We start from the raw sequence: 57,671 nt of genomic DNA on the forward strand, positions 1-57,671 counted from the left end.
GAGCCGCGACAACCTCACGCCCTTCCTGAAGGCGGTGCCCGGCGTGCAGGAGGTCTCGATCGGCCATGCCTTCGTGGCCGACGCGCTCGAGCTGGGCTACGAGGCCGCCACGCGCGACTACCTGCGCTGCATCGCCGAGGCCCACGCCGCCGCATGATCTACGGCATCGGCACCGACATCTGCGACGTCCGCCGCATCGCCGCGACCTTCGAGCGCCAGGGCGAGCGCTTCGCGCGCCGGGTGCTCAGCGACGCCGAATTCGCGGTCTGGAAGGCCCGCAGCGAGCGCTGGCCCAAGCGCGGCCTCAGCTACCTCGCCACCCGCTTCTCGGCCAAGGAGGCCTTCAGCAAGGCCATCGGCATGGGCATGCGCATGCCGATGAGCTGGCGTCTGTGCGAGATCGCCAACCTGCGCAGCGGCAAGCCGGTGATCGTGCTGCACGGCGAGCTCAAGACCTGGTTCGAGGCGCAGAACCTCACGGCCCACGTCACCGTCACCGACGAAACCGAATACGCCGCGAGCTTCGTGGTGGTCGAACGCAAGGATGGGCCCGCGCCATGAGTGCGAAGACCGAAGACGTGCTCCTTTCGCCGCTGGTCGTCGACGTGGCCGGCACGGCGCTGACCGACGACGACCGCCGCCGCCTGGCGCATCCGCGCGTGGGCGGCGTGATCCATTTCGCGCGCAACTGGGAAAGCCGTGCGCAGATGACGGCGCTCAATGCCGAGATCAAGGCGATCCGGCCCGACCTGCTGATCTGCGTCGACCACGAGGGCGGGCGGGTGCAGCGCTTTCGCAGCGACGGCTTCACCCACCTGCCGACGATGCAGTCGCTGGGCGAACTCTGGATGCGCGACGCGATGCGCGCCACCCAGGTCGCGACCGCGGCGGGCCAGGTGCTGGCCGGCGAACTGCGCGCCTGCGGCGTCGACTTCAGCTTCGCGCCGGTGCTCGACCTCGACCATGGCCGCAGCACCGTGATCGGCACGCGCAGCTTCCACCGCGATCCGCGCGTGGTCGCGCTGCTGGCCAAGAGCCTGATGCACGGCATGCTGCTCGCGGGCATGCGCAACTGCGGCAAGCACTTTCCGGGACACGGCTGGGTCAATGCCGATTCGCATGTGGAGATCCCGGTCGACCGGCGCAGCCTCAAGGCCATCCTGGCCGACGATGCGCGGCCCTACGACTGGCTCGGCGGCGCGCTGGCGGCGGTCATGCCGGCGCACGTGATCTATCCGAAGGTCGACAGCCGGCCCGCGGGCTTCTCGCCGCGCTGGCTGCGCGAGATCCTGCGCGGCCGCTTCGGCTTCGACGGCACCATCTTCAGCGACGACCTCAGCATGGAGGCCGGCCGCTACATCGACGGCGAACTGCTGAGCTTCGCCGACGCGGCGCTGGCCGCGCTGGGCGCCGGCTGCGATCTCGCGCTGCTGTGCAACCAGAGCATCGGCGAAGGCCGGCCGCTCGACGAGTTCCTCGACGGCTTCGAAGCCGCCGAACGTGCCGGCCGCTGGCAGCCCGGTGCCGAGGCGCGCGGCAGCGAGACACGGCGCCGAGGGCTGCTGCCGCAAGGCGAGGCCGCCGGCTGGCAGGCGCTCACGCGTTCGCGCGGCTACCTCGATGCGCGCCGCTTGCTCGACATCTAGCGCGACGCCATCGTCGCCCGCGGCGGTCCACTGCCTGGAGTGACCCATGCCCCTGTGCCTCAGCCTTCTTCAGCGCGCGGACGAGGCGGTGCTGCGCAACCACGCGCACTACTGCCGTCTGTTCGGCTATCCGCACCAGTGGGTCGACACCGGGCGCATCGCCCATCCGGCACTGCGCGCGAGCGCCAGGTACAGCCAGATCCTGCGCCACCTGCGCACGCTGGCCGAGGGTGACTGGCTGCTGTTCCTCGACGGCGACTCGGTGGTGTTCCACCCGGTCGCGGTCGAGGCGCTGATGCAGGAGCGCGACCTCGTCGCGTTCGAGGGACCGTCGACCGGCGACCGCGCCGGTCCCGCCATGACCAACATGCTGGTGCTGCGCAACACGCCCGGCAACCGTGCGCTGCTGCATCAGCTGATCATCGATGCGGGCCACGTGGTCGCGCTCGAATCGCCGCGGCTCGACGAGACCGCGCGCCTGGCGCCGGCGGGGCTGCTGCCCTGCAACAGCGTGCTGGCCGAGGCCTGCGTCAACGTCTCGTGGCGCGTCTCGCAGTGGCACGACGCGCGGGTCTTCGTGGTGAACCTCGCCGCGCTGCCGGTGCCGCTGCCTGGCGGCGGCTGGCGCGACGAGATCCTGCACGACCTGAACCTGCAGGCGCTGCTGGTGCGCGAGGTCAACGGCGCCCTGATGCAGGGCCGGCCGGTGCTGCAGCCGCCCGCATATCCAGCGTTGTCCGACGACGCACTCACGAGCTTCAATCCGCAGGCGCGCATCGCCTTCCTCACGCTCTACACGCACCATGTCGCGACCTACGCGCGCGTGTCGGAGCACAACGTGCGCCGCTACTGCGAGCGCCACGGCCATGCGTACCACGTGTACCGGGCGCTGCCCGAGGCGATCGGGCCCGGCATCAACGGCTCGTGGGTGCGCACCTGGCTGCTGCAGCGGCACCTGGCGCAGCACGACTGGGTGATCTGGGTCGATGCCGACGTGATCTTTCGCAACCCCGCGCGTTCCATCGAACCCCTGCTGCAGGGCCGCGACCTGCTGCTGGCCAAGGACGTCGGCGCCTGGCGCTTCAATTCGGGCGTCATGGGCTTTCGCAACACGCCGGCCAATCTCGCGCTGCTCGAACGCATCTGGGCGCGCATCGGCGAGGTGGCCGACAAATCCCAGGTCTACAGCAGCCTGGGCGACCAGCACTACACCAACGAGGTGCTGAAGGAGGAGGGCCTGCTCGGCGAGCACAGCGTGCTGGACAACCTCAGCCTCAACACGCCGCCGCTGCTGGCCGACGAGGACACGCTGCTGGTCCATTTCGTGAGCTTGTCCGAGCCCTACCGCTCGGTGTACATGGCGGCCATGGACGCGGCCTCGCAGAAGAGCCGCTAGCCACCAGCCGCGGCGGTCAAAGCCCGCGCAACCGTGCAGAACCTGACGCCGCGGCGGCAGCCTCGCCGGGGTGTTCCTGTACAGTCGTACGCCCCAGAACAGCAGCGAAAAGCGGAGGGATTCCCATGGCGCACATAGGCTATTCCTGGCCGACCTTCGACACCCTGACGCAGGAGATCGTGCGGGCGATCGGCCCGCAGCGCATCCTCGACATCGGCGCCGGCGGGGGCAAGTACGGTGCGCTGCTCAAGGACATCGTTCCGGACTGCGAGCTCACCGCGCTCGAGTGCGACGAAGCCGCCTTCCCGGGCCTGCGCGAAACGGGCTACCACCACATCCTGCCGATCACCGCCGATGGGCTCTACAAGCGCAGCAGCGACCTGTACGACGTCGTCATCCTCGGTGATGTCATCGAGCACATGCTGCATTCGCAGGGCCGCGACCTGCTGGAGTTCCTCAACTACCGCTCGCGCTACATCCTCATCTCCACGCCCGAGTGCATGCCGATGAGCCGTCCCGTCTTCTTCGAGGGCCACAACTCGCTCTGGCGGCCCGACTCCTTCTCGTGGCACGACTACTGGGCGCACCAGCAGTGCGGCGTGATGCATTTCTACCTGCTGCGCGGCCACGACAATTGGGCCGGCCCCGGCCTGGCGGAAGTGGTCGAGAAGGTGAACGGCGCGGGCATCTTCAACCGCTACCAGGACGAGAAGACCCAGCCGGTGCAGCTCGAGATCCGGGACACGCGCTTCAAGCAGCCCGCGGGCGACGACAACTTCATCCTCTACCGACCCTTCTGAGGGGAGCAACGCCATGGCCGAAGCGACCAAGACCTCCCTGCGCGACATCGACATCATCGTGTCGTACCGCGAGGCCAACGAGGAGCGGCGCGAAAACCTCTACACCGTGCTCGCGCACCTGGCGCACACCTACACCGACTACCGGCTGTGGCTGCTCGAGGCCGCGGCCATGCCGAGCTTCGACTGGAACCGGCTCGGCGATCCGAACATCCGGCATGTCTTCGTGCCGCACGACGGCCCGTTCCCCAAGTCGATGCTCTACAACACCGGCGTGCGGCTCGCGCGCAGCCCGGTGATCTGCTTCCACGATGCCGATTCGATCGCCATGCCTTGGGCGATGCGTGCCTGCGTCGATGCACTGCTGGAAGGTCCGGACAGCGATGCGCTGTGTCCCTACTGGTCGGTGATCAACATCGCCGGTGCGCTCAAGCAGGACTTCATGGCCGATCCGGACCATGCGCGTCTGGCCGCGATCGATCCGAAGAACCTGCCCGAGGACGCGATCGTGCTCTACCCCAATGCAAACGGCGGGATCGTGTTTTTCAAGCGCGGCGAATACATCCGCGTGGGCGGCTACAACGCGCGGCTCGAAGGCTGGGGCGGCGAAGACGACGAACTGCTGCGCCGCGCCTCGCGGCTCGGCGTGCGCTGGCACTCGATGAACGTACCGATGTTCCACCTGCACCATGACTCGGTCTCGCGCGGCGAGCACATCGAGCGGATTCGCGATACCGAGAATGCGCGTGCGCCGGAGGCGATCGCCGACATGTCGCAGGAAGAGGTCGAAGCCCTGGCCGTCGAGCTGTCGGCCTTCTTTCGCTGAACCGGGGCGCCGGCCTGCGCACTCGCGGTCGGCTCAGCCGCCGGCTTGTTGCGAGCGCCACGCGAAGAAGCGCTCGATCGCGGGCTGGATGAACATCGCCTGCGAGGTGGCCGTGAAGAGCCGGTGGCCCAGCTCGGCGCGTTCCCGGCGTTCTTCCGGTGCCGACAGCAGCCGCTCGGCCGTGTCCGCGAGCCGCTCATAGGGCTCGCCGAAGACCCCCGGGCGCAGTTCGGTCCGCAACTCGCTGTCGTCGTAGATCTCGGTGAGGATCGGCTTCTTCGCGACGAAGCCCACGGCCAGCCGCGGAATCTCCACCGTGCGCGTGGCGTCGAGATAGCTCACATTGAGCAGCAGCCGGCTGCGCGCCAGCAGGGCGGCGCGCTCCGCCAGCGGGATCGTGTGGTGTGCCGCGACGGTCATGCCGCGCGCTCGGAGCGCCTCCAGCAGGCGCATGCGCCGATCGTTGAGGCTGCCGAAGAAGAGAACGTCGATGTCCTCGGCCACGGGCGGGTCGGACACCGGCGGCGGCAGGATGGCGCCAGCCTGGTAGCCATAGGGCACCAGGTCCGCGCGGGGGATTCCGAGCTCCGCATAGCGCCGGAAATTCAGTTCGCTGTATTCCCACACGTAGCTGTTGCGCAGGATCTCCAGGTAGGCCGGCGTGAACGCATTGCCGCCCTCGACCAGTTGCTCGATGTTGACGACGATGCAGTCGGGCCCGAGATGCGCCAACTGGTTCCAGGTCAGCCCGGCGGCGAACATGACGATGTTGACGCGGCTCGCGTCGACCTGTGCCTGCTGCCAGCTGACGTCGTAGCCGAGTTCGACGAGCCCGAGCCTGAAGCCCTCGACGATCTCTCCGATGAACTGCGGATCGCCCGCCGATGTCAGGTGCAGTGGATGTTTCATGGACTCCCTCTTTCTCTTGGGGGCGCGCCTCCCGAATCGCGCGCCATGCGGGGGCGATTGTGTGCACGGCCGCGGCCCCACGCAAGCCGCCGCGCCCTGCTCAGGATGCGGCGGGCGGCGTGGCCGCCGATTCCCACAGGCGCATCCCGCCCGCCTCGATGTGCGTCAGGTACAGCCGCAGATCGAACTCCAGCTGGTGGTAGTCCGGCTCCATGTGCGTGCACAGCGCATAGAAGGCCTTGTCGTGGTCGCGTTCCTTCATGTGCGCGAGCTCGTGCACGACGATCATGCGCAGCCAGGGTGCCGGCACGGCCTTGAACAGGTTCGCGACGCGGATCTCCTGCTTGGTCTTGAGCTTGCTGCCCTGCACGCGCGACACGGTGGTGTGGGTGCCCAGCGCATGGCGGATCACGTGCAGCTTGCTGTCGAAGATCACCTTCGACAGCGGGCCGGCCTTGCGCATGAACTCGTTCTTGAGCCCGGTCGTGTAGAGGTAGAGCGCCTGGTCGGTCTGCACGGCATGCGCGCCCTCGGGATAGCGCTCGCGCAGCCACGTACCCAGGCGCTGCTCGTCGAGCAGCCGGCGCACCTGCGCCTGCAGCGTCGTCGGATAGGCCGAGAGGTACTTCATGCGCGATGGCGGGACCGATGAGGCGGGGCCCGCCGCTCAGCGCGCCGCGAAGGCCAGCCCCGAGGCCACGCCGCCGAACAGGTCGCCCTCGACCAGCGGCACGCCCGCGAAGCTCTTGCGCAGCGCCTGCTGGAAGGGCCGCAGCGCCGAGGAGCCGCCGGTGAGGTAGATGGCATCGAGCTCGTTGCTGCGCAGGCCGGCGCGCTTGACGCAGGCATGGGCGCAGGCGATCACGGCCTCGAACTGCGCCGCGAGCTGCTGCGCCATGTCGGCCGGCGACAGGGTGCTCGTGAGGCCGGGCTCGGCGCAGTCGAGGTCGATGGTGGCGGGTGCATCGCCGACCGAGGCGTCGATCTTGGCCTGCTCCACCGCGCCGAGCACGCGATGGCCGTGGCGTTCGTCGAGCACCGCCATGAGCCGGTCGTGCAGCCGCGTGTCGGCATAGCTGGTGCGCAGCTCGCGCGCCTGCCGGGTGGCTTTGGCGAGGTAGAGCCAGTTGATCAGGTGCCAGGACGACAGGTCGAAGAACACCTTGCTCGGCACCTCGCGGCCCTGCGGTCCGTGATGGCCGAAGCCCAGCAGCGGCATCACGCGGTCGAGGTTGAGCCGCTGGTCGTAGTCGGTGCCGCCGATGTGCACGCCGGTCGTGGCCAGCACGTCGTCGCCGCGCTCCTCGCGCGCGGCGCGCTCGGGGCCCAGGCGCACCACGGTGAAGTCGGAAGTGCCGCCGCCGATGTCGACGATCAGCACCAGCGATTCCTTGCGCACGCGCTGCTCGTAGTCGAAGGCGGCCGCGATCGGCTCGAGCTGGAAGGCGATGTCGCGGAATCCCGCGGCGCGCGCGGCGGCGCGCAGGCTCTGCTCGGCGCGCTCGTCGCGCTTGCTGTCGTCGTCGACGAAGTGCACCGGACGGCCGATCACCACGCGTTCGGGCAGGCGGCCCATCTCGCGCGCGGCCCGCTCCGCCATCTCGCGCAGGAAGCGCGCGATGATGTCCTCGAAGCTCACGAGGCCGTCGAAGATCGCGGTCTTCTCCTGCATCAGCGGGCTGCCCAGCAGGCTCTTGAGCGAGCGCATCAGCCGGCCTTCGACGCCGGCGAGGTAGAGCGCGATCGCGTCGCGGCCGAAGTGCGTGCTGCGGTCTTCGGCGTTGAAGAAGATCGCGGTGGGCAGGGTGGTGGCCGCGCCTTCGATCGGCAGCAGCCGGGTGGCGCCCGCGATGCGGCAGGCGACGGCCGAATTCGAGGTTCCGAAGTCGATGCCGATCGCGGTGGCGTTCGCGGCCGCGGTGCTCAAGATTCCCTGCGCAGCGCGGGGAACAGGATCACGTCGCGGATGCTCGGCGAGTCGGTCAGCAGCATCATCAGGCGGTCGATGCCGATGCCGCAGCCGCCGGTGGGCGGCATGCCGTACTCGAGCGCGCGCACGAAATCGTGGTCGTAGTACATGGCCTCGTCGTCGCCGCCGTCCTTGGCCGCCACCTGCGCGTTGAAGCGCGCGGCCTGGTCCTCGGCGTCGTTGAGCTCGCTGAAGCCGTTGCCGAACTCGCGGCCCGTGATGTAGAGCTCGAAGCGCTCGGTGACCTCGGGGCGCTCGTCGTTGGCGCGCGCCAGCGGCGAGATCTCGGTCGGGTGCTCCATGATGAAGGTCGGCTGCCAGAGCTTCTCTTCGACGGTCTCCTCGAAGTACATCACCTGCAGGCTGGCCAGGCTGCGCTGCGAGAGCCTGTCCTTCTCCTCGCTCAGGCCCAGCTTGCGCAGGGCGTTGACGAGCCAGGCGCTGTCGTCGACGCCGTCGCCCGCATCGGTGTACTTGAGGATCGCCTCGCGGATCGTCAGGCGCTCGAAGGGCTGCGTCAGGTCGACCGGCTTGCCCTGGTAGCTGAGCTGCTGCGTGCCCACGGCCTTGTCGGCGATGGTGCGGATCAGCGTCTCGGTGAAGTCCATCAGGTCGCGGTAGTTCCAGTAGGCCGCGTAGAACTCCATCATCGTGAACTCGGGGTTGTGCCGCACCGAGATGCCCTCGTTGCGGTAGCTCCGGTTGATCTCGAACACGCGCTCGAAGCCGCCCACGATCAGGCGCTTGAGGTAGAGCTCGGGCGCGATGCGCAGGAACATCTCCTGGTCGAGCGCGTTGTGGTGCGTCTTGAAGGGCTTGGCGTTGGCGCCGCCCGGAATGGGGTGCAGCATCGGCGTCTCGACCTCGAGGAAGTCGTTGGCCACCATGAATTCGCGCAGCGCGCTCACGGCCTTGCTGCGCGCGGTGAAGCGCACGCGCGCCGATTCGTCGGTGATCAGGTCGACGTAGCGCTGGCGGTACTTCTGCTCCTGGTCGGCCATGCCGTGGAACTTGTCGGGCAGCGGGCGCAGGCTCTTGGTCAGCAGGCGCAGCGCGGTGACCTTGACCGACAGCTCGCCGGTCTTGGTCTTCATCAGCGTGCCTTCGGCGCCGAGGATGTCGCCGAGGTCCCAGCGCTTGAATTCGGCATAGACCTCTTCGCCGACCGCGTCGCGCGTGACGTAGAGCTGGATGCGGCCGGTGGCGTCCTGCAGGGTCGCGAAGCTGGCCTTGCCCATCACGCGCTTGAGCATCATGCGGCCGGCCACGCTCACGGCGACGTTCTGCGCCTCGAGCGCTTCGGCTTCGACGGCGTCGTGCGCCTCGACCAGCGCGGCGGCGCGGTGGCCCGGCTTGAAGTCGTTGGGGAACGCGACGCCCTTGCCTTCGGTCTGCGCGGTGCGCAGCAGCTTGAGCTTCTCGCGGCGTTCGGCGATGAGCTGGTTGTCGTCGACGGCGGGCGTGGTCGCGGCCGGAGCAGGGGTGTGCGGCTGTTGTTCGGACATGGGAGGCGGTGGGGGAGGCGCGCGCAGGAAGGAAGAATCGGCGCGAAAGGCGGGATTTTAACTGAGGCAAAGGCGAGCGAATCCCCGCCCGCACGTCGCCGCCCGTGCGCTGCCAGCTATCAAATCCGAAGCGCGAAACGAGGCTGGGCGTGCCTTCAGGCGATACCGGTGCGCGCCAGCAGATCGCTGACCAGCTCCAGCCGCATCAGCGGACTCTCGAGCTCCATCAATCGCTGCCGCAGCTCGAGCTGCATCGGCACCAGCTCGCACCAGCGGTTGGCGACCCAGCCGCAGTCGTCGTAGCGGTAGGGCGCGCCGATCGGCAGGCGCACCGGCGGCGAGCCGGTGGCGTCCTGCGCGCGCTTGCGTTCCTCGAGCGTGTCGACCAGCCGGCGCAGCGCGGTGGCGGTGTGCCGCAGGTCCTCGGGGATCTCGAGCGCGACGTCGTCGGCGAGGATCGCGACGTCGGCGATCCACAGGCCATGCTTCTGCAGCTCGCTGTGGCGCACGCGAAAGCGCTGCGTGCCCACGCACTCGATCTGCAGCAGGCCGCTTTGCGGCGATTCGAATTCGCGGATCACGGCCAGCGTGCCGACCTCGGCGAAGCGCTCGGCCTGCGCGCCAGCCTTGCGCACCTCGGTGCCGCTCGTGAGGTTCACCACGCCGAAGGGCACGCCGCCCTTGCGGCACTTGCCGATCATGTCGAGGTAGCGCACCTCGAAGATGCGCAGCGGCAGCAGGCCGCCGGGGAAGAGGACCGTGCCGAGCGGGAACAAAGGCAGGGAGTTCAGAAGGGGTTGTGTCGTCATCGAAGAGCCTTGCGTGGCTATCATCGCACTCCGCTTCACCTCGCGCGCCATGCTCTATCAGATCCCATCGTTCCTCCTCGACGTGATCGTCGGCCTGCTCGGCGGCGCCTGCCTGCTGCGGCTCTACATGCAGTACCACCGCGTGCCCTTCGGCAATCCGCTGGGCCGCTTCATCTTCGCCATCACCGACTGGATCGTGCTGCCGCTGCGGCGCCTGCTGCCGGCCGTCAAGAAGTGGGACCTCGCGAGCGCCGTGGCCGCCTGGCTGCTGGTGATCGCCAAGTTCCTCGTGCTGTGGCTCTTGATCGGCAACCTCGGGCGCATCGGCGCGCTGCCGCTGGTCTCGTTCATCGGCCTGCTGCAGCTCGCGGTGTCGGGACTGACCGCGCTGCTGGTGGTGTACGCGGTGCTCTCGTGGGTGCCGGGCGCTTCGCCGATGCTGCTCGACCTGATCTCGCGCCTGGCCGAGCCGCTGGTGCGGCCGTTCCGCCGCGTCATTCCGCTGCTCGGCGGTGTCGACCTGTCGCCGCTGGCGGCGATCGTCGTGCTGCAGGTGATCGCGATCGTGCTGAACAACTTGCTGGTACTGGCCTACCGGCTCTGACCGTTTGCAGTCCCCATGAAAAAAGCGCCCGGAACCGCGAGGTTCCGGGCGCTTCGTCTTTCGGGAAGCCGGGACTTCAGCTCACCGCATCCGCCGGCTGGCGCAGCAGCATCGCGAGCGTGCTGGCGATGGTCTTGCGCAGTTCGCGGCGGTCGCTGATGAAGTCGATCGCGCCCTTGGTCTGCAGGAACTCGGCACGCTGGAAGCCTTCGGGCAGGGTCACGCGCACGGTCGATTCGATCACGCGCGGGCCGGCGAAGCCGATCAGCGCCTTGGGCTCGGCGATCACCACGTCGCCCATGAAGGCGAAGCCGGCCGACACGCCGCCCATGGTCGGGTCGGTCAGCACGCTGATGTAGGGCAGGCCCTTCTTCGCGAGGCGCGTGAGCGCCGCATTGGTCTTGGCCATCTGCATCAGCGACAGCAGGCCTTCCTGCATGCGCGCGCCGCCAGTGGCGGTGAAGCAGATGAACGGCACCTTCTGCTCGATGGCGGTCTCGACGCCGCGCACGAAGCGCTCGCCGACCACGCTGCCCATGCTGCCGCCCATGAATTCGAACTCGAAGCAGGCGACCACCACGCTGATGCTGTGGACCGAGCCACCCATCACGACCAGCGCGTCGGTCTCGCCGGTGTTCTCCAGGGCTTCCTTCAGACGCTCGGGGTACTTGCGGCTGTCCTTGAACTTGAGCGCGTCGACCGGCAGCACTTCCTGGCCGATCTCGTAGCGGCCCTCGGCATCGAGAAAAGCGTCGAGGCGCGGACGCGCGCCGATGCGGTGGTGATGGCTGCAGCTAGGGCAGACGTTCTGGTTGTGCTCGAGGTCGGTCTTGTAGAGCACCGTCTCGCAGGCCGGGCACTTGATCCACAGACCCTCGGGCACCTGGCGGCGCTCGGCGGGGTCGGTCTGGGCGATCTTGGCGGGTAGCAGTTTTTCAAGCCAGCTCATGGGCATTCCTAGGTTCGCGCGAAGGCGGGAGAGCCTTCGGGGCCGTCAGGGCCCCTTTCTTGCTTTTTCGCATGACGAAAGGGGCCTGACGAGGGCAGCGGCGATTATCGGCCAGCCGCATTCTTCGCGGTAGCCGCCGGCAAGGCATCGAGCGCCTCGCGGATGCCCGCGAGGAATTCATGCACCGCGGGCACCACCTGCTCGCGCGGCTGGCCGTCGATCAGCTGGATGATCTTGGTGCCGATCACGACCGCGTCGGCCGCCGAGCCCACCGCCTGCGCGGTGTTGGCGTCGCGGATGCCGAAGCCCACGCCGACCGGGATGCCCACGTGCTGACGGATGCGCGGGAGCATGCGGCCGACCGCCTCGGTGTCGAGGTGGCCGGCGCCGGTCACGCCCTTGAGCGACACGTAGTAGACGTAGCCGCTCGCGATGCGCGCGACCTGCGCCATGCGCTCGTCCGTGCTGGTGGGTGCCAGCAGGAAGATCAGGTCGATGCCGGCTTCGCGCAGCTCGGCGGCGAACTGCTCGCACTCCTCGGGCGGATAGTCGACCACCAGCAGGCCGTCGACGCCGGCCGCGGCCGCGTCGCGGATGAAGGCCTTCTTGCCGTGCACGAGGTCGTAGCGCTCGACCGGGTTGGCATAGCCCATCAGCACCACGGGCGTGCGCGTGTCCTTCGCGCGAAAGGCCGCGACCATCGCGAGCACCTGCTTCATGCCGATGCCCAGCGCGAGCGCGGCTTCGCCGGCCTGCTGGATCACCGGGCCGTCGGCCATCGGGTCGGAGAAGGGCACGCCGAGCTCGATCACGTCGGCACCGGCCGCGACCATGCCGTGCATGAGCTCGGGCGTGATGTCGGCATAGGGGAAGCCGGCGGTGACGTAGGGGATGAGCGCGCGGCGCCCGTCCTTCTTCAGTGCCTCGAAGGTGGCTGCGATGCGGCTCATCACTTGCCTCCCTTCACGCTCAGGCCGCGCATCGACGGTCGGTCGTAGAAGTCGACGCCCGCGAGGTCGGCGACGGTGCCGATGTCCTTGTCGCCGCGGCCCGAGAGGTTGACCAGGATCGACTGGTCGGGGCGCATGGTCTTCGCGAGCTTCAGCGCGTGGGCCACGGCGTGGCTGGATTCGAGCGCGGGAATGATGCCCTCCGTGCGGCACAGGTAGTGGAAGGCCTCGAGGGCCTCGATGTCGGTGACGCCCACGTACTCGGCGCGGCCGATGTCGGCCAGGTACGCATGTTCGGGGCCCACGCCGGGATAGTCGAGGCCGGCGCTGACGCTGTGCGTCTCGGTGATCTGGCCATCCTCGTTCTGCAGCAGGTAGGTGCGGTTGCCGTGCAGCACGCCCGGGCTGCCGCGCAGGATCGAGGCGGCGTGCTTGCCGCTGTCCAGGCCTTCGCCCGCGGCCTCGACGCCGATCAGCCGCGTGCCCGCGAACGGGATGTAGGGATGGAAGATGCCGATCGCATTGCTGCCGCCGCCCACGCAGGCGACCACCGCATCGGGCTGTTTGCCCTCGGCCTCGCCGGTGATGCCGTCGGCCGCCAGCATCGCGGGCATCTGCTCGATGCACTCGGTGCCGATCACGCTCTGGAAGTCGCGCACCATCATCGGGTAGGGGTGCGGGCCGGCGACGGTGCCGATGATGTAGAAGGTGTTCTCCACGTTCGTGACCCAGTCGCGCATCGCCTCGTTGAGCGCGTCCTTCAGCGTCTTGCTGCCCGATTCCACCGGCACCACCGTGGCGCCGAGCAGGTTCATGCGGTAGACGTTGGGGCTCTGGCGCTTCACGTCCTGGCTGCCCATGTAGACCACGCATTCGAGGCCGTAGCGCGCGCAGATGGTGGCCGTGGCCACGCCGTGCTGGCCGGCGCCGGTCTCGGCGATCACGCGCGGCTTGCCCATGCGGCGCGCGAGCATCGCCTGGCCGATCACGTTGTTGATCTTGTGGGCGCCGGTGTGGTTGAGGTCCTCGCGCTTGAGGTAGATCTGCGCGCCGCCCATTTCGCGGCTGGTGCGCGCGGCGTGGTAGATCGGCGAGGGCCGGCCGACGAAGTGCTTGAGCTCGTAGTGGAATTCGGCCAGGAAGGCCGGGTCTTCCTTGTACTTCGCGTACGCGTCGCGCAGCTCGTTGATCGCGTGGGTGAGCGTCTCGCTCGCGAAGGTGCCGCCGTAGTTGCCGAAATGGCCGGTGGCGTCGGGTTGCTGGTAGGTGCTTTGCATGGTTCTCGATCGTTGGGCCGCGGCCCGGTCGACAACCGGGTGCGGCGACTAACTGGAGAAGGACGAGGCGTCGGCCGCTCTCACCGCGGCGACGAATTGCCGGATCTTGCCGGCGTCCTTCAGGCCCTTGTTCCCGGGACCGTCGATCTCGACGCCCGAGCTCACATCAACGGACAGCGTCTTGCAGCGTGTCCGCAGCGTGCGAATGCCATCGCCCACGTTTGCAGGTGTGAGTCCACCACTCAAGACGAGGTGAGCGTCGACGGCGGGTGGAAGAAGTGACCAATCGAATGCCTTGCCGCCACCGCCATAACCGTCGACATGGGCGTCGAGCAGGATGGCCTGGGCGTTTGAGAAATCGGATGCGTATTTTACGAGGTCGAAGCGGGCGCCGGCCTCGCCGAGGGGAATGCGCGCCGCGCGCATGAAGCGGAAGCGTCCGTTTCCGCTCGCCGCGAGGCAGTCGGCGGGCGTTTCATCGCCATGGAACTGGGCGATGGCGCCCGGCACCCGGGCCAGGGCGGCGATGGCCTCGGCGGGTTGTGCATCGACGAACAGCAGCACCGGCGTGACGAAGGGCGGCAGGCGCGCGGCCAGCACGGCCGCGCGTTCGGGCGCGACGGCGCGCGGGCTCTTGGGGTAGAGCACGAAGCCGACGGCATCGGCGCCGGCTTCCACGGCGGCATCGAGGTCGGCCTCGCGCGTGAGGCCGCAGATCTTGATGCGGGTGCGCGGCGGGAGAAGGCTCATGGCGGGCCATCATAGGCCGCGCGGGCGGCCTGGAAGGTGGCCTCGGCCGGCAGACCCCACTTGGCGTCGTACAACGGGCCGAGGAAGTACAGCCCGTCGGGCGAGAAGGTCGGCGCCGCCGCGTCGCGGCTGCGCGCGGCGAGCACCTCGCTGATCCACTCGGGCGACTCGGCGCCCCGGCCCACGCGCACCAGGCAGCCCATCAGGTTGCGGATCATGTGGTGCAGGAAGGCATCGGCCTCGAACTCGAACTGCCAGCGGCAGCGCTCGCCCTCGCCGTGGCGCGTGATCTCGATGCGCCGCAGGTTCTTGACCGGCGAGCGGGCCTGGCAGGCCGAGGCGCGGAACGAGCTGAAATCGTGTTCGCCGATCAGCAGCGCGGCCGCGGCGCGCATCGCGTCGCCGTCGAGCAGGTTCATCGACCAGCCGACCCGGCCCGCGTCGAGGCTGGGGCGCACCGGCGATTGCGAGAGCACGTAGACGTAGCGCCGCGCGAGGGCGCTGGCGCGGCAGTGGAATTCGGCCGGCACCGGGTGTGCCCACTGCACGGCGATGTCGTCGGGCAGGTAGCGGTTGGTGCCGCGCATCCAGGAGAAGGGTTCGCGCTGCACCTCGGTGTCGAAGTGGATCACCTGCATCAACGCATGCACGCCGGCGTCGGTGCGGCCGGCGCAGAGCGTGGAGATGCGCTGGGCGGCGAATTGGGACAGCGCCTTCTCGAGCTTGTCCTGCACCGTGCGGCCCGAGGACTGGCTCTGCCAGCCGTCATAGGCCTGGCCGTTGTAGCGGATGCCGAGCGCCAGCCTCACGAAACCAGAAACGAAGAGGCCGGCGCCGCGCGCTCAGCGCAGCTCGGCGAGCAGCTGTCGCGCCTGCGACTTGAGTTCGCCGGCGCTTTCGGCTTCGACTTCCTCGACCAGCGAGCGCGCGCCCTCGACGTCGCCGATGGCCTGCAGTTCGCGCGCCAGCGACAGCTTGACGGCATGCGGGCTCTCGTCGTCCTCGTGGGCCGAGGCCGACGGCGCGGCATGGTCGGCACCGTTGCCCGCGCGGGCGGGCAGGCCGGCCAGGGCGCTCATGTCGAACTCGATGAAGCCCGAGTCGGCCGGCAGGCCGGCACCGCCGCGCAGCACGGCCGGGCGGGTGTTGTCGGCGTCGTTGAGCGAGCCGGGCAGGGTGTCGAGCTGCAGCGCGCCGGGGGCGGTGTCGAAATCGTTCTCGAGATCGACCGTCGGCTGCACGCCGAGGCTGGCGGACGGGGGCGTCGTCGGCTGCGCGGCCGGGGCGGGCGCATAGGCCGACTTCGGCAGGCTGGCGCCGACCGGTGCCAGCGGCGGTGGCGCGGGCGGCTGGCTCAGGTCCAGGTCGAAATCGAGCGGTGCCACCGAGGGCACGAAGGCAGGAGCGGCCGCCACCGGCGCGGGGGCGGGCGCGGGCTTGGCGGCGGCCGGCGGGCGGGCCGATGCGGCCGCCAGCGCGCTCGCGAGCGCGGCGCTCTCGGCGGGCGTGGCGCTGCGCGGCGTGCCCGATTCGTACAGCGGATTGCCCGGGTCGAGTTCCTTGCCCATGTCGACCACGCGGGTCCAGTCGGCGCCATTGCCGCCGGTGAGCTTGTGCACTTCGGTGGCGAGGCCCTCGTAGGCGCGCAGGTCGCGGCGCTTGGCGTGGATCTCGAGCAGCTTCAGGTGGATCGCGGTGCGGTCGGGATTCACGCGCAGCGCTTCGCGCAGGATTTCCTCGGCCTGCAGGTCGCGGCCATACGCCAGGTAGACGTCGGCCTCGGCCACCGGGTCGACATCGCCGGCGTCGAGCTGGCTCGGCGAGTACGAGAGCGACGAGACGGTGGAGTCGCCGCGGTTCTTGGTGTCGACCGACTCGCCGCCGCTGGCGCCGAAGAAGGAGTCCTTCGGGATGCGGCTCTCGAGGAACACGCTCTCGCTCATTTCCTCGCGCCGACGACCCAGCACGCGGTAGAGCAGGAAGCCGATCAGCAGCGCGATCAGCGCGATACCGCCCAGCATCAGCGGGTTGTCGAGCAGTTCGTCGAGGAAGCTGCGTTCGGGCGGCGGTGGGGGCGGTGCCACGACCTTCTTGGGCGCCGGCTTGGGAGCAGGTGCCGCGGCGCTGGCCGCGGGACTCGGGGCGGGCGCACCGGTGGCTGCGGCGCCCTCGGCGGGAGTGGCGGCTGCGACGGCGGCTGCTGTTGCTGGCGCGGCCTCGGCGGCGGGCGTCGCTGCGGCTGGGGCCGGCGCGGCCGCGGCAGCAGGCGTGGGCGCGGCAGCGGGAGCTGGTGCGGGGCTCGGAGCGGCGGGCGCCACGGCGGCGGCCGGGCCGGCGACGGGCACCGGAATGCCAGGCGTCGCGGCGGGCGCGGCCGCTGCGGGCGCAGGCGCTGCCGAAGGCGCCGCGGCGGTCGAGCCACCCGCGGCCTTGAGCTTGTTGAGCTCCTCGATGTTCTTCGACAGCTCGGCGACGCGGTTGCTGCGGTCTTGCGCCTGGCGGGTCTGCGCGACCTTTTCCTCGGCGGCGCGCGCGGTGGCGTTGCCTTGCGAGATGGTGAGCTTGTCGGGCGCCGTGGCCGCGGCATTGCGGTCCTCGACATTGGCCTGCACCCGGCCGCCGGCGCGGCGGCTGGCGGCGGCGACGTTCGAGGTCGGGGCGTTCTCGGCCAGCCGCTGGCGATAGGCGCTGAAGTCGCGGCTCTGGGCCGTGACCGTGCGGCGGGCTTCCGCGGCCGGCACCGCGCCGGCCTCGGTGGCGCTCGGCAGGTCGAGCACGGCACCGGCCCGGATACGGTTGACATTGCCGCCGATGAAGGCATCGGGGTTGGCCATCAGCAGCGCGACCAGCATCTGGTCGAGCGAGATGTCGGCCGGCTTGTTGGCCGCGGCGATCTTGCCGGCGGTGTCGCCACGCTGCACCGTGACCTGTTCGCCGCTGCCCGCGGGGCGGGGCGAGCGGGCCGTGGGTGCGGGGGAGGACGAAGCTGCCGACGGCGCCGGTGCCACGGCGACCGGCGCGGGCGCTGCGGCGGGCTCGCGGCGCGTGCGCGCGACCACCGGGCCGGGGCGCTCGGCGGGCGCCGCGACCTGTGGCGCTACCGGAGCGATCGGCGTGCCGGCATCGGCCGCGGTGCGCGCGGTGGGCGGATCGAGCAGCACGGTGTAGTCGCGCACGATGCGGCCGGTGCTGCCGTTGGCCTCGAGCAGCAGGTCGATGAAGGGGTCGTTGAGCGGACGACTGCCGTTGAGGCGCACCACGTACTGGCCGCCGGCGCGGCGCTGCAGCGTCGCGCGCACGTCGCGCAGGGCCGGGTTGTAGGGAACGCCGGCCGTCTTGAAGGCGTCGGCGGTGGCCACGTTGATCTTGAGGCTGTCGGCCTCGGCCGCCGTGATCTCGGTCACGTCGATCTCTGCCCGCAGCGGTTCGCCCAGCGCCGACTGCACCTTCAGCGGACCCAGCGCCAGCGCGCTGGCATCGGTGCTGGCCAGACCCATCGCCACGGCCACCGCCGCACTCAGGACCGACAGACGAACGCCGTTCAGGGGAAGGGGGGAGCGAGCGGCCGATGGGCGGGCCGCGGGCAACAGATGTCTTGTCATGCTGATAGGGGGCGGCTCAGGCCCAGAAATTGTAAGAGGACGTTAGCATCATCACCCCCTACTGACAAGGCAATGCGCCCGTTCTACCCAGTGCGCGCATACTTACGAACACATCTTCTGTCGCCTTTCGACAACAAGGGGGTAGGCAACGGGCGCGAACTGCCCCCATCAGGCTTCCAGCAGGATGCGCAGCATGCGGCGCAGCGGTTCGGCGGCGCCCCAGAGGAGCTGGTCGCCGATGGTGAAGGCACCGACGTACTCCGGGCCCATCGCCAGCTTGCGGATGCGGCCGACCGGGATGCCCATGGTGCCGGTCACGGCCACGGGCGTCAGGTCCTGCAGGGTGGCTTCGCGGGTGTTCGGCACCACCTTCACCCAGGCGTTGTCGGCGGCGATCATGGCTTCGATGTCGGCCACCGGCACGTCCTTCTTGAGCTTGAAGGTCAATGCCTGGCTGTGGCAGCGCATGGCGCCGATGCGCACGCAGAAGCCGTCGACCGGCGTGGCCGCAGTGCCGAAGCCCGCGCCCTGGCCGAGGATCTTGTTGGTCTCGGCGCCGCCCTTCCACTCTTCCTTCGACATGCCGTCGCCCAGGTCCTTGTCGATCCAGGGGATCAGCGAGCCGCCGAGCGGGGCGCCGAAGTTGGCGGTCTCGGCCGCGCTGAGGTTCTGCTGCTTGTGCAGCACCTTGCGGTCGATCTCGAGGATGGCGGACTTGGGGTCGTCGAGCAGCGAGCGGACCTCGGCGTTGAGCGTGCCGAACTGCGTCAGCAGTTCGCGCATGTGCTGCGCGCCGCCGCCCGAGGCGGCCTGGTAGGTCATGCTGGTCATCCACTCGACCAGGCCGGCCTTGTAGAGCGCGCCCACGCCCATCAGCATGCAGCTCACGGTGCAGTTGCCGCCGATCCAGTTCTTGCCGCCGTTGGTCAGCGCGTTCTGGATCACGGGCAGGTTGACCGGGTCGAGCACGATGATCGCGTCGTCCTTCATGCGCAGCGTGGACGCGGCGTCGATCCAGTGGCCGTTCCAGCCGGCGGCGCGCAGCTTGGGGAACACCTCGGTCGTGTAGTCGCCACCCTGGCAGGTGATGACGATGTCGCACTTCTTCAGGGCCTCGATGTCGTGCGCGTCCTTGAGGGCGGTTTCGTTCTTGGCCATCGCCGGGGCCTTGCCGCCGGCGTTGGAGGTCGAGAAGAAGACCGGCTCGATGAGGCCGAAGTCGTTTTCGGCCTGCATGCGGTCCATCAGGACCGAGCCGACCATGCCGCGCCAGCCTACGAGGCCGACCAGAGGTTGAGATGCGTTCGCCATTTGAGTGTGCCCTTTAAGAAAAAAGAAAGTCGCTGGTTTCTCTTTGCGCCCGACTCGTCAGGAGCCGGGTGGGCGTGACGAAGCGGGCTGCGGTTAGCCGGTAATCGTCTTTTTGGTGATCGAGGCCGAGAGTGCCGCCACCACGGCGTCGCCCATCTCGATGGTGCCGACCTTGCGGGTGCCCTCCGACCAGATGTCCCCCGTGCGCAGGCCGGAGGCCAGCACATGCTTGACCGCCGACTCGATCCGGTCGGCAGCTTCGGCTTGATTGAGGGAGAAACGGAGCATCATGGCAGCGGACAGTATTGTAGCCAGGGGATTGGCAACCCCTTTGCCGGCAATGTCGGGCGCGCTGCCGTGGCTGGGCTCGTACAGGCCCTGGTTGCTGGCATTGAGCGAGGCCGAGGGCAGCATGCCGATCGAGCCCGTGAGCATCGCGGCCTCGTCCGAGAGGATGTCGCCGAACATGTTGCCGGTGACCACCACGTCGAACTTCTTGGGCGCCTTCACGAGCTGCATGGCGGCGTTGTCGACGTACATGTGGTCGAGCTCGACGTCCGGATAGTCCTTGCCGACCTCGGTCACCACGTCCTTCCAGAACTGGAAGGTCTCGAGCACGTTGGCCTTATCGACGCTGGTCACGCGCTTGCTGCGCTTGCGGGCGGCCTCGAAGGCCACGCGCGCGATGCGCTCGATCTCGGGGCGCGAGTAGCGCATCGTGTCGAAGGCTTCCTCGGCGCCCGGGAAGTGGCCGTCGGCCGCGGTGCGGCGGCCGCGCGGCTGGCCGAAGTAGATGTCGCCGGTCAGCTCGCGGATGATGAGGATGTCCAGGCCCGCGATCAGCTCGGGCTTGAGGCTCGAGGCGTCCACCAGCTGCTCGTAGCAGATGGCCGGGCGGAAGTTGGCGAACAGGCCGAGGTTCTTGCGCAGGCCCAGGATGGCCTGCTCGGGGCGCAGCGGCCGGTCGAGCTTGTCGTATTTCCAGTCGCCCACCGCGCCGAACAGCACCGCGTCGGACTCCTTGGCGAGCTTGAGCGTCGAATCGGGCAGCGGGTGGCCATGGGCCTCGTAGGCGGCGCCGCCGACCAGGGCGGTCTCCATCTCGAACTTCAGGTCGAGCGCCTGGAGCACCTTGACGGCTTCCGCCACGATTTCGGTGCCGATGCCGTCACCAGGGAGAACTGCGATTTTCATTGGGTGGTTGTCGAAGGAAGTGAAACGGAAAACGCCTCAGGCGTTGGCGAGCATCGTGTGCGCGAGCCAGGGCTTCTGCGCCAGCCGCTCGGCCTCGAAGGCCTTGATCTTGTCCTTGTGGCGCAGCGTGAGGCCGATATCGTCCAGGCCGTTGAGCAGGCAGTACTTGCGGAAGGCCTGCACGTCGAAGGCGAACTCCTGGCCGTCGGGCTTCACCACCACCTGGCGCTCGAGGTCGATCGTCAGCGAGTAGCCCGGGAAGGCGAAGGTCTCGTCGAACAGCTGGGCCACCTGCGCCTCGGGCAGCACGATCGGCAGCAGGCCGTTCTTGAAGCTGTTGTTGAAGAAGATGTCGGCGTAGCTCGGCGCGATGATGGCGCGGAAGCCGTACTGGTCGAGCGCCCACGGCGCGTGTTCGCGCGAGGAGCCGCAGCCGAAGTTCTTGCGCGCCAGCAGCACCGAGGCACCCGCGTAGCGCGGCTGGTTCAGCACGAAGTCGGGGTTCGGCTTGCGGCTGGCCGGGTCCTGGCCGGGCTCGCCCGGATCGAGGTAGCGCCATTCGTCGAACAGGTTCACGCCGAAGCCGGTGCGCTTGATCGACTTGAGGAACTGCTTCGGAATGATCGCGTCGGTGTCGACGTTCTCGCGGTCCATCGGGGCCACGAGACCCTTGTGCACGGTGAATTTCTGCATGTCTTGTTCTCCTGGTCAGGCGAAGGTGCGCACGTCGACGAAATGGCCGTGCACGGCGGCCGCGGCGGCCATGGCCGGGCTCACGAGGTGGGTGCGGCCGCCCGCGCCCTGGCGGCCTTCGAAGTTGCGGTTGCTGGTCGAGGCGCAGCGCTCGCCGGGCTCGAGGCGGTCGGCGTTCATCGCCAGGCACATCGAGCAGCCGGGCTCGCGCCACTCGAAGCCCGCGGCCTTGAAGATCTGGTCGAGCCCTTCGCGCTCGGCCTGTTCCTTCACCACGCCCGAGCCGGGCACCACGAGCGCCAGCTTCACGTTCTTGGCGACCTTCTGGCCGAGCTTCTTCACCACGGCCGCGGCCTCGCGCATGTCCTCGATGCGGCTGTTGGTGCACGAGCCGATGAACACCTTGTCGATGAAGATGTCGTTCATCGCCTTGTTCGGCTCCAGGCCCATGTAGACCAGCGCGCGCTCGATGGCGCCGCGCTTGCTGCCGTCCTTTTCCTTGTCGGGATCGGGCACGCGGCCGTCGATCGCCACCACCATCTCGGGCGAGGTGCCCCAGGTGACCTGCGGCTTGATCTGCGTCGCGTCGAGCTCGACCACGGTGTCGAACTTCGCGCCGGGGTCGGACTGCAGCGTGCGCCAGTAGGCCGCGGCCTGGTCCCATTCGACGCCGCTGGGCGCCATCGGGCGGCCCTTGATGTAGCCGATGGTCTTCTCGTCGACCGCCACCAGGCCCGCGCGCGCGCCGGCCTCGATCGCCATGTTGCACACCGTCATGCGGCCTTCCATGCTGAGGTCGCGGATCGCCGAGCCGGCGAACTCGATCGTGTAGCCGGTGCCGCCGGCGGTGCCGATCTTGCCGATGATGGCCAGCACGATGTCCTTGGCCGTGCAGCCCAGGGGCAGCCTGCCCTCGACCTTCACGAGCATGTTCTTGGCCTTCTTGCCCAGCAGCGTCTGCGTGGCCATCACGTGCTCGACCTCGCTGGTGCCGATGCCGTGCGCGAGCGCGCCGAAGGCGCCGTGGGTGGATGTGTGCGAGTCGCCGCAGACCACCGTCATGCCCGGCAGCGTGGCGCCGGTCTCGGGGCCGATCACGTGCACGATGCCCTGGCGCTTGCTCAGGAACGGGAAGAACGCGGCGGCGCCGAACTCGGCGATGTTGTGGTCGAGCGTGGTGACCTGCTCCTTGCTGGTCGGGTCGGCAATGCCTTCGTAGCCACGCTCCCAGCCGGTGGTCGGCGTGTTGTGGTCGGCCGTGGCCACCACCGAGCTGATGCGCCACAGCTTGCGGCCGGCTTCGCGCAGCCCTTCGAAGGCCTGCGGGCTGGTGACCTCGTGCACCAGGTGGCGGTCGATGTAGAGGATCGCGGTGCCGTCTTCCTCGGTGTGGACGACGTGTTCGTCCCAGATCTTGTCGTAGAGCGTGCGTGCCATGTCGGTCTCTTCTCTTTCGTGGGGAAATGGATTGTCTTGTGTTTCAGGCCGCGAGCCGGTCGGCGCCGGCTTCGGTTTCAGCCTCGGTGGAGGAGGCCGCGTGCAGGTGGTTCACCAGCGTGCGGGCCGCCACCGGCAGCGTGGAGAAATCGCGTGCCACCAGCCGGATCTCGCGCGCGGCCCAGGCGTCGGACAGGGCCACGCTGACCAGGCCGCGGCCGATACCGTCCTGCATCAGCTCGAAGGCGCGCTGCGGCATCACGCCGATGCCCAGGCCGTTCTGGATCATCCGGCACATCGCATCGAGGCCGGTGACGTGGATGCGCAGCTTGACGCTGCGGCCCGCGAGCAGCGCGGCCTCGTGCATCGCCACGTAGATCGAGCTGTTGGTGTGCAGGCCCACGTGGTCGTAGTCGAGCGCGGCGATGAACTCGATCGCGCCCTGATCGGCCAGCGTGTGGCCCGCGGGCACGATCAGCGCCAGGCGGTCGTGCCGGTAGGGCAGGCTCTGCAGCTCGCCCGCGCCGCCGGCCACGTGGCACACGCCGAGGTCGGCCGCGCCTTCCTGCACCGCGCGGATCACCTCGGTGCTCAGGTGCTCCTCGAGGTCGATCTTGATCGCCTCGTGGGCGCGCGTGAACACGCCCAGGTCTTCCGGCAGGAACTGCACGATGGCCGAGATGTTGGCGTGCACCCGCACGTGGCCGCGCACGCCGTCGGCGTACTCGCTGAGTTCGCCCTGCATCTTCTCGAGGCTGTAGAGCACCGATCGCGCGTGGTGCAGCAGGCTTTCGCCGGCCGGCGTCAGGTCGACGCCGCGCGCATGGCGGTAGAGCAGGGTGGTGCCGAGCGTGGCCTCGAGGTCCGACAGCCGCTTGCTGATGGCCGAGGCGGCGATGAATTCGCGCTCCGCGGCGCGCCCGATGCTGCCCAGCTCGCACACGGCCACGAACAGCTGCAGCGACGTGAGGTCGATGCGGCGGGCAAAGTTGCGTTCGGACGTGCTCATGGGGGCTTGGGCATCGCATCTGGCGATGAGTCGGCTATTTTCTTCCTGTTTTCATGCAGTTGCCATCGTGATATGAGATGGCATTGCTGCCCGAGCGCGAGGAGGGCCATGCCGAACGGGCAATAAAAAAGCTGCCCGAAGGCAGCTTTTGCAGGGAGCGGTCGGAAGAGTCGATCAGCGGGCCGAGATCGGCTTCACGTCGCGCTTGGGCGAGCCTTCGAACAGCTGGCGCGGGCGGCCGATCTTGTACTCGGGGTCGCCGATCATTTCGTTGAGCTGGGCGATCCAGCCGACGGTGCGGGCCAGCGCGAAGATCGCGGTGAACAGCGGCACCGGGATGCCGATGGCGCGCTGCACGATGCCCGAGTAGAAGTCGACGTTCGGGTAGAGCTTGCGCGACACGAAGTACTCGTCTTCCAGGGCGATCTTTTCCAGTTCCTTGGCGAGCTTGAACAGCGGGTCGTTTTCCAGGCCCAGCTCGGTCAGCACTTCGTTGCAGGTTTCCTGCATCAGCTTGGCGCGCGGGTCGTAGTTCTTGTACACGCGGTGGCCGAAGCCCATCAGCTTGACGTTCGAGTTCTTGTCCTTGACCTTCTTGATGAACTCGCCGATCTTCTCGACGCCACCTTCCTTCTGGATGTCGTAGAGCATGTTGAGCGCCGCTTCGTTGGCGCCGCCGTGGGCCGGGCCCCAGAGGCAGGCCACGCCGGCCGCGATGGCCGCGAAGGGGTTGGTGCCCGACGAGCCGCACAGGCGCACGGTCGAGGTCGAGGCGTTCTGCTCGTGGTCGGCGTGCAGGATGAAGATGCGGTCGAGCGCGCGCTCGAGCACCGGGTTCACCTTGTACTCCTCGCAGGGCGTGGCGAACATCATGTGCAGGAAGTTGCCCGCATAGCTGAGTTCGTTCTTCGGGTACATGTACGGCTGGCCGATCGTGTACTTGTAGGCCATGGCCACGAGCGTGGGCATCTTCGCGATCAGGCGGATCGCGGCGATCTCGCGGTGCTCGGGATTGTTGATGTCCGTGCTGTCGTGATAGAAGGCCGACAGCGCGCCCACCAGGCCGGTCATGATGGCCATCGGGTGTGCGTCGCGGCGGAAGCCGCGCAGGAAGAACTGCATCTGCTCGTTGACCATCGTGTGGTTGGTCACGAGCTTGGTGAAGTTGGCCTTCTTGGCCGCGTCCGGCAGTTCACCGTACAGCAGCAGGTGGCAGGTCTCGAGGAAGTCGCAGTTGGTCGCGAGCTGCTCGATGGGATAGCCGCGATACAGCAGCTCGCCCTTGTCGCCGTCGATGTAGGTGATGGCCGACTGGCAGGCCGCGGTGGACATGAAACCCGGGTCGTAGGTGAACATGCCGGTCTGCGCGTACAGCTTGCGGATGTCGATCACGTCGGGACCGACGGTGCCCTTGTAGATCGGCAGTTCGACCTTGTCGGCACCGTTGCTGAACGATAGCGTGGCCTTGGTATCGGAGGCTTTCATTTCGGGTTTCTTTCAGAGGATTGTTCGGGAGGGCGAGGAGGAAGAGGTCGTGGAGGCTGCGGGCCGCTGCGCACCGTCGGCGCGCATCAGCTGCAGAAGCTCGACCACCTCGGCCCCGGCCCATGCGGGCTCGGGCTCCTTTCTGCGAAGGAGAAGATCGAGCAAATCGTTGTCCGAGAGGTCCATCAGAACCTCCATCGCGCCGGCCTGGCCGACGGTGATGCGAGATTCGTGCCGCTCGAAGAAGCGGGCGATGAACAGATCGTTTTCGAGCAGGCCGCGCCGGCAGCGCCACTTGAGCTTGCTGAGCGCCCGTTCGTCGAGCGGCTCGGCCGCCGCGCTTCCCGAGGAAAGCGCCGAGGGCGATGGAGTGCCGGGCAAAGCAGCCATGTCGGGTCAGATGGCGCGACGCACCATCAGTTCCTTGATCTTGCCGATGGCCATGGTCGGGTTCAGGCTCTTCGGGCACACGTCGACGCAGTTCATGATCGTGTGGCAGCGGAACAGGCGGTACGGGTCCTCGAGGTTGTCGAGGCGCTCGGCGGTGGCTTCGTCGCGGCTGTCGGCGATGAAGCGGTAGGCCTGCAGCAGGCCGGCCGGGCCCACGAACTTGTCGGGGTTCCACCAGAAGCTCGGGCAGCTCGTCGAGCAGCTCGCGCACAGGATGCACTCGTACAGGCCGTTGAGCTCCTCGCGCTCTTCGGGCGACTGCAGGCGTTCCTTCTCGGGCGGCACGGTGTCGTTCTGCAGGTACGGCTTGATCGAGTTGTACTGCTTGAAGAACTGGGTCATGTCGACGATCAGGTCGCGGATCACCGGCAGGCCGGGCAGCGGCTTGAGCACCACGGTGCCCTTGAGCGTGTTCATGTTGGTCAGGCAGGCCAGACCGTTCTTGCCGTTGATGTTCATCGCGTCGGAACCGCAGACGCCTTCGCGGCACGAGCGGCGGAACGACAGCGTCGGATCCTGCGCCTTGAGCTTCATCAGGGCGTCGAGCAGCATGCGTTCGTGGCCGTCGAGTTCGATCTCGATGGTCTGCATGTAGGGCTTCGCGTCCTTGTCCGGGTCGTAGCGGTAGATCTGGAATGTGCGCTTCATCGTTGTGACCTTGTGAATGCTTTTACGTGGCTGATCTGAGCTGGCGCTTAGAAGGTGCGAACCTTCGGCGGAACCGAGGCGACCGTGAGCGGCTGCAGCTTGACGGGCTTGTAGGAGAGGCGGTTGTCGGCGCTGTACCAGAGCGTGTGCTTCATCCAGTTGGCATCGTCGCGGCCCAGCGGCGCGACCGGATCGTCGGCCGGGCGCTCATAGTCCTCGACGGTGTGGGCACCGCGGCATTCCTTGCGGGCCGCGGCCGAGACCATGGTGGCCTGCGCCACTTCGATCAGGTTGTCGACTTCCAGTGCCTCGATGCGCGCGGTGTTGAACACCTTGGACTTGTCCTTCAGGCCGATGGCCTTCACGCGCTCGCGCACTTCGGCGATCTTGACCACGCCTTCGTCCATCGAGGCCTGCTTGCGGAACACCGCCGCGTGCTGCTGCATGGTCGAGCGGATCTGGTTGGCCACGTCCTGCGCGTACTCGCCGCCGGTGGAGTTCTGCAACTCGTTGAGGCGCTCGAGCGTGCGGTCGGCGGCATTGGCCGGCAGCGGCTTGTGTTCCTTCAGCTTGTCGTTGAATTCGACGATGTGGTTGCCGGCCGCGCGGCCGAACACCAGCAGGTCGAGCAGCGAGTTGGTGCCCAGGCGGTTGGCGCCGTGCACGCTCACGCACGAGCATTCGCCCACGGCGTAGAGACCGTTGACGACGGAACTGTTGTCCTCGCCCTTCTGGATCACGACCTGACCGTTGATGTTGGTCGGGATGCCGCCCATCTGGTAGTGGATGGTGGGCACCACGGGGATCGGCTCCTTGGTGATGTCGACGTTGGCGAAGTTGACGCCGATCTCGTACACCGAAGGCAGGCGCTTGTGGATGGTCTCGGCACCGAGGTGGTCGAGCTTCAGCAGCACGTAGTCCTTGTTGGGACCGCAGCCGCGGCCTTCCTTGATCTCCTGGTCCATCGAGCGCGAGACGAAGTCGCGCGGTGCCAGGTCCTTCAGCGTGGGCGCGTAGCGCTCCATGAAGCGTTCGCCGTTGCTGTTGAGCAGGATCGCGCCTTCGCCGCGGCAGCCTTCGGTCAGCAGCACGCCCGCGCCGGCCACGCCGGTCGGGTGGAACTGCCAGAACTCCATGTCCTGCAGCGGGATGCCCGAGCGCGCGGCCATGCCGAGGCCGTCGCCGGTGTTGATGAAGGCGTTGGTCGAGGCCTGGAAGATGCGGCCCGCGCCGCCGGTGGCCAGCAGCACGGTCTTGGCCTGCAGGATGTGCAGGTCGCCGGTTTCCATCTCGAGCGCGGTCACGCCGACCACGTCGCCTTCGTCGTCGCGGATCAGGTCGAGTGCCATCCATTCGACGAAGAACTGGGTGCGCGCTTCCACGTTCTTCTGGTAGAGCGTGTGCAGCATCGCGTGGCCGGTACGGTCGGCCGCGGCGCAGGCGCGCTGCACGGGCTTCTCGCCGTAGTTGGCCGTGTGGCCGCCGAACGGACGCTGGTAGATCGTGCCGTCGGGGTTGCGGTCGAAGGGCATGCCGAAGTGCTCGAGCTCGTACACGACCTTCGGTGCCTCGCGGCACATGAACTCGATCGCGTCCTGGTCGCCGAGCCAGTCGGAACCCTTGATCGTGTCGTAGAAGTGGTAGTGCCAGTTGTCCTCGCTCATGTTGCCGAGCGAGGCGCCCACGCCGCCTTGCGCGGCGACGGTGTGCGAACGGGTGGGGAACACCTTGGAGAGCACGGCCACGTTGAGGCCCGCGCGCGCCAGTTGCAGCGAGGCGCGCATGCCGGAACCGCCGGCACCGACGATCACGACGTCGAACTTGCGCTTGGTGATTTGTTCTTTTGTGTAGGTCATGGTGGGGATGGGGTCGTCAGATTTTCCAAAGCACTTGAATGGCCCAACCCGCACAACCGACCAGCCAGACGATGGTGAAGATCTGGAGCACGAGGCGGATCGCGACGGGCTGGATGTAGTCCATCCAGATGTCGCGCATGCCGACCCACACGTGATAGAGCAGCGACACGATGACGCAGAAGGTCAGGACCTTCATCCACTGGGCGGCGAAGATGCCGGCCCACAGGTCGTAGCCGATCGGGCCGCGCGTGAAGATCAGCTGCGCCAGCAGGATGATCGTGAAGAGCGCCATCAGGGCGCCCGTGACGCGCTGGCTGAGCCAGTCGCGCAGACCGTAGTGCGCGCCGACGACGATGCGCTTGGAGCCGTAGTTCACAGACATTTCAGGCTCCTTCTCAGTACAGGCCGAACAGCTTGGCGCCGAGCACGACGGTCAGCAGGACGCTCGCGGCCAGCGTGAAGATGGCCGAGCTCTTGCCGAACTCCTTGGTCACGGCCTTGTGGCTCACGTCCATCCAGAGGTGGCGCACGCCGGCGATGAAGTGGTGCAGGTAGGCCCAGATCAGCGCGAGCACCACGAGCTTGAAAAACCAGCCCGGAACGAAACCAAGGCCGCTGTTGAAGGCGGCCTTGAACTTGGCGAACGAATAGTCGGACGAGAGCGAGGTGTCGAACATCCAGATGATGAACGGCAGCAGCAGGAACATCAGCGCGCCGCTGACGCGGTGCAGGATCGACACGATGCCGGCCGGAGGCAGACGGTAGGTCGTGAGATCGGTGAAGGCGTTGATGTTGCGGAATTCGCGACGCCGTGGTGTGGAGGAGGATGCAAGCTCTGTCATGGAGGGGCTTTCGTGGCTTGTTGATTGACTTGTTCTGAGAGCGAACGCTTTTGTTTTCTCTTCGGGAAATGCAAACAACGCAAAATTCTATTGCAATGCACCATCGCGCATCGGTCGCGCTCGCGTCGACGCACCGCCGCAGTCGGATGCTCTTGACTTCATAGCGTGTTGCGCGCGCCGCACGGCGGCTCGAAGCGTATTCGTTGCGTGGTCCATCGTGAGGCGCATTCAGCCGAGCTGGTTGCGATAGTGGTGCGTGTCGGTGCGATAGAGACCGCGGCGCAGTTCCATCGGCATGTCGTGGTACGTGTGGGCCACGCGTTCGACGCTCAGCAGCGGCATCTGCGGCGTGACGTCGAGCAGTTGCGCCTGCTCGGCATCGGGCAGCACCGCGCGGATCTTCTCTTCGGCGCGCACCATGCGCACGCCGAATTCGGTTTCGAACAGCGCATACATCGGACCGGGCCAGGCGCGCAGCCGCTCGGCCGTGAGGCCCTTGAACGGCGTGCCCGGCAGCCACAGGTCCTCGAGGATGGTCGGCACGCCGCCGTAGGCGAGCACGCGCCGCACCTGCAGCACGGCGTCGCCGGTGCGCAGGCCCAGTGCGCGCGCCACGTCGGCCGAGGCGCGCAGGCGCTTGCAGTCGACGATGGTGCGTTCGGCCGGACCTTCCGCGTTCGGATGGCCGGTGTCGGGCACCAGCTTCAGGAAGCGGTACTGCACATGCTGCTCGGCATGCGTGGCGACGAAGGTGCCCTTGCCCTGGCGCCGCACCACGAGGTTCTCGGCCGCGAGCTCGTCGATCGCCTTGCGCACCGTGCCCTGGCTGACGCGAAAGCGCACGGCCAGGTCCATCTCGCTCGGGATCGGCTCGCCCGGCTTCCACTCGCCCGCCTGCAGGCTCTGCAGGATCAGGGTCTTGATCTGCTGGTAGAGCGGGCTGAACGAGGGTGTCGTGGGCTCGTCGAGGGTGGTGGTGGGGCTGTTCATGGCAGGGCGTGGGTAAGCGCCGTAGCGGAACCCGGAGGATATCTTATATAAGACATAAGACGGGGCTCATCGAATCGGCTTAAAATGCCCGCCGTTCCCGCGCCGCGGCCGTCCGGCCCGTTTCGGACCTTCCGGCCGCCCCGCGAGACTTCCGCCGCCGCGTCTCGCGCGTGCGTCGACACCGTCACATCACTTCTGGAGTCTTCCCATGAGCAAAAAGCCCGTCCGCGTTGCCGTCACCGGTGCCGCCGGTCAAATCGGTTATGCCCTGTTGTTCCGTATCGCGTCCGGCGAAATGCTCGGCAAGGACCAGCCGGTCATCCTGCAATTGCTCGAAATCCCCGACGAGAAGGCCCAGAAGGCGCTCAAGGGCGTGATCATGGAGCTCGAGGACTGCGCCTTCCCGCTGCTGGCCGGCGTGATCCCCAGCGGCGACCCGCTGGTGGCCTTCAAGGACGCCGACTACGCGCTGCTCGTGGGTGCCCGTCCGCGCGGCCCCGGCATGGAGCGCGCCGACCTGCTGGCCGCCAACGCGCAGATCTTCACGGCCCAGGGCAAGGCGCTCAACGCCGTCGCCAGCCGCGACGTCAAGGTGCTGGTGGTCGGCAACCCGGCCAACACCAACGCCTACATCGCCATGAAGAGCGCGCCGGACCTGCCGCGCAAGAACTTCACCGCCATGCTGCGCCTGGACCACAACCGTGCCGCCAGCCAGATCGCCGCCAAGACCGGCACCGCCGTGGGCGACATCGAGAAGCTCACCGTCTGGGGCAACCACTCGCCCACGATGTACGCCGACTACCGCTTCGCCACCGTCGGCGGCAAGAGCGTCAAGGACCTGATCAACGACCAGGTCTGGAATGCCGACACCTTCCTGCCCACCGTCGGCAAGCGCGGCGCCGCGATCATCGAAGCGCGCGGCCTGTCGTCGGCCGCCTCGGCCGCCAACGCCGCCATCGACCACATGCGCGACTGGGCCCTGGGCTCGAACGGCAAGTGGGTCACGATGGGCATTCCGTCGGACGGCCAGTACGGCATTCCGAAGGACGTGATCTTCGGCTTCCCGGTCACCACCGAAAACGGCGAATACAAGCTGGTCGAAGGCCTGGCCATCGACGAATTCAGCCAGGAACGCATCAACAAGACGCTCAAGGAACTGCAGGACGAGCAGGCCGGCGTCGCCCACCTGCTGTAAGCCAGGCACCGGCATGCTCGACTGGAACCCCGCGCTCTATCGTCGCTACGAGGACGAGCGCACCCGCCCCGCACAGGAACTCCTGGCGCGGGTGCCTCTGGCGGAGGCGGCCCGCGTGGTCGACCTCGGCTGCGGTCCGGGCAACTCCACCGAGCTGCTGGTCCACCGGTTCCCGAAGGCCCAGGCCCTCGGGACCGACAACTCCGAAGCCATGCTGGTCAGCGCGCGCGAGCGCCTGCCCGGCGCGCGCTTCGAGCTGAGCGACATCGCGACCTGGGCGCCTTCCGCGGAAGCGGCGCCCGACCTCATCTATGCGAACGCGTCGCTGCAATGGGTGCCCGATCACGAAACGCTGATCCCGCGCCTGTTCGACGCGCTCGCCCCCGGCGGCGTGCTGGCCATCCAGATGCCCGACAACCGCCAGGAACCCACGCACCGCCTGATGCGCGCGCTCGCGGCCGAAGCACCCTGGGCCGAGCCCATCGGCGATGCCGACCGGCTGCGCACCAGGCTGCTGCCGCTGGGCGGCTACTACGACCTGCTCGCGCCGCGCGCGGCCAACGTCGATGTCTGGCACACGATCTACCAGCACCGCATGGCCGATGCCGCCTCCATCGTCGAATGGGTGCGCGGCACGGGCCTGAAGCCCTTCGTCGACCGGCTGCCGCCCGACCTGCAGGCCAGCTACCTGGCCGAATACGAGCGCCGCGTGAACGAGGCCTACCCGGCACGCACCGACGGCAAGCGGCTGCTGGCCTTCCCGCGCATGTTCATCGTGGCGCAGAAGAAGGCGTGACCACCGTGAGCGAACGCGCCCCCGCCCATCCCGCCCAGGTGCTGCTCGGCGCGCAGGCCGGCGCCGTCAGCCTGCCGGTGTGCGACCACTACAGCGGCGTCGAGGCGCGCATGAAGAAGAGCCTCGCGCTCCAGGCCGAGATGGCCGAGGAGTTCGGCGCCTGCGTGTTCGACGTCACCCTCGACTGCGAGGACGGCGCCCCGGTGGGCGGCGAGGCCGAGCATGCCGCGCTGGTCACCGAGCTGGCGCTGGCCGCCAGGCCCGGCATGCGCGTCGGCGTGCGCGTGCACCCGGTCGACCACCCGGCCTTCGCGGGCGACGTGGTCACCATCGCGGGCCGTGCCGGCCAGCGGCTGAGCCACCTGATGGTGCCGAAGGTCGAGTCGGTGGCCGATGTCGAGCAGGCCGTGGCCGCGCTCGATGCCGCCGATGCGGAAACGCTGCCGCTGCACGTGCTGATCGAATCGCCTTTCGCGGTGCACAACGCCTTCGACATCGCGGCGCATCCGCGCGTGCAGTCGCTGAGCTTCGGCCTGATGGACTTCGTTTCGGCCCACGCCGGCGCCATCCCCGCCGAGGGCATGGGCGCCGCGGGCCAGTTCACGCACCCGCTGGTGGTGCGCGCCAAGCTGGCGATCGCCTCGGCCGCGCATGCGCACGGCAAGGTGCCCTCGCACTGCGTGGTGACCGAGTTCAACGACATGGACGCCATGCGCACCGCGGCCCGCAAGGCGGCCCGCGAATTCGGCTACACGCGCATGTGGAGCATCCATCCGAACCAGATCCGGCCGATCCTCGAGGCCTTCGCGCCCGACGAGGCGCAGATTCAAATTGCCACAAATATCCTGGTCAAGGCGGCGGCCGCGGATTGGGCGCCGACACAAATTGATGGCACATTGCACGACCGCGCGAGCTACCGTCATTTCTGGCAGGTACTGACGCGTGCCCACGCAACAGGGCGCGCGTTGCCGCCAGAGGCCCAGGCCTGGCTGACGCCCGCGGTCTCCTGAAACCTCCGAACCAGCCTCAAGGAAACCGTCACATGAAGAAAATCGCCCTGATCGCCGCAGTGGCCCTGGCTCTGCCGTTCGGTGCGCTGGCCCAGAGCAGCAGCACGCCCGCCAAGCCGGCCGCTGCCAAGCCCGCCGCCAAGTCCGCCGAAGCCAAGAAGGCACCGCCCAAGCGCCAGGTCACCCGCAAGGCCGCCAAGGCCGTCGAGGAAGTCACGCCGATCAGCGACGACACCAACATCGTGCTCACCGAGTCCGACCTCGAGGTCGCCAAGCGCGTGTCGACCGGCAAGGCCCAGTGCGAACTCGGCGCCGACGTGACCGTGACCGAGGACGAGAAGAAGCCCGGCTTCTTCACCGTGACCACCAAGGGCCTGCGCTACCGCATGCACCCGGTCGAAAGCCGCACCGGCGCCATCCGCCTCGAAGACCCCCGTGCCGGCGCCATGTGGCTGCAGCTGGGCAACAAGTCGATGCTGATGAACCAGAAGGCAGGCCTGCGCATCGCCGACGAATGCCAGACGCCGGCCCAGATCGCCTTTGCCGAAGAAATGAAGAAGAACCCGCCGAAGAGCCTTTTCGAAGGCGCTGACGGCGACAAGAAGTAAGTCGACCCCCACGAGGGGCGGCGCGGCTCTTGCTTGCCGACCGGCGAAGGCCGGGCGGCGGGCCGAGCACCGCGCCGCATGCCCTCCAGCCCCAAGTTTCCGGAGAAAAGAAGATGTTGCAAGCCTACGTTGACCATGTCGCCGAACGCGCCGCGCTCGGTATCCCGCCGCTGCCCCTGAGCGCGAAGCAGACCTCTGAAGCGATCGAGCTCCTCAAGAGCGCGAACGAAAAGGACGGTGCCTTCCTGCTCGACCTGCTGACCCACCGCGTGCCCGCGGGCGTGGACGACGCTGCCAAGGTCAAGGCCAGCTACCTCGCGGCCGTGGCGCATGGCACCGAGAAGAGTGCGTTCATCACGCGCGCCCGTGCCACCGAACTGCTCGGCACGATGCTCGGCGGCTACAACATCAGCCCCATGATCGACCTGCTGGACGACGCCGAAGTCGGCGCCGTCGCGGCCGAGGGCCTCAAGAAGACGCTGCTGATGTTCGACCAGTTCCACGACGTCAAGGAAAAGGCCGACAAGGGCAATGCCAACGCCAAGGGCGTGCTGCAGAGCTGGGCCGATGCCGAGTGGTTCACCAGCCGTCCCGAAGTGCCGCAGAGCATCACCGTCAGCATCTTCAAGGTGGCCGGCGAGATCAACACCGACGACCTGTCGCCCGCGCCCGACGCGACCACGCGTCCCGACATCCCGATGCACGCCCTGGCGATGCACAAGAACGCGCGCCCCGGCATCGTTCCGGAAGAAGACGGCAAGCGCGGCCCGGTGAAGTTCATCGAGGACCTGCGCGCGCGCGGCCACCTCGTGGCCTACGCCGGCGACGTGGTCGGCACGGGTTCGTCGCGCAAGAGCGCCACCAACTCGGTGCTGTGGTTCACCGGCGAAGACATCCCGTTCGTGCCCAACAAGCGCTTCGGCGGCGTCTGCCTCGGCGGCAAGATCGCGCCGATCTTCTACAACACGATGGAAGACTCGGGTGCGCTGCCGATCGAGCTCGACGTGACGCAGATGAACATGGGCGACGTGGTCGAGCTGCGTCCCTACGAAGGCAAGGCCCTGAAGGACGGCCAGGTCATCGCTGAATTCACCGTGAAGAGCGACGTGCTGTTCGACGAAGTGCGCGCCGGCGGCCGCATTCCGCTGATCATCGGCCGCGGCCTCACGGCCAAGGCGCGCGAAGCGCTGGGCCTGCCGGTCTCCACGCTGTTCCGCCTGCCGCAAAGCCCGGTCGACACCAAGAAGGGCTTCTCGCTGGCGCAGAAGATGGTCGGCCGCGCCTGCGGCCTGCCCGAAGGCCAGGGCGTGCGCCCGGGCACCTACTGCGAACCCAAGATGACCTCGGTCGGCTCGCAGGACACCACCGGCCCGATGACGCGCGACGAGCTGAAGGACCTGGCCTGCCTGGGCTTCTCGGCCGACCTCGTGATGCAGTCGTTCTGCCACACGGCGGCGTACCCGAAGAAGGTCGACGTCAAGATGCACCACGAACTCCCCGAGTTCATGGCCAACCGCGGCGGCGTTTCGCTGCGCCCGGGCGACGGCGTGATCCACAGCTGGCTCAACCGCCTGCTGACCCCGGACACCGTGGGCACCGGCGGCGACAGCCACACCCGCTTCCCGATCGGCATCAGCTTCCCCGCGGGCTCGGGCCTCGTGGCCTTCGCTGCCGCCACCGGCGTGATGCCGCTGGACATGCCCGAGTCGGTGCTGGTGCGCTTCAAGGGCAAGATGCAGCCCGGCGTCACGCTGCGCGACCTGGTCAACGCGATTCCCCTGTACGCCATCAAGTCGGGTCTGCTGACGGTGGCCAAGCAAGGCAAGAAGAACATCTTCTCGGGCCGCATCCTCGAAATCGAAGGCCTGCCCGACCTCAAGGTCGAACAAGCCTTCGAGCTCAGCGACGCCTCTGCCGAACGCTCGGCCGCCGGCTGCACGGTTCACCTGAACAAGGAACCGATCCAGGAGTACATCAACAGCAACGTCACGCTGATGAAGTGGATGATTGCCGAGGGCTATGCCGACGCGCGCACGCTGCAGCGCCGCATCGCCGCGCAGGAAGCCTGGCTCAAGGACCCGCAACTGCTCAAGGGCGACGACGACGCCGAGTACGCGGCGGTCATCGAGATCGACCTGGCCGACATCCACGAACCCATCGTGGCCTGCCCGAACGACCCCGACGACGTGAAGACGCTGTCGGACGTGGCCGGCGCCAAGATCGACGAAGTGTTCATCGGCTCGTGCATGACCAACATCGGCCACTTCCGCGCCGCGTCGAAGCTGCTCGAAGGCAAGCGCGACATCCCGGTCAAGCTGTGGATCGCGCCGCCGACCAAGATGGACGCGCAGCAGCTGACCGAGGAAGGCCACTACGGCGTGTTCGGCAATGCCGGTGCCCGCACCGAAATGCCGGGCTGCTCGCTGTGCATGGGCAACCAGGCCCAGGTGCGCGAAGGCGCCACGGTCATGTCGACCAGCACCCGCAATTTCCCGAACCGCCTGGGCAAGAACACCAACGTGTACCTGGGCTCGGCCGAACTGGCCGCCATCTGCTCGCGCCTCGGCCGCATCCCGACTCGGGAAGAGTACATGGCCAGCACCGGCGTGCTCGATGCGTCCAGCGCGCAGATCTATCAGTACCTGAACTTCGACAAGATCGAGGACTACAAGGGCGTGGCGGATTCGGTCACGGCCTGAGCCCGATGACGGCCGGACCGCTTCGGCCGGCATCGACGAAGCCCCGCACCCGCGGGGCTTTTTTCATGGCGCGTGCGCCAGGGCGGTCAGGTCAGGGCCGGGCAGGGCGCTCAGAGCGCCGGTGGGCGGTTCGGGCTCAGGTACTGCGTGCCCCTGAGTTCCATCGCCGCACCCGCGGGACCGCCCACCGCATGCGGCAGCGATGTCACCAGCGAGGTCGCGAAGTCGCCGCGGTAGAGCTTGGCCCCCTGGTGCGTGAGGTTGGAGTTGGCGTCGATGTGGATCGCCTCGCCCAGGCCCGACCAGAGGCGGCAGAAGCCGTAGTCCTCCGAGAGATAGCGGCGCGTCACGGGGTCGACCATCACGTCGAAGAAGCGGTAGTGCAGGCCGAGGTCGGCCTCGCCGATGCTGTCGGGCACGTAGCTGAGCTCGGGGTAGCTCGCCATCAGCCGCTCGAACACGCCGCGCTTGATCGCCATGAAGCCCGTGGGCGCTTCGGTCATCTTCATGAAGCCGTCGGGTTGCACCTCGAGCTCGACCTTGCCGCTGGCTTCCGAGGCGCCTGCATTGACGGTGTAGCGCGTGAAGGTGGCATCGAACTGCGCGCGCGTGGTGCCGGCCGCGACGCCTTCGGGTGGCCAATCCTCGCGCTTGAGCGGATAGACGCCAGCGGCGATGTCGTGGTCCGAGAGCAGCAGCCGGAACGCCGCCTGCGCCGAGAAGCCGATGTCCGCGTCGATCCAGAACAGGTGGGTCCATTCCGGGTTGGCGAGGAACTGGGCCACGCAGTTGTTGCGCGCCCGGGTCACGAGGCTTTCGCCCTGGTGGAACAGCACCTGCATGCGCATGCCGGCGCGCTCGGCCTCGATGGCGAAGTTCATCATCGACATCACGTAGTTCTGGAAGAACTTGCCGTCGTGGCTCGGCGTGACGATCACGGGAAAGAAGCGCTGGAGGGCGGAGGGTTCGAGCATGGCGGCTCCGGTTATCGGGCGGGGCGCTGCATCAGGCCGAGCAGCAGCGCGTTGTACACCTCGGTGGCGGCCGCGTTGCCGGGCAGGTAGCGGTCGATCAGGCCGCGCTGGCGCTCGCGGTAGGCGAGCGACTGCGCATCGTGCGTGTCGATCGCCTCGAGCACGCGCGCGCTGCCCGCGGCCACGTCGTTGGCTTCGTAGTAGTAGCCGAGGTCCGCGCACAGGTGGGCGTTGTGCACCAGCGGATAGCCCTGCCAGCAGGTCTCGAGATAGAAGTAGTTGAGCGGGTTCTCCCACTGGTGCGAGATCACGATGTCGGTGTTCTGCGCCAGGAAGGTCGGCGTGTCGTGCCGGCCCAGGAACACGGCCTTGTGCTCGCGCACCAGATCGAGCTGGTTCATCAGGGTGATGAATTCCATGTTCTCGCGCGCCATCTTCTCGGCGTTGGCCACCTGCAGCAGCGCGATCGCCTCGCGCCGCGCGCGGTAGGCCAGTTCGGCGACCAGGATCGGGTAGAGGCAGAACTTCACCACGTTGATGTTCGGCTCCATCACGCTGAGGCGCCGCGGGCCGACGCGCGGCTGGTAGACGCCGCCCTCGGGCAACCCGCGCGTGCGCTCCTCGAGGAACACCGGGCTCCAGACGAAGGGCACGGCGCGCGCCTCGATCCGGCGCAGCACCTCGAAGTAGGGCTGGCTGATGTGCGCCACCTGCGGAACCATCCAGATGTCGTCGTAGCGCTGGTTGACGAACAGGTTCCGGCCCCACAGCGGCTTGTTGAACAGCATCGACTCCATCGCGTGCACGTACTCGAAGCCGCAGCAGTACGACACCAGCCGGGCGCCGCGCTGCTTGAGGTAGTCGGTCTGCAGGTGGTCGATCTGGCCGCCCAGCTCGATCAGCACGTCGACGCTGTCCTTCGCTCCCTCGAAGTTCGTCGTGGGCCAGCGCGCCTGGTCCCAGGGCAGGGCCGACGTGATCGGCGTGGCCGTGGTGTTGACCAGCACCACCGAGGCCACGCCCGGGCAGTGCTTGAGCGCCTCGGCCAGAAACACGGCGTTCTGCTTGATGCCGTTGTTCCAGAGGGTTTCGGCTTCGTGGTGGAGGCCGATGGTGATGCCGATGCGGAGGCGGTTGGTTGAATTCACTTTTGTTGCCCAATTGTTAATTGATGCCGCCTGTGCTTTGTGGTGAGAAATAAATCACAGGTGAATAAGTTGTTATGTGAACAAGTTCCACATTGGACTGGCGTCGAGGGCGATTCCGCTCAATTCATCAAGCCATGCGCTGCGATGGCGATGTGAATTAATTCCATACGATTGAGAAAAAGTCCTTACGAAACATTGGCTTGCGGCGTGACTGTCACTGGTTTTGGCTGGCATCGAGATTCTATGTTTTCGCAGCCAAGAGACTATCCGGAGACAATTGTTAATCAGTGTGAATGTTAATTTCACGCTGTTCTGTGAACTAAATCATCGAAATTTTTCAAGCAATTTTTCTCGATGCATTTCGAATGTAAACAAGTATGTACATTCCACCGCTCTTGTGAACAGCGCGGTGATTGAGATCTCGGCGACGAGCGTCAAGCACGACCCTTTCACATTTTTGCCGGGACCTCCCGCGCCGGTCCCGAGATTCCACACGCAGTTGGCAGTCAATGAACAAGTCATATAGAAGTATCTGGAATGAGTCGCTCGGTGCATGGGTGGCTGCTTCGGAAATCACTTCCGCCCGAGGCAAGCGCAGCAGTTCGGCTGCCGTGATCTCGGGTGCCGTGCTGAGCGTCGCCCTGGCGTCCTTCGGTTTGATGGAGAGCGCGAACGCCTACATCGTCGGACCGCCGAACGGCGCCTGCAACACGGGTGCGAACACCGGCCCCGATGGCAAGGCCTACCCGGCGACGGTCGATCCGGTCGACGGCTCCGGCGTGTACTCGACGGTGGTGGGCGGGTGCTCGGCCAACGGTGGCGGCTTCCTGGGCGTGACGCTGTTCGGGTCGTTTACCAGAGCCACGGGCAAGGGCGCCAGCATGTACGGCATGGGGTCGACTGCCGCGCAGTTCGCCTCGGCCTTCGGCTTGCAGGCCAACGCCTCCGGCATCAGCAGCGTGGCGATGGGTCACAACTCCGTGGCCAGCGGCGGTACCAGCCTCGCGATCGGCTACTCCGCCAATGCGCTGGGGCCATCGGCCATCGCGATCGGCCCGAACGCCAACGCGGCGGCCCTTGGCTCGTCGAACCTGGCGATCGGCTCCGGAGCGCTGGCCACGGGCACGGCTGCAAGCCTGGGCGATTCGACCGCCATCGGCACCAGCGCCAAGGCCACGGGCCAGGACTCGACCGCCGTCGGCGGCCAGACCACCGCGTCGGGCAAGAACACGCTCGCGATCGGCAACAACGGCACGACGGCATCGGCGGATGGCGCCACCGCCTTCGGCGTCGGCGCGACCGCCTCCGGTCAGAACTCGCTGGCGGCTGGCAACGGTTCCCTTGCTTCGAACAACGGTTCGATCGCCATCGGCAGCAACGCGAACGGCGTGGCCACCTCGGCGGCGACCGACGGCATCGCCATCGGCGGGCAGTCCTCGGTCGTGGCAGCCGCCACCTCCGGCATCGCGGTGGGACGCGGCGCCGTGGTCAACGGCGCCTTCGGCATCGCGCAGGGCGATGGCGTGACCAGCGGCGCGACGGGCCGCAACGTGGCGATCGGCTCCAGCGGGACCATGGCCAACGGCGGCAGTGCGAACGGCGGCGCCGTGGCGATCGGCCGCAATCAGAAGGCGACAGGCGACGGCGCGGTGGCAATCGGCGATCCGAACACTGCCACTGGCACAGGAGCGGTGGCCGTGGGCGCCGACAACACGGCCAACGGGACCGGAGCGCTCGCGGTCGGTAACGCCAACAATGCAATCGGCACGGCCGCCATCGCGCTGGGCAGCACCTCGAACGCTACCGCGAACGGCACCGTGGCGATCGGTAATGTGGCGAATGCCTATGGCACCGAAGGCGTCGCGATCGGTTCGGGCGTACGGGCCAACACCTTCGGTACCGCGATCGGAACCGGCTCCAACGCTGCTGGCATGAGTTCCACCGCCATCGGCCAGGCTGCCAGCGCCCAGGGCCTCAATTCGACGGCGATCGGGCTCAACAGCCGCGCCCTGGCGACGCAGGGGGTGGCGATCGGCGCGATCGCCACCGCAGGCGACAACGCGTTGGCCATGGGGTATAGCGCGAACGCCTTGGGAGGCAGCAGCCTGGCTCTTGGGGCCCTTTCCACGGCCAATCAGTCCGGAGGGGTGGCGGTCGGCACGTTCTCGCAAGCGACCGGATCTTCTGCCACGGCCTTGGGCACCGCCGCCAATGCATTCGGCAACAGAAGCGTGGCGCTCGGGCGCGACGCGGCTGCCGGCAACACGGGCAGCGTCGCCATCGGCAACACCGCCAATGCCGTGGCTGCCAACGCCGTGGCGATCGGCACCGTGTCGATCGCCACGGGTGCCGACTCGCTGGCGCTTGGCACCAACGCGCGTTCCATCGCGGACGGCGCCATCGCCATCGGCAAGAACGCCGCCATCGGCTCGAACACCGACGTCAACACCATCGCGATCGGCACGAACGCGAACAGCTGGGGCGGCAGCATCGCGCTGGGTACCGGCGCATCCGCCGACCAGATCGGGGTGGCGCCGCAGAACGCCTCGATCGCGATCGGCGGCAATGCTACGACCGACGACCGGACCACCCGCAGCATCGCGATCGGCAACGGTGCCGTCGTCAAGTCGGCGGACCTGTCGGTCACCGATGCGGCGATCGCCTTCGGCGCCAACGCGATCAGCCTGGGCTCGAACGCGGTGTCGATGGGCACGGGCGCCAACGCCGCCTATGCCAACAGCGTCGCGCTGGGCGCGGGCAGCGTGACGGGCGCCAAGGCGCCGACCGGCAACGGCTTCCTCACCGGCACCAACGCACCCGCCTCCGAAGTCTCGGTGGGCTCGTCGTCGGCCCTGCGGCGCATCACCAACGTGGCCGATGGTGCGGCGCTGCAGGACGCCGTGACGGTGGCGCAGCTGAGCACGGGCATGAGCACGACCGCCAGCAGCATCGGCAGCCTGTCGACCTCGACCTCGACCGGCCTGAGCACCGCGACCAGCAGCATCGCCAGCCTGTCGTCGGGCCTGAGCACGACGAACAGCCGGGTGTCGAGCCTGTCGACCTCGACATCGACAGGGCTGAGCACCGCCACCAGTTCCATCAGCAGCCTGTCGACCTCGACATCGACGGGCCTGAGCACTGCGACGAGCAGCATCGGCAGCCTGTCGTCGGGTCTGAGTACGACGAACAGCAGCGTGTCGAGCCTGTCGACTTCGACGTCGACCGGGTTGAGCACGGCGACCAGTTCCATCGGCAGCCTGTCGACCTCGACCTCGACGGGCCTGAGCACGGCCACGAGCAGCATCGGCAGCCTGTCGTCGGGTCTGAGCACGACGAACAGCAGCGTTTCGAGCTTGTCGACTTCGACATCGACTGGATTGAGCACGGCGACCAGCGCCATCGGCAGCCTGTCGACCTCGACCTCGACGGGCCTGAGCACTGCGACGAGCAGCATTGGCAGCCTATCGTCGGGTCTGAGTACGACGAACAGCAGCGTGTCGAGCCTGTCGACGTCGACGTCGACCGGGTTGAGCACGGCGACCAGTTCCATCGGCAGCCTGTCGACCTCGACCTCGACGGGCCTGAGCACTGCGACGAGCAGCATCGGCAGCTTATCGTCGGGGCTGAGCACGACGAACAGCCGCGTGTCGAGCCTGTCGACCTCGACATCGACAGGGCTGAGCACCGCGACCAGTTCCATCGGCAGCCTCTCCACGTCGACTTCCACCGGCTTGAGTACGGCAAACAGCCGCATCGATGGCCTGTCGACCGGACTGAGCACCACGACCAGCAGCATCGGCAGCCTGTCGTCGGGCTTGAGCACGACGAACAGCAGCGTGTCGAGCTTGTCGACTTCGACGTCCACCGGCTTGAGCACGACCACGAGCAGCATCGGCAGCCTGTCGACCTCGACTTCGACCGGCCTGAGCACTGCGGCGAGTTCGATCGGTAGCCTCTCGACGTCCACTTCGACAGGCCTGAGTACCGCGACCAGCTCCATCGGCAGCCTGTCGTCGGGTCTGAGCACGACGAACAGCAGTGTGTCCAGCTTGTCGACTTCGACATCCACGGGGCTTAGCACCGCCACGAGCTCCATCGGTAGCCTCTCGACGTCGACTTCGACGGGCCTGAGCACGGCAACGAGCTCGATTGGCAGCCTCTCCACGTCGACGTCCACGGGCCTGAGCACGGCCACCAGCAGCATCGGCAGCTTGTCATCGGGTTTGAGTACGACGAACAGCAGCGTGTCGAGTCTGTCGACATCGACATCGACGGGTCTCAGTACCGCGGCCAGCAGCATCGGTAGTCTGTCTACCTCGACTTCCACTGGCTTGAGCACGGCCACGAGCAGCATCGGCAGCCTGTCCACGTCGACCTCGACAGGCCTGAGCACTGCAACCAGCTCGATCGGCAGCCTGTCGACCTCGGCCTCCACCGGTCTGAGCACCGCCACGAGCTCAATCGGTAGCTTGTCGTCGGGTCTGAGCACGACGAATAGCAACGTGTCGAGCCTGTCGACTTCGACGTCCACTGGCCTGAGCACTGCGACAAGTTCGATTGGCAGCCTGTCCACATCGACGTCGACCGGTCTGAGCACGGCAACGAGTTCGATCGGCAGCTTGTCTACTTCTACGTCGACGGGCTTGAGCACGGCCGCGAGTTCCATCGGTAGCCTGTCGACTTCGACGTCGACTGGCTTGAGCACGGCAACGAGCTCGATCGGCAGCCTGTCCACGTCGACCTCTACCGGTCTGAGCACGGCCACGAGCAGCATTGGCAGCCTGTCCACATCGACGTCTACGGGCTTGAGCACGGCGAACAGCCGGATCGATGGCCTGTCGACAGGACTGAGCACCACGACCAGCAGCATCGGCAGTCTGTCGTCAGGCCTGAGCACGACGAACAGCAGCGTGTCGAGCTTGTCGACTTCCAGTTCCACCGGCTTGAGCACGGCCACGAGCTCGATCGGTAGCCTCTCGACGTCGACGTCCACGGGCTTGAGCACCGCGACCAGCAGCATCGGCAGCCTGTCGACCTCCACCTCGACGGGTCTGAGCACGGCCACGAGTTCCATCGGCAGCCTGTCGACTTCGACCTCCACGGGTCTGAGCACTGCAACGAGCAGCATCGGTAGCCTCTCGACCTCCACGTCGACTGGCTTGAGTACGGCGACGAGTTCCATCGGTAGCCTGTCCACCTCGACTTCCACGGGCCTGAGTACCGCGACGAGCAGTATTGGCAGCCTCTCGACCTCGACGTCGACCGGTTTGAGCACGGCAACGAGTTCCATCGGCAGCCTGTCGACGTCCACGTCGACGGGCCTGAGCACTGCGACGAGTGCCATCGGCAGCCTGTCCACGTCGACCTCGACGGGGCTGAGCACCGCGGCAAGCAGCATCGACAGCCTGTCGACTTCTACCTCGACTGGGTTGAGCACGGCGACGAGCTCCATCGGTAGCCTGTCCACATCGACGTCTACCGGCTTGAGCACGGCGACCAGCAGCATCGACAGCCTCTCGACTTCGACGTCGACGGGCCTCAGCACGGCGACGAGTTCGATCGGCAGCTTGTCTACTTCTACGTCGACGGGCTTGAGCACGGCCACGAGTTCCATCGGCAGCCTGTCGACCTCGACGTCGACTGGTTTGAGCACGGCAACGAGCTCGATCGGCAGCCTGTCCACATCGACCTCTACCGGTCTGAGTACTGCAACGAGTTCGATCGGCAGCCTGTCGACCTCCACGTCGACGGGTCTGAGCACGGCCACGAGCAGCATCGGCAGCCTGTCCACATCGACGTCTACCGGCTTGAGCACGGCGAACAGCCGGATCGATGGCCTGTCGACAGGACTGAGCACCACGACCAGCAGCATTGGCAGCCTGTCGTCGGGCCTGAGCACGACGAACAGCAGCGTGTCGAGCTTGTCGACTTCCAGTTCCACCGGTTTGAGCACGGCCACGAGCTCGATCGGTAGCCTCTCGACCTCGACGTCCACGGGTTTGAGCACTGCGACCAGCAGCATCGGCAGTCTCTCGACCTCGACGTCTACCGGCCTGAGCACCGCGACGAGTTCCATCGACAGCCTGTCGACCTCGACGTCGACCGGTTTGAGCACGGCCACGAGCTCCATCGGCAGCTTGTCGACGTCCACCTCGACGGGCTTGAGTACGGCAACGAGTTCCATCGGCAGTCTGTCCACGTCGACTTCGACGGGTCTGAGCACCGCCACGAGCAGCATCGATAGCCTGTCTACCTCGACCTCCACGGGTCTGAGCACTGCAACGAGCTCTATCGGAAGCCTCTCGACGTCCACGTCGACGGGCCTGAGTACCGCGACGAGCAGCATCGATAGCCTCTCGACTTCGACGTCGACTGGCCTCAGCACGGCAACGAGCTCCATTGGCAGCCTGTCGACCTCCACGTCGACGGGTCTGAGCACAGCGACGAGCAGTATCGATAGCCTCTCGACTTCGACGTCGACTGGCTTGAGCACCGCAACGAGCTCGATCGGCAGCCTGTCCACCTCGACCTCCACGGGCCTGAGTACAGCGACCAGCAGCATCGATAGCCTGTCGACCTCGACGTCGACTGGCTTGAGCACGGCAACGAGTTCGATCGGCAGCCTGTCGACCTCTACGTCGACGGGTCTGAGCACCGCGACAAGCAGCATCGATAGCCTCTCGACCTCGACGTCCACTGGCCTGAGCACGGCAACGAGCTCCATCGGCAGCTTGTCCACCTCGACCTCGACGGGTCTGAGCACCGCTACGAGCAGCATTGGCAGCCTGTCGACTTCGACCTCCACGGGTTTGAGCACGGCGACCAGCAGCATCGATAGCCTGTCGACCTCCACGTCGACTGGCCTGAGCACGGCAACGAGCTCGATCGGTAGCCTGTCCACCTCGACCTCTACGGGCCTGAGTACAGCGACGAGCAGCATCGATAGCCTCTCGACTTCGACGTCGACTGGTCTGAGCACGGCAACGAGCTCGATTGGCAGCCTGTCTACCTCGACCTCAACGGGTCTGAGCACCGCTACGAGCAGCATTGGCAGCCTGTCGACTTCGACCTCCACGGGTTTGAGCACGGCGACAAGCAGCATCGATAGCCTCTCGACCTCGACGTCGACTGGTTTGAGCACGGCAACGAGCTCGATCGGCAGCCTGTCCACGTCGACCTCTACCGGCCTGAGCACCGCAACGAGTTCGATCGGCAGCCTGTCGACCTCCACGTCGACGGGTCTGAGCACTGCAACGAGCAGCATCGATAGCTTGTCGACTTCGACGTCGACCGGTTTGAGCACAGCGACGAGTTCCATCGGTAGTCTGTCGACCTCCACGTCGACGGGTCTGAGCACTGCCACGAGCAGCATCGATAGCTTGTCGACTTCGACGTCGACCGGTTTGAGCACGGCGACGAGTTCCATCGGTAGCCTGTCGACCTCCACGTCGACGGGTCTGAGCACCGCCACGAGCAGCATCGACAGCTTGTCGACTTCGACCTCCACGGGTCTGAGCACTGCGACGAGTTCCATCGGTAGCCTGTCGACCTCGACCTCCACGGGCCTGAGCACGGCAACGAGTTCCATCGGCAGCCTCTCGACCTCGACTTCGACGGGGCTGAGTACGGCAACAAGCAGCATCGATAGCTTGTCGACATCGACTTCGACTGGCCTCAGCACGGCAACGAGCTCGATCGGCAGCCTGTCGACCTCGACTTCCACGGGCTTGAGCACGGCCACGAGCTCCATCGGTAGCCTGTCCACCTCGACCTCTACGGGCCTGAGTACCGCGACGAGCAGCATCGATAGCCTCTCGACTTCGACGTCGACGGGTCTGAGCACTGCCACCAGCAGCATCGACAGCCTGTCGACCTCGACATCGACTGGCCTGAGCACTGCGACGAGCTCGATCGGCAGCCTGTCGACCTCGACTTCCACGGGCTTGAGCACGGCCACGAGCTCCATCGGTAGCCTGTCCACCTCGACCTCTACGGGCCTGAGTACCGCGACGAGCGGCATCGATAGCCTCTCGACTTCGACGTCGACGGGCCTGAGCACTGCCACCAGCAGCATCGACAGCCTGTCGACCTCGACATCGACTGGCCTGAGCACTGCGACGAGTTCGATCGGCAGCCTGTCGACGTCCACGTCGACCGGTCTGAGCACTGCGACCAGCAGCATCGATAGCCTCTCGACTTCGACTTCCACGGGCTTGAGCACGGCCACGAGCTCCATCGGTAGCCTGTCCACCTCGACCTCTACGGGCCTGAGTACTGCGACGAGCAGCATCGATAGCCTCTCGACTTCGGCGTCGACTGGCTTGAGCACCGCAACGAGCTCGATCGGCAGCCTGTCCACCTCGACCTCCACGGGCCTGAGCACAGCGACCAGCAGCATCGATAGCCTGTCGACCTCGACGTCGACTGGCTTGAGCACCGCCACGAGCAGCATCGACAGTCTCTCGACCTCGACGTCTACTGGCCTGAGCACTGCCACCAGCAGCATTGGTAGCCTGTCCACCTCGACGTCGACTGGCCTCAGCACTGCAGCGAGCTCCATTGACAGCCTGTCGACCTCCACGTCGACAGGTCTGAGCACGGCAACGAGCTCGATTGGCAGCCTGTCTACCTCGACCTCGACCGGCTTGAGCACTGTGACGAGTTCCATCGACAGCTTGTCGACCTCGACGTCCACCGGCCTCAGCACTGCAACGAGTTCCATCGGCAGCTTGTCCACCTCGACCTCGACGGGGCTGAGCACCGCTACGAGCAGCATTGGCAGCCTGTCGACTTCGACCTCCACGGGTTTGAGCACGGCGACGAGCAGCATCGATAGCCTCTCGACCTCGACGTCGACTGGTTTGAGCACGGCAACGAGCTCGATCGGCAGCCTGTCCACGTCGACCTCTACCGGCCTGAGCACCGCAACGAGTTCGATCGGCAGCCTGTCGACCTCCACGTCGACGGGTCTGAGCACTGCAACGAGTTCCATCGGTAGCCTGTCGACCTCGACCTCCACGGGCCTGAGCACGGCAACGAGTTCCATCGGCAGCCTGTCGACCTCGACTTCCACGGGCTTGAGCACGGCCACGAGCTCCATCGGTAGCCTGTCCACCTCGACCTCTACGGGCCTGAGTACCGCGACGAGCAGCATCGATAGCCTCTCGACTTCGACGTCGACGGGTCTGAGCACTGCCACCAGCAGCATCGACAGCCTGTCGACCTCGACATCGACTGGCCTGAGCACTGCGACGAGCTCGATCGGCAGCCTGTCGACGTCCACGTCGACCGGTCTGAGCACTGCGACCAGCAGCATCGGTAGCTTGTCGACCTCGACATCGACTGGCTTGAGCACGGCAACGAGCTCTATTGACAGCCTGTCGACCTCCACGTCGACCGGGTTGAGCACGGCCACAAGCTCCATCGGCAGCTTGTCGACGTCGACCTCTACAGGTCTGAGCACCGCAACAAGCAGCATCGGCAGCCTGTCCACGTCGACCTCGACGGGTCTGAGCACTGCGACCAGCAGCATCGATAGCTTGTCGACATCCACTTCGACTGGCCTGAGCACGGCAACGAGCTCGATCGGTAGCCTGTCCACGTCGACCTCCACGGGTCTGAGCACCGCGACGAGCAGCATCGACAGCTTGTCGACCTCGACGTCGACTGGACTGAGTACGGCAACGAGCTCGATTGGCAGCCTGTCCACATCGACGTCGACCGGATTGAGCACGGCGACCAGTAGCATCGACAGCCTGTCGACCTCCACGTCGACGGGGCTGAGCACCGCGACGAGTGCCATCGGGAGCCTGTCCACCTCCACCTCCACGGGCCTGAGCACGGCGACCAGCAGCATCGGTAGCTTGTCGACCTCGACCTCGACTGGCTTGAGCACCGCGACGAGTTCGATCGGCAGCCTATCGACCTCCACGTCGACGGGTCTGAGCACGGCAACGAGCTCTATCGACAGCCTGTCGACTTCGACCTCCACGGGGTTGAGCACCGCGACGAGTTCGATCGGTAGCCTGTCGACGTCCACGTCGACCGGTCTGAGCACGGCCACGAGTTCCATCGGAAGTCTGTCCACGTCGACCTCTACGGGCCTGAGTACCGCGACGAGCAGCATCGATAGCCTCTCGACTTCGACGTCGACTGGTCTGAGCACGGCAACGAGCTCGATCGGCAGCCTGTCCACATCGACGTCGACCGGATTGAGCACGGCGACCAGCAGTATCGACAGCCTGTCGACCTCGACTTCCACGGGCTTGAGCACGGCGACGAGTTCGATCGGCAGCCTCTCGACCTCCACGTCGACCGGTCTGAGCACGGCGACCAGCAGCATCGATAGCTTGTCGACATCGACTTCGACTGGCCTGAGCACGGCAACGAGCTCGATCGGTAGCCTGTCCACGTCCACCTCGACGGGCCTGAGCACCGCAACCAGCAGCATCGATAGCCTGTCGACTTCGACGTCGACTGGCCTCAGCACTGCAACGAGCTCCATTGGTAGTCTGTCCACGTCGACCTCGACGGGTCTGAGTACTGCGGCGAGCAGCATTGGTAGCCTGTCCACCTCGACTTCCACGGGGCTGAGCACCGCAACCAGCAGTATCGATAGCCTGTCGACTTCGACCTCCACCGGCTTGAGCACTGCGACGAGTTCCATTGGTAGCTTGTCGACCTCGACGTCGACTGGTCTGAGCACGGCAACGAGTTCCATCGGTAGCCTGTCCACCTCGACCTCTACGGGCCTGAGTACCGCGACGAGCAGCATCGATAGCCTGTCGACCTCCACGTCGACTGGTCTGAGCACGGCAACGAGTTCGATCGGCAGCCTGTCTACGTCGACTTCGACGGGTCTGAGCACGGCAACGAGCTCGATCGGTAGCCTGTCCACGTCGACCTCGACTGGTCTCAGCACCGCCACGAGCAGCATTGGCAGTCTCTCGACCTCGACGTCCACTGGCCTGAGCACGGCAACGAGCTCTATTGACAGCCTGTCGACTTCGACCTCTACGGGCTTGAGCACAGCGACAAGCTCCATCGGTAGCTTGTCCACCTCAACCTCTACGGGTCTGAGCACTGCGACGAGCAGCATCGACAGTCTTTCGACCTCGACGTCGACTGGCCTCAGCACGGCAACAAGCTCGATCGGTAGCCTGTCCACGTCCACCTCGACGGGCCTGAGCACCGCAACCAGCAGCATCGATAGCCTGTCGACTTCGACCTCCACCGGCTTGAGCACTGCGACGAGTTCCATTGGTAGCTTGTCGACCTCGACGTCGACTGGTCTGAGCACGGCAACGAGTTCCATCGGTAGCCTGTCCACCTCCACCTCTACGGGCCTGAGTACCGCGACGAGCAGCATCGATAGCCTGTCGACCTCCACGTCGACTGGTCTGAGCACGGCAACGAGTTCGATCGGCAGCCTGTCCACGTCGACTTCGACGGGTCTGAGCACCGCGACGAGCAGCATCGATAGCCTCTCGACCTCCACGTCGACTGGCCTTAGCACGGCAACGAGCTCGATCGGTAGCCTGTCCACCTCGACCTCTACGGGCCTGAGTACCGCGACGAGCAGTATCGATAGCCTGTCGACCTCCACGTCGACTGGCTTGAGCACGGCAACGAGCTCCATCGGTAGCCTCTCGACGTCAACCTCGACAGGTCTGAGCACGGCCGCGAGCAGCATTGGCAGCCTGTCCACGTCCACCTCGACGGGTCTGAGCACTGCGACCAGCAGCATCGATAGCTTGTCGACATCCACTTCGACTGGCCTCAGCACGGCAACGAGCTCGATCGGCAGCCTGTCCACGTCCACTTCGACGGGTCTGAGCACGGCGACCAGTAGCATCGGCAGCCTTTCGACTTCCACGTCGACCGGCCTGAGCACCGCGACGAGCTCCATTGGCAGTTTGTCCACGTCGACCTCGACGGGCCTGAGCACGGCCACCAGCTCTATCGGCAGCTTGTCGACCTCGACGTCGACTGGCCTGAGCACGGCCACGAGCAGCATTGGCAGCCTCTCGACCTCGACGTCGACTGGCTTGAGCACGGCGACGAGCTCTATCGGTAGCTTGTCCACGTCGACTTCGACGGGTCTAAGCACCGCCACGAGCAGCATCGGTAGCCTCTCGACCTCCACGTCGACTGGCTTGAGCACGGCGACCAGCTCGATCGGCAGCTTGTCGACCGGCCTCAGCACCGCCACCAGCAACATCGACAGTCTCTCGACCTCGACCTCCACCGGCCTGAGCACGGCGACCAGTTCCATCGGCAGCCTGTCGGTCGGTCTGAGCACCGTCAGCAGCGGCATCGGCAGCCTGTCGATCGGCCTGAGCACGACGAACAGCACCGTCAGCAGCCTGTCGACCTCCACGTCGAGCGGCCTGAGCACTGCGACGAGTGGCATCAACAGCCTGTCGACGTCCACCTCGAGCGGCCTGAGCACGGCGACGAGCAGCATCAACAGCTTGTCGACCTCGACGTCGACGGGCCTGAGCACGGCGACGAGCAGCATCAACAGCTTGTCGACCTCGACGTCGACGGGCTTGAGCACGGCGACCAGCAGCATCAACAGCCTGTCGACATCGACCTCGACCGGTCTGAGCACGGCCACGAGCAGCATCGGCAGCCTGTCGACCGGGCTGAGCACCGCGACCAGCAACATCGGCAGCCTGTCGACGGGCCTGAGCACGACGAACAGCAATGTCGCGAGCCTGTCGACCTCGACCTCGACCGGCCTGAGCACCGTCACCAGCGGCATCGGCAGCCTGTCGAGCGGGCTGAGCACGACGAACAGCAACCTCAACAGCCTTTCGACCGGCATCAGCAGTTCCGTCAGCGGCGTGAGCAGCCTGTCGACCGGCCTGAGCACCACCAACAGCACCGTCACCAACATCTACAACAACGGCACGAAGTACTTCCACGCCAACTCGACCGCAGGCGACTCGCAGGCCACCGGCCAGGAGTCGGTGGCGATCGGGCCGCAATCGGTGGCCAGCGGCGCGAACTCCTTTGCCGCGGGCAACGGCGCGAAGGCGACGGCCGACGGCGCGGTGGCGGTGGGCTTCGGGGCGCAGGCCACGGGCACGAACGCGATCGCGATCGGCAGCGGGGCACTGGCCACCGGTTCGCAGGCGATCGGTGCGGGCGCCAGCGCGGGCGGCAAGGGCGTGGCGATCGGCGACAGCGCGGACGCGGGCGGCACCTCGAGGAGCGCGGCGCCCAACGTCTCGAACGGCACGGCCGTCGGCTTCAACGCGGTGGTCCAGCAGACCGGCGGCGTGGCCCTGGGCTCGGGCTCGAAGTCGACCACGGGCGCCGGCGTGGCCGGCTACGTGCCAGGCAGCGCCAACGCAGCGCAGGAGGCGGCGATCAAGGCCACCACCAGCACGCAGGGCGCGGTGTCGGTGGGCGATGCGGCCAGCGGCCAGTTCCGCCAGATCACCGGCGTGGCCGCGGGCTCGGCCGACAGCGACGCCACCAACGTGGCGCAGCTCAAGGCGGCCTCGGCGGCTTCGAAGGCCAGCAGCGTGCAGTACGAGACCAACCCCGACGGGTCGGTCAACTACAACCAGATCACGCTGGGCGCCGGCCAGGCGGCGGGCGGCACGCGCATCAGCAACGTTGCACCGGGCATCCTGCCGGGCGACGCGGTCAACGTGCAGCAGCTGAACGACGTGCGCAACCAGATCGGCGACGTGGCGCGCGTGGCCTACTCGGGCACGGCGATGGCGTTCGCGATGTCGGGCACCTACCTGCCGACGCTCTACCCCGGCGAGAAGACCGTGGGCGTGGGCTTCGGCAGCTACAAGGGCTACAGCGCGGTGGCGCTGACCTTCAAGGCGCTGTCGGACGACGGCAAGATGTCCTGGGGCGCGGGCCTCTCGACCACGGGCAAGGAATGGGGCATCAACGCCGGCATCGGCTGGAAGTGGAAGTAAGTCACAGGGAGAGAAAAGCCCCCGCGAAGGCTCCCACGCCCCAGGGCGCGGGGGCCTTCCTTTTTTGAGGGACACTCATCGCCCATGCGCATCGGTATTTCAGTCCTCACCCACGCCGGCCAGAACATCTGGGAGAACGGCATGGGGCAGAACGTGCTGTTCCTGGCCCGGCTGCTGCAGCAGATCCCCTTCGTCGAGTCGGTCACGCTGATCGACGCGGGCGACCAGTCGGTGATGCCGCCGCAGGTCGACCTCGCCGCCCGCGGGCTCGCGATCGGCCGGGCGCGCGAGCTCACCGATGCGCTCGACGTGGTGTTCGAGATGGCGGGTGCGCTCGAGGTCTCGTGGCTGTCGTATTTCCGGGCCCGCGGCGGGCGCGTGGTGTTCCATTGCGTGGGCCAGCCCTTCGTGTCGCTGGCCGAGCCGATCGTGTTCTCCGACAAGGGGCACTTCAGCCGGCCCGACCGCTGCGACGAGGTCTGGCTGCTGCCCAAGGACGAAACCTTCGCGCCGATGATGCGCGTGTACAACCGCTGCCCGGTGCACGTGGTGCCCTACCTCTGGTCCCCCGAGTTCCTCGCGCAGCGCGTGGCCGAGGTCGAGGCGGCGGGCTTCCGCTTCGGCTACGTGCCGCGCACGGCCGAGCAGCCGGGCTTCCGGGTCGCTATCTTCGAACCCAACATCTCGGTGGTGAAGGCCGGCACCCTGCCGATGCTGATCTGCGACGGCGCCTACCGCGCCGATCCGAAGGCGGTGAGCTGGATGCATGCGCTCAACACGCTGCACATGAAGGACCACCCGACCATGCTCTACCTCGCGAACTCGCTCGACATCGTGCGCGAGCACAAGGCGATCTTCCATGGCCGGCACGACTTCGCGGGCTTCATGGTGCAGCACGCCGACGCGGTGGTGTCGCACCAGTGGCAGAACGACCAGAACTACAGCTACCTCGACGCGCTCTACGGCAACTACCCGCTGGTGCACAACTCGCCCTGGCTGCGCGACGCGGGCTATTACTACCCGGGCTTCGAGGTCGGCGCCGGCGTCGAGCAGCTGCTGAACGCGGCGCGCCATCACGACGCGCAACTCGACGGCTACAGGGCCCGCTCGCAGCGCGTGTTCGACGCGCTCGATCCGCTGGCGAGCGCCAACGTCGAAGGCTATGCGCAGCGGCTGCTGCACCTCGTGGACGGCGATGCGAACTTCCGCGCCGGAGGTGCCGCGCGATGAACGCCATGCCCGGCAAGCTGCGCGTCGGCGTCTCGATCTTCATCCGCAAGGGCGAGCAGAGCCTGTGGGAGAACGGCGTCTACCAGAACTGCCTGTTCCTCGTGATGCTGCTGCTGCGCTCGCCGCGCGTGGCCAGCACGGTGCTCGTGGCCGGCGGCGGCGACGGCGCGCCGGCCGATGCGGCCGGTTTCCTGGCCGATTCGCCGGTGCCGATCATCGACATGGCGACCGCCGCGCAGGAACTCGACGTGATGATCGAGATGAGCGCCCAGCTCGGGCGCGACTGGGCCGTGGCCTTTCGCGAGCGCGGCGGCAAGATCGTGTCGATGCGCGTGGGCAACGACTACGTGATCGACATCGAGCGCATGATCTTCGACAAGCCGCATGGCCTGCTGCTGACGCTCGCGCCTTACCACGAGGTCTGGACGCTGCCCGAGTACGAGGCCACCTGCAAACCCTATTTCGAGGCCGCGTTCCGCACGCCGGTGCGCCTGATGCCGCACCTGTGGAGCCCGATGGTGCTCGAGCGCGCGCTGGCGCGCAGCGGCGGCGGCAAGCCCTTCGCCTACGAGCCCGGGCGCCGGCACTGGCGCGTGGCGATCTTCGAGCCCAACATCTGCATGGTGAAGACCAGCTTCATCCCGATGCTGGGCTGCGAGGCGGCGCACCGCGCGCAGCCCGACCTGATCGAGCGCCTGTGGGTCTACAACAGCTTCCACCTGCGCGAGAAGCCGCTGTTCGTCGGCTTCGCCCAGAGCCTGGACCTGGTGCAGCACGGGCTGGCCTCGTTCGAGGGGCGTTTCCCGGTCTACCAGGTGGTGCCGCCCAATGTCGACTGCGTGTTCGCGCACCATTGGGAGAACGGCCAGAACTACCTCTACTACGAGGCGCTGTACGGCGGCTATCCGCTGGTGCACAACTCGCACCTGATCGGCGACTGCGGCTACCGCTACCAGGGCTTCGACTGCGAGGACGGCGGCCGGGCGCTGCGGCGCGCCTTCGCCGAGCACGACGCCGACCTGCCCAACTACCGCGAGCGCGCGCGCGCGCTGCTCGAGCGGCTGGACCCCGAAGGCGAGGAGAACGTGCGCATCTACACCGCCGCGATCGAGGCGCTCTACGCCTGAACGCGGCCGACTTCGGAACGACCCCCATGACCCCGACATCGCTTCTCCTTCGTCTGCTGCCGTGCGCCGCGGCCTGCACCCTGGCGGCCACCGCCTTCGCGCAGGGCGTGCTGGTGCCCCAGGCACCGCCCGCGCCGCCGCAGGACACCCTCACGCGCGCGGCCACCAGCGTGGGCGTCAAGCGCTGTCTGCCGGCGATCACGCGGCTGTCCTCGCTGACCGTGCAGGGCAGCCGCAGCCACGACGTGCTGCTCGACTGGGACCGCAAGCGCCCCGACAGCGGCCCGGTGTTCTCGCTGATCGGCATCGAGTTCCCGAATGCCGGCGTGGCGGGTTCGATCACCGCGATCCCCGACGACAGCGGCGCCTGCACCGTGGCGGCCGAGCGCATCTCGGTGGCGCCCTTCACCTGCGCGAGCATCGCCCAGCAGGAACTGCCGAACTACCGCGCGACCAAGCTGCTGCCGGTCTACACGGTCTACACCGACGACAAGGAGCCGACTTCGTCGGTGTCGCTGATCGATTCGCCGCCGGGCTGCCTGGTGATCCGGCGCTATGTCGAATACGGCTGGCGCGATCCGGCGGCTGCTGCGGCCGCGCCGGCAGCGGCGCCCGCACCGGCGGCACCGGCCGGGCAGCAGGCGCCGAAGCGGCGCTGAGCCGCGCGGCGCCGCGCGCGCCGGCAATGCAAGCCCGTCTCCGACACGCGCGGTCGTCCTCGGCCGGCCGGCCCCGGGCCGCCCCGGTCGCACCATGGTAGAGCGCCGCGCGCCTGCCTCGCGGCGAAGGAGACACGCATGCCGCTGGCCTCGTTGATCGGCCGCTGGGCCATGAAGCCTTTCTCGAAGGCGCTGCCGCCGCTGGGCGACACCGAACGCGCCGCGCTCGAAGCGGGCACCGTCGGTTTCGAAGGCCAGCTGTTCGCCGGCCGCCCCGATTTCGACGCGCTCGCCGCCTTCGGGCCCAACCGCCTGACCGAGCGCGAACAGGCCTTCATCGACCGCGAGGTGCGCACGCTGTGCGCGATGCTCGACGACCATGCGATCGACGAAGCGAAGGACCTGCCGCCCGAGGTGTGGCGCTACCTGCGCGAGCAGCGCTTCTTCGGAATGATCATTCCCGAGGAGTTCGGCGGCCTGGGCTTCGGCCACCATGCGCATGCCACGGTGGTGGCGCGCATCGCCACCGTCAACGTCGCGACGGCGGTCACGGTGATGGTGCCCAACTCGCTCGGCCCAGCCGAGCTGTTGCTGCGCTACGGCACCGACGGCCAGAAGCAGCACTACCTGCCGCGCCTGGCCGATGGCCGCGAGCTGCCGTGCTTCGGCCTGACCTCGCCCTACGCGGGCTCCGATGCCGCCTCGATCCCCGACCGCGGCGTGCTGGTGGAGCGCGAGTTCGAGGGCCGGCCAACGCGCGGCTTCCTGGTCGATTTCGACAAGCGCTACATCACGCTGGCGCCCGTGGCCACCGTGGTCGGCCTGGCCTTCCACGCGGTCGACGAGAGCCGGCCCGAGGGCCAGCGCGACCTCGGCATCACCTGCGCGCTGATCCCGGTGCCGCACGCGGGCATGGAGATCGGCCGGCGCCATCGTCCGATGGACAGCGCCTTCATGAACGGCCCCATCCACGGCCACCAGGTCTTCGTGCCGATGGACTGGGTGATCGGCGGCGAGCCGCAGGTCGGCCAGGGCTGGCGCATGCTGATGGAGTGCCTGGCCGCGGGCCGCGCCATCTCGCTGCCCGCGCTCGGCTCGGCGATGCAGCAGACCGCGCTGTTCGTGAGCAACGGCTATGGCCGCATCCGCGAGCAGTTCGGCCTGCCGGTGGGCAAGTTCCACGCGGTGGCGGGGCTGGTGGCGCAGATGTCGGCCGAGCTCTATGCGAGCGACGCCGCGCGCCGCTTCACCGCCTGCGCGCTCGATGCCGGCGAGCGGCCCAGCGTGGCGAGCGCGATCCTCAAGGTGCAATTGACCGAGGCCGGCCGGCGCGCGGTCAATCACGGCATGGACATCCTCGGCGGCAAGGGCATCATCTCCGGTCCCTCGAACCTGCTGGGCGTGGCCTATAGGCAGGCGCCGATCGCGATCACGGTGGAGGGCGCCAACATCCTCACGCGCGCGCTGATCGTGTTCGGCCAGGGCGCGGTGCGCTGCCATCCGCACGTGCTCGACGAGATGGCCGCGGTGCAGGCCAACGACGAGAGCGCGCTCGGCAAGGCGCTGATGGCGCATGGTGGGCACGTGGCGCGCAACCTCTGGCACAGCCTGTTCGGCGCGCCGGTGCTGGGCCGCCCGCCCGAGGCGCTGGCGCCCGAGGCCCGGTTGATCGCGCGCATGAGCGCCAAGTACGCGCTCACCGCCGACCTGGCCATGGGCATGCTCGGCGGCAAGCTCAAGCGCATGGAGCTGCTGTCGGCGCGGCTCGGCGACGTGCTGGCCCACCTCTATCTCGCCAGCGCCTGCGTGTGGCGCTATGGCGTGGAGGCGGCGCCCGAGATGCTGCCCTTCGCCCAGGCCGCGATCCGCGTGCAGCTCGACCAGGCGGCGGCGATCCTGCACGACCTCTATGCCAACCTGCCCACGCCGGGCCGGCGCTTCATCGGCGCGCTGGTGCTGCGGCGCACCGCGCACCTGGCGCCGCTGCGCGACGTGCAGCTGCTGGCGCTGGCCGAGACGCTGCGCACCCGGCCTGGCGTGGTCGAGCGGCTGGTGCCCGATCTCAGCGAGCCCGCGGCTGGCGGCCTGCGCGAACTGATGAGCGCGCTGGAACTGGGCGACCGGCTCGGCGAGGAAACCGCGGCGCTGAACAAGGTGCTGCGGCGCACGAACTCGCTCGAGGCCGCGGCCCGCGCGGCCGCCGATCCGGCGCTCGCGCTGGCCTACCTGCTCGCGGCCGACAAGGTGATCCAGGTCGACGACGTGCCGGGGCCGAAGGCGCGCGACGAAGACGAGGCGGGGGAGGGCGCGCTCAGCCCGCCGCAGCCGCCTGCGCCTTCGCCTGCGCAGCCAGCGCCGTCAGGGCCGCCGCCGTC

44 protein-coding genes and 2 pseudogenes (3 of these 46 only partly in view) are annotated in these 57,671 nt (G+C 67.4%); 19 read left to right on the forward strand and 27 right to left on the reverse strand.

What is annotated here, in order from left to right; translation table 11 throughout:
- The 6 genes from AC1HIL_RS11935 to AC1HIL_RS11960 form a co-directional block, all read left to right on the forward strand.
- Positions 1 to 157 carry the end of a pyridoxine 5'-phosphate synthase gene (locus AC1HIL_RS11935; RefSeq protein WP_479671869.1) on the forward strand. 620 nt of this gene lie to the left of the window's left edge, so 157 of the gene's 777 nt are visible here — the last part of the coding sequence; its start codon lies off the left edge, out of view; its stop codon occupies positions 155 to 157.
- On the forward strand, positions 154 to 561 hold the full coding sequence (acpS, locus tag AC1HIL_RS11940) for a holo-ACP synthase (protein ID WP_057592281.1): 408 nt from the start codon (positions 154 to 156) through the stop codon (positions 559 to 561). The genes AC1HIL_RS11935 and acpS overlap by 4 nt, the downstream gene beginning before the upstream one ends.
- Positions 558 to 1,646, forward strand: a complete 1,089-nt coding sequence (gene nagZ / locus AC1HIL_RS11945; RefSeq protein WP_479671870.1) for a beta-N-acetylhexosaminidase — start codon at positions 558 to 560, stop codon at positions 1,644 to 1,646. Before acpS ends, nagZ begins: the two co-directional genes overlap by 4 nt.
- Before the next feature lie 46 nt (positions 1,647 to 1,692).
- Entirely contained in the window at positions 1,693 to 3,042 is a 1,350-nt protein-coding gene (locus AC1HIL_RS11950; RefSeq protein ID WP_479671871.1) for a glycosyltransferase family protein, read from the forward strand.
- Between the two features lie 125 nt (positions 3,043 to 3,167).
- Positions 3,168 to 3,842, forward strand: coding sequence for a class I SAM-dependent methyltransferase (locus tag AC1HIL_RS11955; protein ID WP_261208681.1), 675 nt, complete (start codon positions 3,168 to 3,170; stop codon positions 3,840 to 3,842).
- Positions 3,843 to 3,855: 13 nt separating this feature from the next.
- Positions 3,856 to 4,665 carry a galactosyltransferase-related protein gene (locus tag AC1HIL_RS11960; protein ID WP_479671872.1) on the forward strand — a complete coding sequence of 270 codons (810 nt, stop codon included), beginning with the start codon at positions 3,856 to 3,858 and terminating at the stop codon, positions 4,663 to 4,665.
- A 33-nt stretch (positions 4,666 to 4,698) separates the two neighbouring features.
- On the opposite strand, the gene AC1HIL_RS11965 is transcribed toward AC1HIL_RS11960, so the two are convergent.
- The 5 genes from AC1HIL_RS11965 to AC1HIL_RS11985 all read right to left on the reverse strand — a co-directional run bounded on the left by AC1HIL_RS11965 (position 4,699) and on the right by AC1HIL_RS11985 (position 9,857).
- Positions 4,699 to 5,574 (reverse strand): CgeB family protein, encoded by an 876-nt coding sequence (locus tag AC1HIL_RS11965; RefSeq protein WP_479671873.1) that lies wholly within the window; start codon positions 5,572 to 5,574, stop codon positions 4,699 to 4,701.
- Between the two features lie 100 nt (positions 5,575 to 5,674).
- On the reverse strand, positions 5,675 to 6,205 hold the full coding sequence (locus AC1HIL_RS11970) for a M48 metallopeptidase family protein (protein ID WP_479671874.1): 531 nt from the start codon (positions 6,203 to 6,205) through the stop codon (positions 5,675 to 5,677).
- A 36-nt stretch (positions 6,206 to 6,241) separates the two neighbouring features.
- Positions 6,242 to 7,501: an Hsp70 family protein gene (locus tag AC1HIL_RS11975; protein ID WP_479671875.1), complete on the reverse strand. Its 1,260-nt coding sequence runs from the start codon at positions 7,499 to 7,501 to the stop codon at positions 6,242 to 6,244.
- Positions 7,498 to 9,048, reverse strand: coding sequence for a lysine--tRNA ligase (gene lysS, locus AC1HIL_RS11980; RefSeq protein ID WP_261208669.1), 1,551 nt, complete (start codon positions 9,046 to 9,048; stop codon positions 7,498 to 7,500). The genes AC1HIL_RS11975 and lysS overlap by 4 nt, the downstream gene beginning before the upstream one ends.
- A gap of 155 nt (positions 9,049 to 9,203) precedes the next feature.
- On the reverse strand, positions 9,204 to 9,857 hold the full coding sequence (locus tag AC1HIL_RS11985) for an LON peptidase substrate-binding domain-containing protein (protein ID WP_413764236.1): 654 nt from the start codon (positions 9,855 to 9,857) through the stop codon (positions 9,204 to 9,206).
- A 49-nt stretch (positions 9,858 to 9,906) separates the two neighbouring features.
- On the opposite strand from AC1HIL_RS11985, the gene AC1HIL_RS11990 reads away from it, so the two are divergent.
- The gene (locus AC1HIL_RS11990; protein WP_057592332.1) at positions 9,907 to 10,461 is read left to right on the forward strand and encodes a YggT family protein; all 555 of its coding nucleotides are present in this window, start codon (positions 9,907 to 9,909) and stop codon (positions 10,459 to 10,461) included.
- 76 nt (positions 10,462 to 10,537) lie between these two features.
- Here AC1HIL_RS11990 and accD read toward each other — a convergent pair whose 3' ends face one another.
- From accD to AC1HIL_RS12080, 18 genes are all read right to left on the reverse strand, one after another.
- Entirely contained in the window at positions 10,538 to 11,410 is an 873-nt protein-coding gene (gene accD / locus AC1HIL_RS11995; RefSeq protein WP_057592272.1) for an acetyl-CoA carboxylase, carboxyltransferase subunit beta, read from the reverse strand.
- Between the two features lie 104 nt (positions 11,411 to 11,514).
- Complete coding sequence (gene trpA, locus AC1HIL_RS12000; RefSeq protein WP_261208664.1) at positions 11,515 to 12,360, reverse strand: tryptophan synthase subunit alpha; 846 nt, start codon at positions 12,358 to 12,360, stop codon at positions 11,515 to 11,517.
- Positions 12,360 to 13,637, reverse strand: coding sequence for a tryptophan synthase subunit beta (trpB, locus tag AC1HIL_RS12005; RefSeq protein WP_057592270.1), 1,278 nt, complete (start codon positions 13,635 to 13,637; stop codon positions 12,360 to 12,362). Before trpB ends, trpA begins: the two co-directional genes overlap by 1 nt.
- A gap of 48 nt (positions 13,638 to 13,685) precedes the next feature.
- Positions 13,686 to 14,387: a phosphoribosylanthranilate isomerase gene (locus tag AC1HIL_RS12010; protein WP_479671876.1), complete on the reverse strand. Its 702-nt coding sequence runs from the start codon at positions 14,385 to 14,387 to the stop codon at positions 13,686 to 13,688.
- Positions 14,384 to 15,196 (reverse strand): tRNA pseudouridine(38-40) synthase TruA, encoded by an 813-nt coding sequence (truA, locus tag AC1HIL_RS12015; protein ID WP_422097798.1) that lies wholly within the window; start codon positions 15,194 to 15,196, stop codon positions 14,384 to 14,386. The genes AC1HIL_RS12010 and truA overlap by 4 nt, the downstream gene beginning before the upstream one ends.
- Positions 15,197 to 15,229: 33 nt before the next feature.
- Positions 15,230 to 17,884, reverse strand: a complete 2,655-nt coding sequence (locus AC1HIL_RS12020) for a FimV/HubP family polar landmark protein (protein ID WP_479672489.1) — start codon at positions 17,882 to 17,884, stop codon at positions 15,230 to 15,232.
- A 273-nt stretch (positions 17,885 to 18,157) separates the two neighbouring features.
- On the reverse strand, positions 18,158 to 19,300 hold the full coding sequence (asd, locus tag AC1HIL_RS12025) for an aspartate-semialdehyde dehydrogenase (RefSeq protein ID WP_057595813.1): 1,143 nt from the start codon (positions 19,298 to 19,300) through the stop codon (positions 18,158 to 18,160).
- Positions 19,301 to 19,393: 93 nt separating this feature from the next.
- Positions 19,394 to 20,494 (reverse strand): 3-isopropylmalate dehydrogenase, encoded by a 1,101-nt coding sequence (gene leuB / locus AC1HIL_RS12030; RefSeq protein WP_261208654.1) that lies wholly within the window; start codon positions 20,492 to 20,494, stop codon positions 19,394 to 19,396.
- Between the two features lie 36 nt (positions 20,495 to 20,530).
- Positions 20,531 to 21,187, reverse strand: coding sequence for a 3-isopropylmalate dehydratase small subunit (gene leuD / locus AC1HIL_RS12035; protein ID WP_057595815.1), 657 nt, complete (start codon positions 21,185 to 21,187; stop codon positions 20,531 to 20,533).
- 15 nt (positions 21,188 to 21,202) lie between these two features.
- Entirely contained in the window at positions 21,203 to 22,624 is a 1,422-nt protein-coding gene (gene leuC, locus AC1HIL_RS12040) for a 3-isopropylmalate dehydratase large subunit (protein WP_479671877.1), read from the reverse strand.
- Positions 22,625 to 22,667: 43 nt separating this feature from the next.
- Entirely contained in the window at positions 22,668 to 23,633 is a 966-nt protein-coding gene (locus tag AC1HIL_RS12045) for a LysR substrate-binding domain-containing protein (RefSeq protein WP_479671878.1), read from the reverse strand.
- Between the two features lie 174 nt (positions 23,634 to 23,807).
- A complete protein-coding gene (gltA, locus tag AC1HIL_RS12050) occupies positions 23,808 to 25,118 on the reverse strand; it encodes a citrate synthase (protein ID WP_057595818.1) in 1,311 nt (436 codons plus the stop codon).
- A gap of 12 nt (positions 25,119 to 25,130) precedes the next feature.
- On the reverse strand, positions 25,131 to 25,508 hold the full coding sequence (locus tag AC1HIL_RS12055) for an FAD assembly factor SdhE (RefSeq protein WP_064262389.1): 378 nt from the start codon (positions 25,506 to 25,508) through the stop codon (positions 25,131 to 25,133).
- Positions 25,509 to 25,514: 6 nt separating this feature from the next.
- Positions 25,515 to 26,216 carry a succinate dehydrogenase iron-sulfur subunit gene (locus AC1HIL_RS12060; RefSeq protein ID WP_057595819.1) on the reverse strand — a complete coding sequence of 234 codons (702 nt, stop codon included), beginning with the start codon at positions 26,214 to 26,216 and terminating at the stop codon, positions 25,515 to 25,517.
- 47 nt (positions 26,217 to 26,263) lie between these two features.
- The gene (sdhA, locus tag AC1HIL_RS12065) at positions 26,264 to 28,072 is read right to left on the reverse strand and encodes a succinate dehydrogenase flavoprotein subunit (RefSeq protein ID WP_057595820.1); all 1,809 of its coding nucleotides are present in this window, start codon (positions 28,070 to 28,072) and stop codon (positions 26,264 to 26,266) included.
- Positions 28,073 to 28,088: 16 nt separating this feature from the next.
- Positions 28,089 to 28,454 (reverse strand): succinate dehydrogenase, hydrophobic membrane anchor protein, encoded by a 366-nt coding sequence (sdhD, locus tag AC1HIL_RS12070; protein ID WP_057595821.1) that lies wholly within the window; start codon positions 28,452 to 28,454, stop codon positions 28,089 to 28,091.
- Between the two features lie 13 nt (positions 28,455 to 28,467).
- Positions 28,468 to 28,914, reverse strand: coding sequence for a succinate dehydrogenase, cytochrome b556 subunit (sdhC, locus tag AC1HIL_RS12075; protein ID WP_261208645.1), 447 nt, complete (start codon positions 28,912 to 28,914; stop codon positions 28,468 to 28,470).
- 228 nt (positions 28,915 to 29,142) lie between these two features.
- A complete protein-coding gene (locus AC1HIL_RS12080; RefSeq protein WP_057595823.1) occupies positions 29,143 to 29,904 on the reverse strand; it encodes a GntR family transcriptional regulator in 762 nt (253 codons plus the stop codon).
- A gap of 208 nt (positions 29,905 to 30,112) precedes the next feature.
- Between AC1HIL_RS12080 and AC1HIL_RS12085 the strand changes: the two genes are divergently transcribed.
- From AC1HIL_RS12085 to AC1HIL_RS12105, 5 genes are all read left to right on the forward strand, one after another.
- Positions 30,113 to 31,099 carry a malate dehydrogenase gene (locus AC1HIL_RS12085; RefSeq protein ID WP_057595824.1) on the forward strand — a complete coding sequence of 329 codons (987 nt, stop codon included), beginning with the start codon at positions 30,113 to 30,115 and terminating at the stop codon, positions 31,097 to 31,099.
- A 13-nt stretch (positions 31,100 to 31,112) separates the two neighbouring features.
- A complete protein-coding gene (tam, locus tag AC1HIL_RS12090) occupies positions 31,113 to 31,895 on the forward strand; it encodes a trans-aconitate 2-methyltransferase (RefSeq protein ID WP_093348765.1) in 783 nt (260 codons plus the stop codon).
- Positions 31,892 to 32,905, forward strand: a complete 1,014-nt coding sequence (locus AC1HIL_RS12095; RefSeq protein ID WP_479671879.1) for an HpcH/HpaI aldolase/citrate lyase family protein — start codon at positions 31,892 to 31,894, stop codon at positions 32,903 to 32,905. Before tam ends, AC1HIL_RS12095 begins: the two co-directional genes overlap by 4 nt.
- Before the next feature lie 32 nt (positions 32,906 to 32,937).
- A complete protein-coding gene (locus AC1HIL_RS12100; RefSeq protein WP_057595827.1) occupies positions 32,938 to 33,513 on the forward strand; it encodes a hypothetical protein in 576 nt (191 codons plus the stop codon).
- A 113-nt stretch (positions 33,514 to 33,626) separates the two neighbouring features.
- The gene (locus tag AC1HIL_RS12105; protein ID WP_479671880.1) at positions 33,627 to 36,212 is read left to right on the forward strand and encodes a bifunctional aconitate hydratase 2/2-methylisocitrate dehydratase; all 2,586 of its coding nucleotides are present in this window, start codon (positions 33,627 to 33,629) and stop codon (positions 36,210 to 36,212) included.
- Positions 36,213 to 36,322: 110 nt separating this feature from the next.
- Here AC1HIL_RS12105 and AC1HIL_RS12110 read toward each other — a convergent pair whose 3' ends face one another.
- Positions 36,323 to 37,186: a hypothetical protein gene (locus tag AC1HIL_RS12110; RefSeq protein WP_479671881.1), complete on the reverse strand. Its 864-nt coding sequence runs from the start codon at positions 37,184 to 37,186 to the stop codon at positions 36,323 to 36,325.
- 11 nt (positions 37,187 to 37,197) lie between these two features.
- On the reverse strand, positions 37,198 to 38,334 hold the full coding sequence (locus AC1HIL_RS12115; RefSeq protein WP_479671882.1) for a DUF2827 domain-containing protein: 1,137 nt from the start codon (positions 38,332 to 38,334) through the stop codon (positions 37,198 to 37,200).
- Between the two features lie 509 nt (positions 38,335 to 38,843).
- Between AC1HIL_RS12115 and AC1HIL_RS12120 the strand changes: the two are divergent.
- Positions 38,844 to 38,927, forward strand: a pseudogene (locus AC1HIL_RS12120) (ESPR domain-containing protein); the annotation flags it as partial.
- Between the two features lie 419 nt (positions 38,928 to 39,346).
- Here AC1HIL_RS12120 and AC1HIL_RS12125 read toward each other — a convergent pair.
- Entirely contained in the window at positions 39,347 to 39,613 is a 267-nt protein-coding gene (locus tag AC1HIL_RS12125; RefSeq protein ID WP_409976489.1) for a hypothetical protein, read from the reverse strand.
- On the opposite strand from AC1HIL_RS12125, the pseudogene AC1HIL_RS12130 reads away from it, so the two are divergent.
- The 6 genes and pseudogenes from AC1HIL_RS12130 to AC1HIL_RS12155 form a co-directional block, all read left to right on the forward strand.
- A pseudogene (locus AC1HIL_RS12130) lies at positions 39,573 to 49,910 on the forward strand (YadA family autotransporter adhesin); the annotation flags it as partial. The gene AC1HIL_RS12125 and the pseudogene AC1HIL_RS12130 overlap by 41 nt on opposite strands.
- Positions 49,911 to 50,885: 975 nt before the next feature.
- Positions 50,886 to 52,280 carry a YadA family autotransporter adhesin gene (locus AC1HIL_RS12135; RefSeq protein ID WP_479672490.1) on the forward strand — a complete coding sequence of 465 codons (1,395 nt, stop codon included), beginning with the start codon at positions 50,886 to 50,888 and terminating at the stop codon, positions 52,278 to 52,280.
- Positions 52,281 to 52,364: 84 nt separating this feature from the next.
- Complete coding sequence (locus AC1HIL_RS12140) at positions 52,365 to 53,510, forward strand: DUF2827 domain-containing protein (protein WP_479671883.1); 1,146 nt, start codon at positions 52,365 to 52,367, stop codon at positions 53,508 to 53,510.
- On the forward strand, positions 53,507 to 54,637 hold the full coding sequence (locus AC1HIL_RS12145; protein WP_057597659.1) for a DUF2827 domain-containing protein: 1,131 nt from the start codon (positions 53,507 to 53,509) through the stop codon (positions 54,635 to 54,637). Before AC1HIL_RS12140 ends, AC1HIL_RS12145 begins: the two co-directional genes overlap by 4 nt.
- A 26-nt stretch (positions 54,638 to 54,663) precedes the next feature.
- Positions 54,664 to 55,296 carry a hypothetical protein gene (locus AC1HIL_RS12150; RefSeq protein ID WP_057597658.1) on the forward strand — a complete coding sequence of 211 codons (633 nt, stop codon included), beginning with the start codon at positions 54,664 to 54,666 and terminating at the stop codon, positions 55,294 to 55,296.
- A gap of 138 nt (positions 55,297 to 55,434) precedes the next feature.
- On the forward strand, positions 55,435 to 57,671 hold the 5' portion of the coding sequence (locus AC1HIL_RS12155; RefSeq protein ID WP_479671884.1) for an acyl-CoA dehydrogenase. It continues 49 nt past the right edge of the window; only the first 2,237 of its 2,286 coding nucleotides appear in the window; it begins with the start codon at positions 55,435 to 55,437; its stop codon lies beyond the right edge, outside the window.
- On the reverse strand, positions 57,608 to 57,671 hold the final stretch of the coding sequence (locus AC1HIL_RS12160) for a helix-turn-helix domain-containing protein (RefSeq protein WP_261208632.1). 800 nt of this gene lie beyond the right edge of the window; the window shows 64 of its 864 coding nt (coding positions 801-864); its start codon lies off the right edge, out of view; the stop codon is at positions 57,608 to 57,610. The two genes, AC1HIL_RS12155 and AC1HIL_RS12160, sit on opposite strands and share 113 nt — an antisense overlap.

This window comes from Variovorax sp. ISS6, assembly GCF_056523145.1.

Coding starts and splice junctions, on each gene's coding strand:
- sdhC (WP_261208645.1), bottom strand. CDS start 28,914: ATGACAGAGCTTGCATCCTCCTCCACACCACGGCGTCGCGAATTCCGC.
- AC1HIL_RS12110 (WP_479671881.1), bottom strand. CDS start 37,186: ATGCTCGAACCCTCCGCCCTCCAGCGCTTCTTTCCCGTGATCGTCACG.
- acpS (WP_057592281.1), top strand. CDS start 154: ATGATCTACGGCATCGGCACCGACATCTGCGACGTCCGCCGCATCGCC.
- AC1HIL_RS12010 (WP_479671876.1), bottom strand. CDS start 14,387: ATGAGCCTTCTCCCGCCGCGCACCCGCATCAAGATCTGCGGCCTCACG.
- lysS (WP_261208669.1), bottom strand. CDS start 9,048: ATGTCCGAACAACAGCCGCACACCCCTGCTCCGGCCGCGACCACGCCC.
- gltA (WP_057595818.1), bottom strand. CDS start 25,118: ATGAAAGCCTCCGATACCAAGGCCACGCTATCGTTCAGCAACGGTGCC.
- AC1HIL_RS12100 (WP_057595827.1), top strand. CDS start 32,938: ATGAAGAAAATCGCCCTGATCGCCGCAGTGGCCCTGGCTCTGCCGTTC.
- leuB (WP_261208654.1), bottom strand. CDS start 20,494: ATGAAAATCGCAGTTCTCCCTGGTGACGGCATCGGCACCGAAATCGTG.
- sdhA (WP_057595820.1), bottom strand. CDS start 28,072: ATGACCTACACAAAAGAACAAATCACCAAGCGCAAGTTCGACGTCGTG.
- AC1HIL_RS11985 (WP_413764236.1), bottom strand. CDS start 9,857: ATGACGACACAACCCCTTCTGAACTCCCTGCCTTTGTTCCCGCTCGGC.
- asd (WP_057595813.1), bottom strand. CDS start 19,300: ATGGCGAACGCATCTCAACCTCTGGTCGGCCTCGTAGGCTGGCGCGGC.
- AC1HIL_RS11970 (WP_479671874.1), bottom strand. CDS start 6,205: ATGAAGTACCTCTCGGCCTATCCGACGACGCTGCAGGCGCAGGTGCGC.
- AC1HIL_RS12085 (WP_057595824.1), top strand. CDS start 30,113: ATGAGCAAAAAGCCCGTCCGCGTTGCCGTCACCGGTGCCGCCGGTCAA.
- nagZ (WP_479671870.1), top strand. CDS start 558: ATGAGTGCGAAGACCGAAGACGTGCTCCTTTCGCCGCTGGTCGTCGAC.
- AC1HIL_RS12150 (WP_057597658.1), top strand. CDS start 54,664: ATGACCCCGACATCGCTTCTCCTTCGTCTGCTGCCGTGCGCCGCGGCC.
- AC1HIL_RS12060 (WP_057595819.1), bottom strand. CDS start 26,216: ATGAAGCGCACATTCCAGATCTACCGCTACGACCCGGACAAGGACGCG.
- AC1HIL_RS11990 (WP_057592332.1), top strand. CDS start 9,907: ATGCTCTATCAGATCCCATCGTTCCTCCTCGACGTGATCGTCGGCCTG.
- leuC (WP_479671877.1), bottom strand. CDS start 22,624: ATGGCACGCACGCTCTACGACAAGATCTGGGACGAACACGTCGTCCAC.
- AC1HIL_RS12080 (WP_057595823.1), bottom strand. CDS start 29,904: ATGAACAGCCCCACCACCACCCTCGACGAGCCCACGACACCCTCGTTC.
- AC1HIL_RS12055 (WP_064262389.1), bottom strand. CDS start 25,508: ATGGCTGCTTTGCCCGGCACTCCATCGCCCTCGGCGCTTTCCTCGGGA.
- tam (WP_093348765.1), top strand. CDS start 31,113: ATGCTCGACTGGAACCCCGCGCTCTATCGTCGCTACGAGGACGAGCGC.
- trpA (WP_261208664.1), bottom strand. CDS start 12,360: ATGAGCCGCATCGCAGCCACCTTCGAGGCACTGAAGAAGGACGGGCGC.
- AC1HIL_RS11965 (WP_479671873.1), bottom strand. CDS start 5,574: ATGAAACATCCACTGCACCTGACATCGGCGGGCGATCCGCAGTTCATC.
- accD (WP_057592272.1), bottom strand. CDS start 11,410: ATGAGCTGGCTTGAAAAACTGCTACCCGCCAAGATCGCCCAGACCGAC.
- sdhD (WP_057595821.1), bottom strand. CDS start 28,454: ATGTCTGTGAACTACGGCTCCAAGCGCATCGTCGTCGGCGCGCACTAC.
- AC1HIL_RS11950 (WP_479671871.1), top strand. CDS start 1,693: ATGCCCCTGTGCCTCAGCCTTCTTCAGCGCGCGGACGAGGCGGTGCTG.
- leuD (WP_057595815.1), bottom strand. CDS start 21,187: ATGCAGAAATTCACCGTGCACAAGGGTCTCGTGGCCCCGATGGACCGC.
- AC1HIL_RS12045 (WP_479671878.1), bottom strand. CDS start 23,633: ATGAGCACGTCCGAACGCAACTTTGCCCGCCGCATCGACCTCACGTCG.
- AC1HIL_RS11955 (WP_261208681.1), top strand. CDS start 3,168: ATGGCGCACATAGGCTATTCCTGGCCGACCTTCGACACCCTGACGCAG.
- AC1HIL_RS12105 (WP_479671880.1), top strand. CDS start 33,627: ATGTTGCAAGCCTACGTTGACCATGTCGCCGAACGCGCCGCGCTCGGT.
- AC1HIL_RS11960 (WP_479671872.1), top strand. CDS start 3,856: ATGGCCGAAGCGACCAAGACCTCCCTGCGCGACATCGACATCATCGTG.
- AC1HIL_RS12020 (WP_479672489.1), bottom strand. CDS start 17,884: ATGGGTCTGGCCAGCACCGATGCCAGCGCGCTGGCGCTGGGTCCGCTG.
- AC1HIL_RS12140 (WP_479671883.1), top strand. CDS start 52,365: ATGCGCATCGGTATTTCAGTCCTCACCCACGCCGGCCAGAACATCTGG.
- trpB (WP_057592270.1), bottom strand. CDS start 13,637: ATGCAAAGCACCTACCAGCAACCCGACGCCACCGGCCATTTCGGCAAC.
- AC1HIL_RS12145 (WP_057597659.1), top strand. CDS start 53,507: ATGAACGCCATGCCCGGCAAGCTGCGCGTCGGCGTCTCGATCTTCATC.